Origin of the sequence: Pseudomonas sp. OG7, assembly GCF_014192825.1 — a bacterium.
Taxonomy (GTDB): Bacteria; Pseudomonadota; Gammaproteobacteria; order Pseudomonadales; family Pseudomonadaceae; genus Aquipseudomonas; species Aquipseudomonas monteilii.
The window spans coordinates 1-57,671 of the sequence record NZ_JACHYK010000009.1; the positions used below are offsets into that span (position 1 = coordinate 1).

The following is a 57,671-nucleotide window of genomic DNA, read 5'->3' on the forward strand; positions in this document are numbered from 1 at the left end:
CAGACCTCGGTGGCCGAGAACGTCAAACCGACCTTCACCGTACACATCAACCAGCCGCTGGATCACGACCTGGTCGTGACCCTGAGCAACAACGCTCAAGTCACCATCAAGGCCGGTGACACCAGCGCGCCATACGAGCACGCCGCACAGGGAGACGACGTCTATCTGGACAGCGGCGAAATCAGCCTGGGCATCAAGTCGGCTGTGGACGTTGACGGTCGTACCTTCGAGAATCTGCAGTTGGGCGGTGCCGCTACCGTTCAAGTGACCGACACCGTCGACGAAGTTGTGGCCAAATTGACCGCAAGCCAGTCGGTTACAGAAGGCGGCGAGATCACCTACACGATCACGCTGACCAACAAAGACGGCCTGCCAATCAACAACCACGCGGAGCTGTACTTCAAGCTGACCGATGGCACCACTGTTATCGTGCCCGCAAACAGCACTACCGGCTCGGCCACTGCAACCGCGCCGGATAACGTCTATGTCGGCGCTAACGAGCCGGTGGTCAATGCCATCGACGCCGTCAGCGGCGCGGATGCGTGGAAGTTCGAAAACCTGAACCTGGACAAGACGCCGGTCAGCACCGAGGTTACCGACGAGCCAGGTACCCCGGGCAACGAAGGCGACATCGTCAAGGTCACCATCACCGCCGACCAGACTTCGGTGGCCGAGAACGTCAAACCGACCTTCACCGTACACATCAACACTGCACTGGCCCACGACCTGGTCGTGACCCTGAGCAACAACGCTCAGGTCACCATCAAGGCCGGCGAGACCAGCGCGCCATACGAGCACGCTGCGCAGGGCGATGACGTTTACCAGGACGCCGGCGAAATCTCCCTCGGCATCAAGTCGGCGGTAGACGCCACCGGTGCGGCCTTCGAGAACCTGCAACTGGGCGGCGATGCTTCGGTCAAAGTGACTGACACCATCGACGAAGTTGTGGCCAAATTGACCGCAAGCCAGTCGGTAACCGAAGGCGGGGAGATCACCTACACAATCACGCTGACCAACAAAGACGGTCTGCCGATCAACAACCACGCAGAGCTGTACTTCAAGCTGACCGATGGCACCACTGTCGTCGTAGCTGCCAACAGCACCACTGGCTCGGCCACTGCAACCGCGCCGGACAATGTCTATGTCGGTACTAACCAGACGGTGGTCAATGCCATCGACGCCGTCAGCGGCGCGGATGCGTGGAAGTTCGAAAACCTGAACCTGGACAAGACGCCGGTCAGCACCGAGGTTACCGACGAGCCAGGTACCCCGGGCAACGAAGGCGACATCGTCAAGGTCACCATCACCGCCGACCAGACTTCGGTGGCCGAGAACGTCAAACCGACCTTCACCGTACACATCAACACTGCACTGGCCCACGACCTGGTCGTGACTCTGAGCAACAACGCTCAGGTCACCATCAAGGCCGGCCAGACCAGCGCGCCATACGAGCACGCTGCGCAGGGCGATGACGTTTACCAGGACGCCGGCGAAATCTCCCTCGGCATCAAGTCGGCGGTAGACGCCACCGGTGCGGCCTTCGAGAACCTGCAACTGGGCGGCGATGCTTCGGTCAAAGTGACTGACACCGTCGACGAAGTTGTGGCCAAATTGACCGCAAGCCAGTCGGTAACCGAAGGCGGGGAGATCACCTACACAATCACGCTGACCAACAAAGACGGTCTGCCGATCAACAACCACGCAGAGCTGTACTTCAAGCTGACCGATGGCACCACGGTCATCGTGCCCGCGAACAGCACCACCGGCTCGGCCACTGCAACCGCGCCGGATAACGTCTATGTCGGCGCTAACGAGCCGGTGGTCAATGCCATCGACGCCGTCAGCGGCGCGGATGCGTGGAAGTTCGAAAACCTGAACCTGGACAAGACGCCGGTCAGCACCGAGGTTACCGACGAGCCAGGTACCCCGGGCAACGAAGGCGACATCGTCAAGGTCACCATCACCGCCGACCAGACTTCGGTGGCCGAGAACGTCAAACCGACGTTCACCGTGCACATCAACCAGCCGCTGGACCACGACCTGGTCGTGACCCTGAGCAACGATGCTCAGGTCACCATCAAGGCCGGTGACACCAGCGCGCCATACGAGCACGCGGCACAAGGCGATGACGTCTACAAAGACGCCGGTGAAATCAGCGTTGGCATCAAGTCCGCTGTGGACGTTGACGGCCGTACCTTCGAGAACCTGGAGCTGGGCGGCGCTGCGAAAGTGGATGTCACCGACACCACCGACGAAGTCGTGGCCAAGCTGACCGCGACCCCGTCGGTTACCGAAGGCGGCGAAATCACTTACACCATCACGCTGACCAACAAAGATGGTCTGCTGATCAACAACCACGGTGCGCTGACCTTCACTCTGAGCGACGGCAAAACCGTCATCACCGTGCCGGCCAATGGCACTACTGGTTCGATCACCGTGACTGCCCCGGACAACGTCTACGTCGGCACCAACCCAGCGGTGGTTAACTCCATCGCGACCGTTGCAGGCGCTGACGTCGGTAAGTTCGAGCAGCTGACCCTGGACAAGACGCCGGTCACCACCACCGTGACCGACGAGCCAGGTACTCCAGGCAACCCAGGCGGCAACAACGAAGGCGACCTGGTCAAAGTCACCATCACCGCCGACCAGGCTTCGGTGGCCGAAAACGTCAAACCGACGTTCACCGTGCACATCAACCAGCCGCTGGACCACGACCTGGTCGTGACCCTGAGCAACGATGCTCAGGTCACCATCAAGGCCGGTGACACCAGCGCGCCATACGAGCACGCGGCACAAGGCGATGACGTCTACAACGACGCTGGCCAGATCAGTGTGGGCATCAAGTCGGCTGTAGACGCCACCGGCGCTACCTTCGAGAACCTGCAGCTGGGCGGCAACGCCTCCGTTCAGGTCACCGACACCACCGACGAAGTCATCGCGAAGCTGACTGCTACCCCGTCGGTCACTGAAGGCGGCGAGATCACCTACACCATCACGCTGACCAACAAAGACGGCCTGCCGATCAACAACCACTCGGCCCTGACCTTCACGCTGAGCGACGGCAAGACCGTCATCACCGTGCCGGCCAACGGCACCGTGGGCACCACCACTGTTACCGCACCGGACAACGTCTACACCGGTACCAACGACTCGATCGTGAAATCGATCGCCTCGGTCAGCGGCACCGACGTCGGCAAGTTCGAGCAACTGACCCTGGACAAGGCGCCGGTGACCACCACCGTCACCGACGAACCAGGCTCGGGCACCCCGGGCACTGGCAACGAAGGCGATCTGGTACTGGTTACCATCACCGCCGACCAGACCTCGGTGGCCGAAAACGTCAAACCGACGTTTACCGTGCACATCAACCAGCCGCTGGACCACGACCTGGTCGTGACCCTGAGCAACAACGCCCAGGTCACCATCAAGGCCGGTGACACCAGCGCGCCATACGAGCACGCGGCACAGGGCGATGACGTCTACAACGACGCTGGCCAGATCAGTGTGGGCATCAAGTCGGCGGTGGACGTCGATGGTCGTACCTTCGAAAACCTGCAGCTGGGCGGCAACGCCTCCGTTCAGGTCACCGACACCACCGACGAAGTCATCGCGAAGCTGACTGCTACCCCGTCGGTCACTGAAGGCGGCGTGATCACCTACACCGTGACCCTGACCAACAAGGACGGCCTGCCGATCAACAACCACGGCGCCCTGACCTTCACGCTGAGCGACGGCAAGACCGTCATCACCGTGCCGGCCAACGGCACCGTGGGCACCACCACCGTGACTGCGCCGGACAACGTCTACACCGGTACCAACGACTCGATCGTGAAATCGATCGCTTCGGTCAGCGGTGACGATGTCGGCAAGTTCGAACAGCTGACCCTGGACAAGGCGCCGGTCACCACCACCGTTACCGACGAACCAGGCTCGGGCACCCCGGGCACTGGCAACGAAGGCGATCTGGTACTGGTGACCATCACCGCCGACCAGACCTCGGTGGCCGAAAACGTCAAACCAACCTTCACCGTTCACATCAACCAGCCGCTGGATCACGACCTGGTCGTGACCCTGAGCAACGATGCGACTGTGACCATCAAGGCAGGCGACACCAGCGCGCCATACGAGCACGCTGCACAAGGCGATGACGTTTACAACGACGCTGGCCAGATCAGTCTGGGCATCAACTCGGCTGTAGACGCCACGGGCGCTACCTTCGAAAACCTGCAGCTGGGCGGCAACGCTTCGGTTCAGGTAACCGATACCACCGACGAAGTGATCGCGAAGCTGACTGCTACCCCTTCGGTGACCGAAGGCGGCGAGATCACCTACACCATCACGCTGACCAACAAAGATGGTCTGCCGATCAACAACCACTCGGCCCTGACCTTCACGCTGAGCGACGGCAAGACCGTCATCACCGTGCCGGCCAATGGCACCGTGGGCACTACCACTGTTACCGCACCGGACAACGTCTACACCGGTACCAACGACTCGATCGTGAAATCGATCGCCTCGGTCAGCGGCGCCGACGTCGGCAAGTTCGAGCAACTGACCCTGGACAAGGCGCCGGTGACCACCACCGTTACCGACGAACCAGGCTCGGGCACCCCGGGCACTGGCAACGAAGGCGATCTGGTACTGGTGACCATCACCGCCGACCAGACCTCGGTGGCCGAAAACGTCAAACCGACGTTTACCGTGCACATCAACCAGCCGCTGGACCACGACCTGGTCGTGACCCTGAGCAACAACGCCCAGGTCACCATCAAGGCCGGCGAGACCAGCGCGCCGTACGAGCACGCTGCACAAGGCGATGACGTTTACAACGACGCTGGCCAGATCAGTCTGGGCATCAACTCGGCTGTAGACGCCACGGGCGCTACCTTCGAGAACCTGCAACTGGGCGGCAACGCCTCCGTTCAAGTGACCGACACCACTGACGAAGTGGTGGCCAAGCTGACTGCGACCCCTTCGGTGACCGAAGGCGGCGTGATCACCTACACCATCACCCTGACCAACAAAGATGGTCTGCCGATCAACAACCATGGCGCCCTGACCTTCACGCTGAGCGACGGTAAAACCGTCATCACCGTACCGGCCAACGGCACTACCGGTTCGATCACCGTGACTGCACCGGACAACGTCTACACCGGCAGTAATCCGCCTGTGGTGCAGTCGATCGCAACCGTTGCAGGCGCTGATGTCGGCAAGTTCGAGCAGCTGACTCTGGACAAGACGCCGGTCACCACCACCGTGACCGACGAACCAGGTACTCCAGGCAACCCAGGCGGTAACAACGAAGGCGATCTGGTCAAGGTCACCATCACTGCCGACCAGACTTCGGTAGCCGAGAACGTCAAACCGACGTTCACCGTGCACATCAACCAGCCGCTGGACCACGACCTGGTCGTGACCCTGAGCAACAACGCCCAGGTCACCATCAAGGCCGGTGACACCAGCGCGCCATACGAGCACGCGGCACAAGGCGATGACGTCTATAACGACGCCGGCCAGATCAGCGTGGGTATCAAGTCGGCGGTGGACGTCGATGGTCGTACCTTCGAAAACCTGCAGCTGGGCGGCAACGCCTCCGTTCAGGTCACCGACACCACCGACGAAGTCATCGCGAAGCTGACTGCTACCCCGTCGGTCACTGAAGGCGGCGTGATCACCTACACCGTGACCCTGACCAACAAGGACGGTCTGCCGATCAACAACCACTCGGCCCTGACCTTCACGCTGAGCGACGGCAAGACCGTCATCACCGTGCCGGCCAATGGCACCGTGGGCACTACCACTGTTACCGCACCGGACAACGTCTACACCGGTACCAACGACTCGATCGTGAAATCGATCGCCTCGGTCAGCGGCACCGACGTCGGCAAGTTCGAGCAACTGACCCTGGACAAGGCGCCGGTGACCACCACCGTCACCGACGAACCAGGCTCGGGCACCCCGGGCACTGGCAACGAAGGCGATCTGGTACTGGTTACCATCACCGCCGACCAGACCTCGGTGGCCGAAAACGTCAAACCGACGTTTACCGTGCACATCAACCAGCCGCTGGACCACGACCTGGTCGTGACCCTGAGCAACAACGCCCAGGTCACCATCAAGGCCGGTGACACCAGCGCGCCATACGAGCACGCGGCACAGGGCGATGACGTCTACAACGACGCTGGCCAGATCAGTGTGGGCATCAAGTCCGCTGTGGACGTCGATGGTCGTACCTTCGAAAACCTGCAGCTGGGCGGCAACGCCTCCGTTCAGGTCACCGACACCACCGATGAGGTGGTGGCCAAGCTGACCGCCACCCCTTCGGTGACCGAAGGCGGCGAGATCACCTACACCATCACGCTGACCAACAAAGATGGTCTGCCGATCAACAACCACTCGGCCCTGACCTTCACGCTGAGCGACGGTAAAACCGTCATCACCGTACCGGCCAACGGCACTACCGGTTCGATCACCGTGACTGCACCGGACAACGTCTACGTCGGCAGCAACACCCCAGTGGTGCAGTCGATCGCTACCGTTGCAGGCGCTGATGTCGGCAAGTTCGAGCAGCTGACTCTGGACAAGACGCCGGTCACCACCACCGTGACCGACGAACCAGGTACTCCAGGCAACCCAGGCGGTAACAACGAAGGCGATCTGGTCAAGGTCACCATCACCGCCGACCAGACTTCGGTGGCCGAGAACGTCAAACCGACGTTCACCGTGCACATCAACCAGCCGCTGGACCACGACTTGGTCGTGACCCTGAGCAACAACGCGCAGGTCACCATCAAGGCCGGCGAGACCAGCGCGCCGTACGAGCACGCTGCACAAGGCGATGACGTTTACAACGACGCTGGCCAGATCAGTCTGGGCATCAACTCGGCTGTAGACGCCACGGGCGCTACCTTCGAGAACCTGCAACTGGGCGGTGCGGCTACCGTTCAAGTGACCGACACCACTGACGAAGTGGTGGCCAAGCTGACTGCGACCCCTTCGGTGACCGAAGGCGGCGAGATCACCTACACCATCACCCTGACCAACAAAGATGGTCTGCCGATCAACAACCATGGCGCCCTGACCTTCACGCTGAGCGACGGTAAAACCGTCATCACCGTACCGGCCAACGGCACTACCGGTTCGATCACCGTGACTGCACCGGACAACGTCTACACCGGCAGTAATCCGCCTGTGGTGCAGTCGATCGCAACCGTTGTTGGCGCTGATGTCGACAAGTTCGAGCAACTGACCCTGGATAAGACTCCGGTCAGCACCACCGTTACCGACGAGCCAGGTACTCCGGGCAACGAAGGCGACCTGGTCAAGGTCACCATCACGGCCGACCAGACCTCGGTGGCCGAGAACGTCAAACCGACCTTCACCGTACACATCAACCAGCCGCTGGATCACGACCTGGTCGTGACCCTGAGCAACAACGCGCAGGTCACCATCAAGGCCGGCGAGACCAGCGCGCCGTACGAGCACGCTGCACAAGGCGATGACGTTTACAACGACGCTGGCCAGATCAGTCTGGGCATCAACTCGGCTGTAGACGCCACGGGCGCTACCTTCGAGAACCTGCAACTGGGCGGTGCGGCTACCGTTCAAGTGACCGACACCACCGACGAAGTCGTGGCCAAGCTGACCGCGACTCCTTCGGTGGCCGAAGGCGGCGAGATCACCTACACCATCACCCTGACCAACAAAGATGGTCTGCCGATCAACAACCATGGCGCCCTGACCTTCACGCTGAGCGACGGTAAAACCGTCATCACCGTACCGGCCAACGGCACTACCGGTTCGATCACCGTGACTGCACCGGACAACGTCTACGTCGGCAGCAACACCCCAGTGGTGCAGTCGATCGCTACCGTTGCAGGCGCTGATGTCGGCAAGTTCGAGCAGCTGACTCTGGACAAGACGCCGGTCACCACCACCGTGACCGACGAACCAGGTACTCCAGGCAACCCAGGCGGTAACAACGAAGGCGATCTGGTCAAGGTCACCATCACCGCCGACCAGACTTCGGTGGCCGAGAACGTCAAACCAACCTTCACCGTGCACATCAACCAGCCGCTGGATCACGACCTGGTCGTGACCCTGAGCAACGATGCGACTGTGACCATCAAGGCAGGCGACACCAGCGCGCCATACGAGCACGCGGCACAGGGCGATGACGTCTACAACGACGCTGGCCAGATCAGTGTGGGCATCAAGTCCGCTGTGGACGTCGATGGTCGTACCTTCGAAAACCTGCAGCTGGGCGGCAACGCTTCGGTTCAGGTAACCGATACCACCGACGAAGTGATCGCGAAGCTGACTGCTACCCCTTCGGTGACCGAAGGCGGCGAGATCACCTACACCATCACGCTGACCAACAAAGACGGCCTGCCGATCAATAACCACTCGGCCCTGACCTTCACGCTGAGCGACGGCAAGACCGTCATCACCGTGCCGGCCAATGGCACCGTGGGCACTACCACTGTTACCGCACCGGACAACGTCTACACCGGTACCAACGACTCGATCGTGAAATCGATCGCTTCGGTCAGCGGTGACGATGTCGGCAAGTTCGAGCAACTGACCCTGGACAAGGCGCCGGTCACCACTACCGTCACTGATGAACCGGGCTCGGGCACTCCGGGCACTGGTAACCAGGGCGACCTGGTGCTGGTCACCATCACCGCCGACCAGACCTCGGTGGCCGAGAACGTCAAACCAACCTTCACCGTTCACATCAACCAGCCGCTGGACCACGACCTGGTCGTGACCCTGAGCAACAACGCGCAGGTCACCATCAAGGCCGGCGAGACCAGCGCGCCGTACGAGCACGCGGCACAGGGCGATGACGTCTACAACGACGCTGGCCAGATCAGTGTGGGCATCAAGTCCGCTGTGGACGTCGATGGTCGTACCTTCGAAAACCTGCAGCTGGGCGGCAACGCCTCCGTTCAGGTCACCGACACCACCGATGAGGTGGTGGCCAAGCTGACCGCCACCCCTTCGGTGACCGAAGGCGGCGAGATCACCTACACCATCACGCTGACCAACAAAGATGGTCTGCCGATCAACAACCACTCGGCCCTGACCTTCACGCTGAGCGACGGCAAGACCGTCATCACCGTGCCGGCCAACGGCACCGTGGGCACCACCACTGTTACCGCACCGGACAACGTCTACACCGGTACCAACGACTCGATCGTGAAATCGATCGCCTCGGTCAGCGGCGCCGACGTCGGCAAGTTCGAGCAACTGACCCTGGACAAGGCGCCGGTGACCACCACCGTCACCGACGAACCGGGCTCGGGCACTCCGGGCACTGGTAACCAGGGCGACCTGGTGCTGGTGACCATCACCGCCGACCAGACCTCGGTGGCCGAGAACGTCAAACCGACGTTCACCGTGCACATCAACACGGCGCTGGCCAACGACCTGGTCGTGACCCTGAGCAACAACGCCCAGGTCACCATCAAGGCCGGCCAGACCAGCGCGCCATACGAGCACGCTGCGCAGGGCGACGACGTCTACAAAGACGGCGGTGAAATCAGCCTGGGCATCAAGTCGGCTGCCGACATCGGCAACCGTCCGTTCGAGAACCTGCAGCTGGGCGATGCGGCGAAAGTCACCGTCACCGACACCACCGACGAAGTCATCGCGAAGCTGACTGCTACCCCGTTGGTCACTGAAGGCGGCGTGATCACTTACACCGTGACCCTGACCAACAAGGACGGCCTGCCGATCAACAACCACTCGGCCCTGACCTTCACGCTGAACGATGGCAAGACCACCATCACCGTGCCGGCCAACGGCACCGTGGGCACTACCACCGTCACCGCGCCGGACAACCCGTACGTGGGTGCCAACGACCCGGTTGTGAAGTCGATCGCTTCGGTCAGCGGCACGGACGTCGGTAAGTTCGAACAGCTGACTCTGGACAAGGCGCCGGTCACCACCACCGTGACCGACGAACCAGGTTCGGGCACACCGGGTACGGGCAACCAGGGCGACGTCACTACGGTCGGCATCACCGGTACCACTTCGCTGACTGAAGGTGAAACTGGCCAGTACACGCTGACCCTGAGCAATGCGTCCAAGTCCGAAGTCACCATCACGCTCAGCTACAGCGGCACCGCCAAGAACGGTGAGGACTTCTCTGGTGTCACCACCGTGAAGATCCCGGCCAACAGCACAGGCACGACGTTCAACATCGCTACCATCGACGACAAGCTGGTCGAAGGTACCGAGAACTTCACCGTGAAGATCGAGACCGCCACCGGTGGTACCTTTGAGAACCTGCAGGTTGACAGCACCAAGTCGAGCGTGACCACTGCCATCCTCGACAACGACCACCTGCCGGTTTCGCCCGGTGGCGCGGTGTTTGGTGTGGAAGACACTGACTACGTGTTTGCATGGAGTGATTTCAAAACCACCGATGCCGATGGCAACACTGGCTTGTCCGTAACCATTACCTCGCTCCCGGCCGCCGGCACCCTGCAGTTCTTCAACGGTACGGCATGGGTGAACGTGACGGTCAACCAGGTGATCAGCCAGGCTGACATCACTGCCAATAACCTGAAGTTTGTGCCGGCTCTCAACCAGTCGGGCGCGGACAACTATGGTGGCAACGGCGTAGGCAACAAGCAGGCCGACTACGCGCAGTTCAAGTTCAAGCCGAACGACGGCACCAATCTGGGCAGCGAAGTGACCATGAAGGTCGACATCAGCCCGGTTGCCGACAAACCGACCCTGAGCTTCGGCAGCGCTGACATCGACTCCAAAGGCCTGACCAAGGAAGTCTGGAACTCCCTGAAAAACCTGGGTACTGGTGGTAATGGCATTACCGGTGACGACCTGAAGACGGTCTTTGCCAACTCTGGCAGTGCCAACTCCAGCAGCACCATTACCAACGTGCAGTCCGATGGCAGCGTCACCGCTGGCACCGGTTCGAAGACCTCGGGCCTGATCTACCTGGAGGCAGGCAAGACCTATACCTTCAGCGGTACAGCTGACGACAGCTTCGTGCTCACGATCGGTGGCAACACTGTGGTCACGGCTACCTGGGGTGCTGGTGGCAAGATTTCGGGCACCTTTACCCCGACCACCAGCGGTTACTACCCGATCGAGGTCTACCATGCCAACCAGTCCGGTCCAGGCAGCTATGACCTGAACATCCAGGTAGGCTCGGGTACTGTCACCGACCTGAGCAGCTCGAACATCAAGATGTACCAGAACGTGACCGAGATGGCCAATGCTGGCCTTGGCGTATCCGATCTGCACACCGTGAATGGTCAGAGCTACTACGACGGCTACAAACTCAACGAGGGGCCGGAAGGTGGTTCGGTGAAACTGGTCGGTATCTCCACCGCCCTGACCGATACCGACGGCTCGGAAACCCTGAACGTAACCCTGAGCGGCATTCCGAAAGGGACTGTGCTGAGCGATGGTGCGGGTCATACCGTAACGGTAGGCAGTAGCCCGGTTGATGTGACGGGCTGGAAGCTCAGCAGCCTGACACTGACTCCGCCGGCCTACTACAAAGGCTCGTTCGACATCACTGTCACTTCGACTGCCACCGAAAGCCTGGGCGGCTCGGCCATCACTACCGGCAATATCCCGGTCACGGTGTATGGCGCAACCTACAAGGCCAGCGTGGGTACCTCGGGTAACGACACGATGACCGGCAGCGAAGGCAACGACATCATCGTCGCTGACGTGGCGGGCCTGAACGTGGTTCAGGGCAAGAACTACAACATCGCCTTCATGGTCGACAGCTCTGGCAGTATGAGCGACAAGTCGATTGCCGACGCGAAGACGCAGCTGGCTTCGGTGTTCAATTCGCTCAAGGCCAGCCTGGGTTCCGACACCTCGGGTACCGTGAACATCTTCCTGGTCGACTTCGACACTCAGGTGAACAAGAACGTGGCGGTGAACCTTGCCGACCCGGATGCCCTGAGCAAGCTGCAGGCGGTACTGAACTCGATGGTGGGTGGCTACAACGGTGGCGGTACCAACTATGAAGACGCGTTCAAAACCACGTCCAACTTCTTCAACAGCACCATGGCCACCAGCAATAAAGGTGCGGAGAACCTGACCTACTTCATTACCGATGGTAAGCCGACGTATTACCAGAGCGGGGAGAACACCAACCCTAGCCTGTGGAAGAATGGCAAGAACCTGGACGATGTGGTCAACGTCAACAACTACAAGATGGGCGATACCTTCAGTGCCTGGGCCGACGCGACGCACAAGGTCGAGATCAGCAGCAGTGGCGTAGTCAAGGTGCTGACATACTCCGAGAACCGCTGGGGTACGCTGGTGCTTGACTCCACCAAGACGGTCGGCACCCTGCATGCACAGGGCGATGGCACCTACGAGTTCTCCAACCTGGGCGGTACTGGCTACGCAGAGTACTGGAACTATGTGGACTCGGCGGCAGGCTCCACCGCGAGTTTCGCTGTGCTGGGTGGCACCAGCGGCTTGAGCAAAGTCCAGGCTATCGGCCTGAACAGCGATGTCACGCTGAACGACTTGAAGCCATACGACAGCGCCGGCAAGCCGCAGACCAACATCGACCCGTCCGACCTGGCGAAGGCGATTCTCGGTCACACTGAAGCAACGGTGCCAGGTGCCGACACTATCGATGGCGGCAACGGCAATGACATCATCTTCGGCGACTTGATCACCCTCAACGGTGTTGTCAGCGAGGGTTACCAGGCCATGCAGACTTACGTCGCGCAGAAGAGCGGTGTCGAGGTCAGCTCCGTTACCACCAGCAATGTCCACCAGTACATCACCGAGCACTACACCGAGTTCGATATCTCCGGTGCCAAAGACGGCAACGACATCCTGTCGGGCGGCAATGGCAACGATATCCTCTTCGGTCAGGGTGGTAACGACACGCTCGATGGTGGCAAAGGTAATGACATCCTGCTGGGCGGCACTGGCAATGACACCCTGATCGGTGGTCAGGGCAACGATATCCTGATCGGTGGCAGCGGTGCCGACACCTTCGTGTGGAAGGCGGGCGACATCGGTAACGACGTCATCAAGGACTTCAAGGTGGCCGAGGGCGACCGTATCGACCTGAAGGACCTGCTCCAGGGCGAGAAGGGCAGCACCATCGACAACTACCTGAAGCTCACCACGGTGGAAGGCACGACGACGCTGCAAGTCAGCAGCGAAGGCAAGCTGAACGCCGAAGGTGGTATCGCCAACGCAGACGTGACCATCAAGCTGGAAGGGGTGAACTGGTCCAACACCACGATCAACTCGTTGATCAGCGGTGCCGACCCAACCATCATCATCCACAACAAAGACAGCTGATAGACCACCGGGGCCGCTTAGCGGCCCCGGCTCTTTCCCGCCATCTGCCAACAGCGCATACTCTTGCGCCGGGCCTGCGTGCCTGGCGATCTTTGCCTATGCTGCTGTCTACCAACAAGGAACCAACGTGACGAGGGACACCGCCATGTTCTACGTGCAACGCGACGCCGCTGGCCAGTTGCTGCGGGTAGAAGCAGCCGCTTTTGACCAGTTCACCGAAATGCTCCCCGCCGACCATGCCGATGTTCAGGAATGGTTCGCCGATGACGTTGTGGAAAACAGCCTGAACCAGCTCAAGCAAAGCGACCTGGACATGATCCGCGTGCTTGAAGACCTTATCGATGTGCTGACCGCCAAGGGCCTGTTCAAGATCACTGACTTGCCCCCAGGCGCGCAGGCCAAGCTGCTCAACCGCTCCACGGCACGCAAGGCGCTCAGCAGCCTGAACAACCTCATCGACGAAGAAGAGCAGGGCGGGTTGATCTGATCGCAGGCCGCCCCGTCCTCAGTGCTATGGTTATGCGTTAAAGGTATTTAAAATATTGCTCTTATGACTTTATAGTCGCTTCCACTGCGTACCCGTCGACCAATCGATGCGCCGCACGACTTGAACCCACACGGGAAAACCCCGTGCGTTTCTGATCGTTGCGCGCCATTGAAGTCGCGCACTGCGTGGGAGTGAAAAATGTCAGCCGCCTTGAACGCCTTGTCGACCATCGACAGCGCCCAGCCGCAAGTTTTCGAAGTTCGCCCCTTCTCGGGTGCCGTCGGCGCCGAGATCATAGGCCTGGACCTGGCCAAACCGGTCAACGCCGAAGATTTCACCCGTGTCCATCGCGCCCACCTCGACCACCATGTGCTGGTGTTCCGCGACCAGCGCATCAGCCCGGAACAGCAAATCGCCTTCAGCCGCCGCTTCGGTGAGTTGCAGATTCATGTGCTCAAGCAGTTCCTGCTGACTGGCCACCCCGAGATCCTGATCGTTTCCAACATCATCGAAAATGGCCAGAACATCGGCCTGGGTGATGCCGGCAAATTCTGGCACTCCGACCTGTCGTACAAGGAGCTGCCAAGCCTCGGTTCCATGCTGCATGCCCAGGAACTGCCCAGTGAAGGCGGTGACACCCTGTTCGCCGACATGCACAAAGCCTGGGATGCTGTACCTGACGCCCTGCGCAAAGTGGTCGAGGGCCGCAGTGCCGCTCACTCCTACACCGCTCGTTACGCCGAGACCAAATTCGAAGGCAACTGGCGCCCGACCCTGACTGCCGAGCAACTGGCGCAGGTAAAGGAAGTCATTCACCCGGTAGTCCGCACTCACCCGGAAAACGGCCGCAAAGCCCTGTTCGTCAGTGAAGGCTTCACCACCCGCATTGTCGGCCTGCCAGACGACGAAAGCCGTGACGTGCTGCAGCAGCTGTATGCCCTTAGCGTGCTGGAGCAGAACATTTACCGCCACCAGTGGCAGCCCCATGACCTGGTGTTCTGGGATAACCGCTCACTGATCCACCTGGCCACCGGCTGCCCCGCGCACCTGCGGCGCAAGCTGTACCGCACCACCATCCAGGGCGATGCCCCGTTCTGACGACTGAGGAAATCATCATGCGCAAATCCATCAGCCGCCTGGCGGCAAGCATCGGCCTGGGCGCAAGCCTGGTCATCGGCAGCCTGGCCGCCCCCGCCGTGGCCCAGGCCGAAGGCAAGATCCGCATTGCCGAACAATTCGGCATCGTCTACCTGCTGCTGAACGTGGTGCGTGACCAGCACCTGATTGAGAAACACGGCAAGGAGCAGGGCATCGACATCGAAGTCGACTGGGCGCAGCTGTCGGGTGGCTCGGCCATCAACGACGCACTGTTATCCGGTTCGGTGGACATCGCCGGCGCTGGCGTCGGGCCGCTGTTGACCGTCTGGGACCGCACCAAGGGCCGGCAGAATGTGAAGGCCGTGGCTTCGCTGGGCAACTTCCCGTACTACCTGGTCAGCAGCAACCCCAACGTGAAGACCATCGCCGATATCTCCGACAAAGACCGTATCGCCGTTCCGGCGGTGGGTGTTTCGGTGCAGTCGCGCTTCTTGCAATACGCCGCTGCTCAGCAGTGGGGCGACAAGGAATACAACCGCCTCGATAAATACACCTTGGCCGTGCCACACCCGGACGCCACCGCCGCGCTGCTGGCGGGCGGCACCGAGCTGAACGGGCACTTCTCCAACCCGCCGTTCCAGGACCAGGTGCTGGCCAACAAGGACGTGCACGTAGTGCTCAACAGCTACGACCTGCTCGGCCCCAACTCGCCGACCTTGCTGTTTGCTACCGAGAAGTTCCGCAAGGACAACCCCAAAACCTACAAGACCTTCGTCGATGCTCTGGCCGAAGCCGCAGACTTCGCCCAGAAAGACAAGGCGGCTGCCGCCGACACCTATATCCGCGTAACCAAGGCCAAGATCGACCGCGACGCGCTGATCAAGCTCATCGACAACCCACAGTACGAATTCACCGTTACGCCCAAGAACACCTACAAACTGGCCGATTTCCTCTATCGGGTAGGCGCCATCAAGCACAAGCCGGAGTCGTGGAAGGACTACTTCTTCCAGGATGAACGCCCGCTGCAGGGGAGCTGACCGATCATGACCGCCCCATTGCCAGGCCACACGGCCAGCAACCTGAGCCGTGTCGCAACGCCGCCTTTGCTCAAGGTGGATAACCTCAGCCTCGAATACCGCACCGCGCAACGCGTGGTGCGGGCCACCCATCAGGTCAGCTTCGAAGTCGACCGCGCTGATCGTTTTGTACTGCTCGGCCCCTCCGGCTGTGGCAAGTCCACCCTGCTCAAAGCCGTGGCCGGTTTTATCCAGCCGCAAGAAGGGCAGATTCTGCTGCAGGGCCAGACAGTGCGTGGCCCAGGCCCCGATCGAATCGTGGTGTTTCAGGAGTTCGACCAGTTGCCACCGTGGAAAACGGTGAAGCAGAACGTCATGTTTCCGCTGCTGGTGTCTGGCCAGCTCAAGCGGGCGGAGGCGGAGGAACGGGCGCTGCACTATCTGGAAAAGGTCGGTCTGGCCGCCTTTGCCGATGCTTATCCACACACGTTGTCCGGTGGTATGAAGGCACGTGTGGCAATTGCCCGGGCCTTGGCCACCCAGCCCAAGATCCTGCTGATGGATGAGCCGTTCGCCGCCCTGGATGCGCTGACCCGGCGCAAGATGCAGGAAGAGCTGTTGCTCCTGTGGGAGGAGGTGCGGTTCACCCTGTTGTTCGTCACCCACTCCATCGAAGAAGCACTGGTGGTTGGCAACCGTATCCTGCTGTTGTCGCCGCACCCGGGGCGAGTGCGTGCCGAAGTGCACAGCCACCAGTACAACCTGGGCAGCCTGGGTGGTAGCGACTTCCAGGCCAGTGCCCGGCGTATTCACCGTTTGCTGTTCGACGAAGCGGATACCCCGGAACAGGCTGACGACCTTGGCTTCAACGATATCCGCATCGCCTACTGACAGGAGCTTCAGCCATGACCACTACACCTGTACGCCAGGAATACGAGGTGCAGCTGGAGCCGTTGCTCAGTGTGCCTTTGGAACGACAACTGCCGTTGGCCCAGCGCTTGTGGCAGCAAGGCTGGATGCGCAAGGCGGTTATCCTGCTGGTAATCGCCATGCTCTGGGAGGCCGTAGCCCGTTATCAGGGTAACGACCTGCTGCTGCCAAGCTTCTTGCAAACCGCCGCCGCCCTGTGGGACGGCCTGGCCAGCGGTGAACTGCCCGCCAAAGTCGGGGTTTCGCTGGTGATACTGCTCAAGGGCTATGTGCTGGGTATCGTCCTGGCCTTTGGCCTGACCAGTCTGGCGGTTTCGACCCAGCTGGGCCGGGACCTGCTAGGTACACTGACGTCGATGTTCAACCCGTTACCGGCCATTGCGCTGTTGCCACTGGCCTTGCTGTGGTTCGGGCTGGGCGACAACAGCCTGATTTTCGTGCTGGTGCATTCGGTGCTGTGGGCGTTGGCGCTCAATACCTACGCCGGCTTCCTTGGCGTATCGGAAACGCTGCGCATGGCTGGCCGCAACTATGGCCTGAAAGGGCTACGGCTGGTGTTGCACATCCTGGTGCCGGCGGCCTTGCCGTCGATCCTGTCGGGGCTGAAGATCGGCTGGGCGTTTGCCTGGCGTACCCTGATCGCTGCCGAACTGGTCTTTGGTGCCAGCAGCGGCAAGGGCGGGTTAGGCTGGTACATCTTCCAGAACCGCAACGAGCTGTATACCGACAAGGTGTTTGCCGGGTTGGCGGTGGTGATCTTGATCGGTTTGCTGGTGGAGGGGCTGGTGTTCAACACCCTGGAGCGGCTGACCGTGCGGCGCTGGGGGATGCAGCGCTAGGCCGTGAGCCTGTACTGGCCCTTTTGCCGGTGGCCCCGCGCAAGGGCCAGTACAGGCTATAGATTCTGGTACTGAGCAGCTGCATTGCTCAGAATCTTGCCAATCTCTCCCCGCAATTCTGCAGGCTGCTCCACCACCACCCCATCCCCATGGCTCAACAGCCACCAGCGCAATGGCCAACCGTCACTCACCGTGGCCCGTAGCCGGTGGCCATGCTCCAGCGCCGTCAGCTGCATATCGTTGCTCAACGGTGCAACCCGCAACTGCCGCGCCAGTGCGTCGCTGATCCGCGCCACCAGCTCCACCCCTTCACCCTGCGCCGGTTGCAACGCGTCCCCCCGCAGGTGCGTCAGCAAGTCGAAATTACCGCGCAATTCGCCCACCGCACTTGCCGACCAGTGCCAGCCGAACGGGATGCTCTTGTCATTGCGCTCCAGCGGAAATATCAGCGAAAGCTCGTTGAGGTCACGCTCGACCGTGCGTTTGCTGACCGTGAAGCCCACGTCACGCAGGCGCCACACCAACTCGGCGCTGGTTATGCCTGGGGAGCGGCTGGGCAACTGGCGCAGCAGTGCCCACTGTCGGCTGAGGGTGGCGCGGGTGGTGGCGAACGGCAAAAGATAACGTCCTTGTCTAGGCTTGCCGCAATAGGATGGCGGCACGCGAGGGGCATGGCAATTGGCCACAGCCTGCTCAGATCAAGGAAGTCGCATTTGGTTGCCTGGTACGGAATCGTTCGCGACAGGTTTTGACGTGACGTCACGCAGAATCACGCCTCATCACAGCCGAAGGTTGGGGTTGTGCGTCGTTCAATGAGGATGAACATGTCTGCTGCCAGCAATATCCATTCGCTGCTTGCCCGCCTTCTGCCCGAGCGGGTCATCGCTCCACCGACCCCCGTCGGGAGGCGGCTACCCCTGTTCGCCGGCGTGGGCTTGCCCAGCCAGCGCTCATTGCTGGTCAACCGCCTGGATGAGGCCAGTGATCTGCAGGCGGTATACGTCGACCTGCGCCGTCAGGCGTTGCAAGGCAGTGTGGCGGCCTTGAACGACCTCGGCTGGGTCTGGCTCAACGGAAAGTACTGGCGCGCCGATACCGTGCTGGCCGGTCACCTGCTGCGCATGGCTGCTCTGCAGGGCAATGCCGCCGCCTGGTTCAATCTCGGGCAGCAGCATTATTTTGGCAAAGGCATCGACCCCTCCTACGTGCAGGCGGCGGAGTGCTACCGGCAGGCCTTCGAACGGGGCATGTTGCACGCGGCTGCAGCATTGGGTGACCTGTATGAGGAAGAAGTGTGCGATGGCGACCAGGATTGGCAGGTCGACCTGGTGCAGGCTTACCAGTGGTTCATGCGTGGGGCCGAGCGAGGTGAGGCACGCTGCCGTTTCGAGGTGGGTTACCGGTTGATGCACGGGCTGTATGTGGATGCCGACCTCAAGGCCGCGTTGTACTGGCTGGAGCTGGCGGCCGCGGCGGGGGTGGTACAGGCAGCCGAGGAGTTGGCGGTGCATTTCAGCAGCCGGGACGCGGTGCGCTACCAGGAGTGGCGGGACCGGGCGGTGCAGATGGGCAGCACACTGGCACTGACCATGAAGCTGGAGGACCAGATCCAGCCATAAGGCCGCGCAAAATCCCCGGCATGAACAACAATTCATTCATGCCCCCCGTCACCCCCTGTTGACGACAGGGGTAGGGCAAGGCGTATATTGATAGTTAGCAAACTATGAATATCCTTGGTTCCTTCCATGTCCCTTGATCTCCTGCGCCTGCAAGTCAGCAGCGGCATGGTGGTTGCCGCTCGCCACTGGCGGCGCATCTGTCACACCGCCCTGACCGGTTACGGTATTTCCGAGGCCTGCGCCGCGCCTCTGCTGATGATCGTGCGCCTGGGCGATGGCGTGCATCAGGTGGCTGTTGCCCAGGCTGCCGGCCTCGAAAGCCCGTCGCTGGTGCGCCTGCTCGACCAACTGTGCAAGGCCGGCCTGGTATGCCGCAGCGAGGACCCACTGGACCGCCGCGCCAAAGCCCTGAGCCTGACCGCAGAAGGCCGCGCCCTGGCCGAAGCCATCGAAACCGAGCTGGTTCGCCTGCGCCGCGATGTGCTGAACGGCATCGACCAGGCCGACCTGGAAGCTGCCTTGCGCGTGCTGCGTGCCTTCGAAGCGGCCGGCCTGGGCAGCACGGGCGGGGCGGCATGAACGGTTTCTTCAGCTCGGTCCCCCCGGCGCGTGACTGGTTCTACGGCGTGCGTACCTTCGCTGCCTCGATGATCGCCCTGTACATTGCGCTGCTCATGCAGTTGCCACGTCCCTACTGGGCGATGGCCACGGTGTACATCGTCTCTAGCCCGTTCGTCGGCCCGACCAGTTCCAAGGCCCTGTACCGCGCCGTGGGCACACTGTTGGGGGCCGGTGGCGCGATTTTCCTGGTGCCGCCACTGGTGCAGTCGCCGTTGTTGCTCAGCATCGCCATTGCCTTGTGGACGGGCACCTTGTTGTTCCTTTCGCTGAACCTGCGTACGGCCAACAACTACGTGCTGATGCTGGCCGGTTATACCCTGCCGATGATTGCGCTGGCGGTTGTGGATAACCCGTTGGCAGTGTTCGACGTGGCATCGTCCCGGGCGCAGGAAATCTGCCTGGGTATCGTCTGCGCGGCAGTGGTCGGTGCCATTTTCTGGCCGCGCCGGCTGGCCCCTGTGGTGGTGGGCGCCACCGGTAGCTGGTTCACCGAAGCGATCCGCTACAGCGACACCTACCTGGCCCGCGAAGTCAGTGCCGACAAGGTCGGTGGCATGCGCGGGGCGATGGTCGCCACCTTCAACTCGCTGGAGCTGATGATCGGCCAGCTCGGCCATGAAGGTGCCGGCCCGCATACGCTGAAAAACGCCCGTGAGTTGCGCGGGCGCATGATTCATCTGCTGCCAGTGATCGACGCCCTTGATGACGCACTGGTTGCCCTTGAAGGCCGTGCCCCGGCGCAGTTCGTTCAGCTTCAGCCAGTGCTTGAAGCTGCCCGCGAATGGCTCAAAGGCACTGCCGAAAGTGCTTCGGTCGCACGCTGGACCGCACTGCATGAACAGATCGATCGCCTGCAGCCCGGCGCTGCCGCGCTCGACCAACGTGCCGAGCTGCTGCTGTCCAACGCCCTGTACCGTCTGAACGAATGGGCTGACCTGTGGCAGGACTGCTGTACCCTGCAACATGCCCTGCGTACCGACGATACCAAGCCTTGGCGCGCGGTGTACCGCCACTGGCGCCTAGGCCGCCTGACGGCGTTCTTCGACCGTGGCCTGATGCTGTATTCAGTAGCCTCCACCGTATTGGCGATCGTTGTCGCCTGCGGCCTGTGGATCGGTCTGGGCTGGAACGACGGCGCCAGCGCGGTGATCCTCGCCGCTGTGTCGTGCAGCTTCTTTGCCGCCATGGACGACCCGGCACCGCAGATCTACCGGTTCTTCTTCTGGACGCTGATGTCGGTCATATTCTCCAGCCTGTACCTGTTCCTGGTGCTGCCCAACCTGCACGACTTCCCGATGCTGGTGCTGGCCTTCGCCGTGCCGTTCATCTGCGTCGGCACCCTGACCGTGCAGCCGCGCTTCTACCTGGGTACCTTGTTGACCATCGTCAACACCTCGACGTTTATCAGCATCCAGGGCGCCTACGACGCCGACTTCTTCACCTTCCTCAACTCCAACCTGGCCGGCCCCGTGGGCCTGCTGTTCGCTTTCATCTGGACCTTGGTAATGCGCCCGTTCGGTGTGGAACTGGCGGCCAAACGCATGACCCGCTTCGCCTGGCGCGACATCGTCGAAATGACCGAACCCGCCACCCTGGCCGAGCACCGCCAGGTGGGTGTGCAGATGCTCGACCGCCTGATGCAGCACCTGCCGCGCCTGTCGCAAACCGGACAGGACAGCGGCGTGGCCTTGCGCGACCTGCGCGTAGGGCTAAACCTGCTCGACTTGCTCGCCTACATGCCGCGTGCCGGCCAGCAAGCCCGCGAACGCCTGAATACGGTGGTCGAGGAAGTTGGCGCACACTACGGCGCCTGCCTGCGTGCCGGTGAACGCCTGCATGCCCCGGCCGCGCTGCTGCGCAACATGGAGCGCGCACGCCTGGCGTTGAACCTGGATGAGCTGTACGAGCGCGGCGATGCCCGCACCCACCTGCTGCATGCCCTGAGCGGCCTGCGACTGGCGCTGTTGCCGGGTGTGGAAGTGATGCTCGAACCCGCCGAACAACCGCAACTGCCCCCCGGCCTCGACGGAGCCCCTCTGTGATTGGTGAACTGGATATCAGCGGGGTGTTCCTGCCCACGCTGCTGGTGATGATGTTTGGCACCTACCTGTTGTTCCTGGGGGTGCACGCGGTGCTGGTGCGCCTGCACTTCTACCGCCTGGTCTGGCACCGGGCGTTGTTCAACGTTGCTCTGTATGCCGTGCTGCTTGGCGCGGTGGATCACTTTTGCCGAAACCTGATGCTGCCATGAAAAAACCTTTGCTGACCCTGGGCCGTGTGGTCCTGACCTTGCTGGTAGTGACCTTCGCCGCCGTGCTCGTGTGGCAGATGGTGGTGTACTACATGTTTGCCCCCTGGACCCGCGACGGCCACATTCGCGCCGACGTGATCCAGATTGCCCCGGATGTGTCCGGGTTGATCCAGAAGGTCGAGGTGCGCGACAACCAGACCGTCAAACGCGGCGACGTGCTGTTCACCATCGACCAGGACCGCTTCACACTGGCCCTGCGCCAGGCCAAGGCCACCCTCGGTGAGCGGCAGGAAACCCTGGCCCAGGCCTCGCGCGAAGCACAGCGCAACCGCAAGCTGGGCAACCTGGTGGCCGCCGAGCAACTGGAAGAAAGCCAGTCCCGCGAGGCCCGCGCCCGCTCGGCTGTCAGCGAGGCACAGGTGGCGGTCGATACCGCCCAGCTCAACCTCGACCGCTCGGTGGTGCGCAGCCCGGTAGACGGCTACCTCAACGACCGCGCCCCGCGTAATCACGAATTCGTCACCGCCGGCCGTCCTGTATTGTCCGTGGTCGACAGCGCTTCGTACCACGTCGATGGCTACTTCGAAGAAACCAAGCTGGGCGGTATCCAGATCGGTGATGCCGTGGACATTCGTGTGATGGGCGACAACACCCGCCTGCGCGGCCATGTGCAAAGCTTCGCTGCCGGCATTGAAGACCGCGACCGTAGCAGCGGCGCCAACCTGCTGCCCAACGTCAACCCGGCGTTCAGCTGGGTGCGCCTGGCCCAGCGTATTCCGGTGCGCATCGCCTTCGACGAAGTGCCGGCAGACTTCCGCATGATTGCCGGGCGCACCGCCACGGTGTCGATCATCGAGGGCCAGCACCCATGAAACAGATGATCCTGGCCGGCCTGTGCCTGTCGCTTGGGGCCTGCATGATGGTGGGACCGGACTATGAGGTGCCGCAGGACGCGGCGGTACAACGCAGCGACCTTAACGGCCCGTTGCGTCAGGATGCCGACAGCGTGGTCTCGGCACCGGTACCTGAGGACTGGTGGCAGCTGTATCAGGATCAACGGCTGAACGAACTGGTGCGCCAGGCTTTGAGTGCCAACACCGAATTGCGCGTAGCCGCCGCCAACATCGCCAAGGCCCGCGCGCAGGTCGAAGTGGCCGAATCGCAAGGTGGCTTCAACGGCGGCGTCAAACTGGGTGCCCAGCGCCTGCAGGAGTCGGGTGAAGCCTTCCTGCTGCCCGAGAAGGTGCCGGTAGCCAACATCGGCGAGGCGATCATCAGCGCTTCGTATCAGTTCGACCTGTGGGGCACTTTCAAGCGGGGTACCGAGGCTGCCAAGGCCAACGCCGACGCAGTGCAGGCCGCTGCCGACACTGCCCGCATCACCCTGGTGGCGGATGTGGTCAAGGCTTATACCCAAGTGTGCTCGGCCAACGAGGAATACCACATCGCCCGCGAGTCGCTCGATTTGCAGGAGCAGAGCGTGAAGCTGAACCAGCGCTTGCGTGATGCCGGGCGTGGCGATGAAACCCAGGTCACCCGGTCGCAAACCCAGTTCAAGTCGTTGCGTGCCGAACTGCCGCGTTTCAAGGCAGAGCGCGAGACCGGCATGTATACCCTGGCGGCTCTGCTGGCCAAGCCTGTTGACCAGTTGCCTGCCGGCACCGCCGATTGTGCCGAGCTGCCGCACCTGAACCAACTGGTGCCAGTGGGCGATGGCGCTGCGTTGCTCAAGCGTCGTCCCGATGTGCGTCAGGCTGAACGTCAATTGGCCGCAGCTACCGCGTACATTGGCGTTGCCACCGGTGCGCTGTACCCGGACATCAGCATCGGTGCCCAGGTCGGTACTATCGGCATCCTGGAGAACCTGGGCGAGCCCGCGACCAACCGCTGGGGCTTTGGCCCGCAGATCAGCTGGAGCATCCCTACCAACGGCACCCGTGCGCGCATTCGCATGGCCGAAGCCTCTACTCAGGCGGCCTTGGCAAACTTTGATGGCGTAGTGCTGAACGCCATTCGCGAAACCCAGACCCGCCTGGCGCAATACAGCGCGTTGCTGGACCGGCGCGATGCGCTGGCCGAGGCAGAAAAATCGGCCAAGGAAGCGGCGGACCAGACGCACCGGTATTACCAGGCGGGGCGTGAGTCGTTCCTGGCGGATTTGCAGGCGACGCGGACCTATACCGACATGCGTGCGCAGCTGGCTGCGGCCAATAGCCAGGTGGCGATGGGGCAGATCGGGGTGTTCCTTGCTCTCGGTGGTGGCTGGAAGGATACCGCCAGGCCTTGAGGCTCAATCGCCGGCAAGCTAGCTCACAAGTCCCGCGCATCTCCGTCCCATCAGATTTGTAGCAAGATTTTTCATGAATTCCGCCTAGCACCCTTGAGGGAAACCAAGTCGGAGTGAACAATGTTCTCTTTCGCATTCCCTCCGAGACTGGCCATGAAAACCCGTTCCCGTCTGCTTGCCTGGTTTCTTTGGCCGGTGCTGGCGCTGTGCAGCACCATGGCGATGGCCGAAGCCCCCGCCGAGGCCACCAAGGCCTTGCACCTGCTCGATTACATTGGCGCCGACTACCCGCCGACTGTGCGCGATGGCAAAGTGATCGACGATGGCGAATACCGTGAACAACAGGAGTTCAGCGCGGTATTGGCCGACCTGATAAAAGCCTTGCCGGCACACGCTGAGCAAACTGGGCTTGAGCAGGGTGTACAGGCGCTGCGCCAAGCCATTGATGAACGCCAGGATGGCGCGGCTGTAGCCAGGCAAGCCAGGCAACTGGGCGCACGTCTGGCGGTGGCTTATGAAGTCAGCCAAGCCCCGGTGATTACCCCGGACCCAGCCCGTGGCGCTGCGTTGTATGCGCAGAACTGCTCGATCTGCCACGGCGACACAGGCGCAGGCGATGGTCCTGCAGGTGTCGGGTTGGAGCCGGCGCCCGCTAACCTGCGTGACGCTGCGCGCCTCGACCAGTTGAGCCTGTTCGACCTCTACAACACCTTGGCCCTTGGCATCGACGGCACCGAAATGCCGTCCTTCGCCGATCAGCTGGACGACCGTCAGCGCTGGGATGTGGCCGCTTACATCGCCAGTTTCTCAGCCAACCCACAGGCCGCCAAAGGCGACAAGACCTGGAACATCGCCGACCTGGCACGCCAGACTCCAGCCGAAGTCGCCGCCAACGAAGGCAATGCGGTCGTGGAGGCATTTCGCGCCCAGCGTGCCCAGCCGCCGCAGGTCAAACGTGGCCCGGCGCAATTGCTGGAATACACCGCCAGTACCTTGGACAAGAGCCTCGCCGCCTACCGTGCAGGCGATCACGACCAGGCCTATGACCTGTCGGTAGCGGCCTACCTGGAAGGCTTCGAACTGGTGGAAAGCTCACTGGACAACATTGACACCCAAGTGCGCAAGGACACCGAAAAATCCCTGATGGCCTACCGCCAATCGTTGCAGGACGGGCTGCCCGTGGCCCAGGCCGAGCAACGGCTGGCCGAAGCCAAGACCAGGCTCGACCAGGCCGCGAAACTGTTGGGTAGCGATGGCCTGAGCTGGTCACTGAGCTTTATCTCCGGCTTGCTGATCCTGCTGCGCGAAGGCCTTGAAGCCATTCTGGTTCTGGCGGCGATCCTGGCCTTCCTGCGCAACACCGGCCAGCAGTCGGCGGTGCGCAGCGTCAACATCGGCTGGGGCCTGGCGCTGGTTGCAGGCTTTGCCACCTGGGCGCTGGCGGCTTACGTGATCGATGTGGGTGGGGCCCAGCGCGAGCTGCTGGAAGGTTGCACGGCGCTGTTCGCTGCAGTGATGGTGCTGTGGCTCGGCGTGTGGATGCATGACCGACGCCACGCCACAGCCTGGCAGAACTACATCAAGAGCAGCCTGGTCAGTGGCGGAGGGCGTTTCGGCTTCGCCTTGCTGGCGTTCTTCTCGGTGTACCGCGAACTGTTTGAAGTGATTCTGTTCTACGAAACCCTGTGGCTGCAGGCAGGCCCTGCCGGGCATCAGGCGGTGCTGGCAGGTGGCGCCACCGCGCTGGTGCTGTTGGTGGGGTTGGCGTGGGTGATCTTGCGTGGCTCTGCGAAGCTGCCGCTTTCACTGTTCTTCAGCATCAACGCCGCGTTGCTGTGCGCGCTGTCGGTGGTGTTCGCCGGGCATGGCGTGAAAGCGCTGCAAGAGGCCGGTGTACTGGGTACGCGACCGGTGGCGTTCTTCGAGTTCGACTGGCTGGGGATTCATGCGGATGCCTACTCGCTGTCAGCGCAGGCGGTGGCCTTGCTGGCCATCATGTTCCTGTATGGGCGCTCGCGGTTGGCGGAAAAGCGCAGGGCGGCGGCCAGCTGAGGCCGCCATCCTGAGAAACCTATTTGATCAGGCAGGTTGTGGCGCCTTGAGAATGTTCTGCAGCAGCTGGACACTTTCGACGGCGTCATGACCCAGGCTGGTCAGGTAGCCGCCATCAGGTTGATCGGTCAGCCCTTTTTCATGCAGACGTTGCGCAGCCGCGATCAGGGCAGGGGCGGCGGTGCTGGTTATCTTGATGCCTTCCTGGCTGCTGTCGTGTTTGAACAGCGCGAGTACTTCCAGTTCGTCGATCAGATCGGGGGTAAATGGCATGGCAGCTCCTGACTTCCAGACAAGGATGGCGGCACCGTCAGCGGTGCCTGACCTTCGAGTGTAGTCGGGTTATTCGTCCTCGCCTTGATCCATCTCAGGCGGCAGCTCCGGCAGCGCCCGCAGGGCGTTCTCGTACCACTCGCCGTTGAACTCGCGGTCTTCCGTCAGCATGTTGTCGATCTCGAAGGCCAATACATGAGCCATCAGGTTGAGGATGTCCTCACGCTCGTAGCCGACCAGGGTCAGCTTGTTGAAGGTGGCCTTGGCCGCAGCCGGTTCGCCGCTCTCAATCTGGTTCTCGATAGCTTGGGTCAGCGTCGCCTCGGCGAAGGCTTCGTCGTCGTCATTGTCGATGTCGGTGGGCTCGCTCATGGCGGTACTCCTGTTGTGGGGCACACAGTGTGCCATGCCTGTAGCGGCAATGCCCGGGCATTGACGGGGTGCATGACGCTGGTCAGGGACGGGCGTACGGTCTATAAAAGCCGGGCCAACCCCTTACGGCCTGGAGGCTGTTACCTCATGCTCAAGCTTTACGGATTCTCGGTCAGCAACTACTACAACATGGTCAAGCTGGCCCTGCTGGAAAAAGGCCTGCCCTTCGAGGAAGTCACTTTCTATGGCGGCCAGGCGCCACAGGCCTTGGCAGTGAGCCCTCGGGGCAAGGTGCCAGTGCTTGAAACCGAACACGGCTTCCTGAGTGAAACCAGTGTGATCCTCGACTATATCGAACAGACCCAGGGCGGCAAGGCACTGCTGCCGGCCGACCCGTTCGGGCAGGCCAAGGTGCGTGAGCTGCTCAAGGAAATCGAGCTGTACATCGAGCTGCCGGCGCGTACCTGCTATGCCGAGTCGTTCTTTGGCATGTCGGTTGAGCCGCTGGTCAAAGAGAAAGCCCGGGCCGATCTGCTGGCCGGGTTTGCCACCCTCAAGCGTAACGGTCGCTTTGCGCCGTTTGTGGCAGGTGAGCAACTGACGCTGGCAGACCTGATGTTCTGCTTCTCGGTCGACCTGGCTTATGCCGTGGGCAAGAAGGTGCTGAACATCGACTTCCTGGCGGACTTCCCGCAGGCCAAGGCGTTGTTGCAGCTGATGGGCGAGAACCCGCACATGGCGCGGATCGTGGCAGACAAGGAGGCGGCGATGCCAGCCTTCATGGAGATGATTCGAAGCGGTAAACGCTAAGGGTCCGGGGCCGCGAGGCGGCCCCGGTTCCTGATCAACGCGAGGCCAGCAATGCCTTGCCGCGAATAACCGCCGCGCGCACCTGCGCCGGCGCCGTACCACCAATGTGGTCACGGGCATTCACCGACCCTTCCAGGGTCAGCACGGCAAACACGTCCTGCTCGATCTGGTCGCTGAACTGGCGCAGTTCGTCCAGGCTCATTTCGGCCAGGTCTTTGCCAGTGTCCACGCCATACTTCACCGCGTGGCCAACGATTTCGTGGCAGTCACGGAACGGCAGGCCACGGCGTACCAGGTAGTCGGCCAGGTCGGTGGCGGTGGAGAAGCCGCGCAGGGCCGCTTCACGCATGATGGCGTGCTTGGGCTTGATCGCCGGGATCATGTCGGCAAAGGCACGCAGCGAGTCGCGCAGGGTATCGGCAGCGTCGAACAGCGGCTCCTTGTCTTCCTGGTTGTCCTTGTTATAGGCCAGCGGCTGGCCTTTCATCAGGGTCAGCAGGCCGGTCAGGGCGCCGAACACGCGGCCGCTCTTGCCACGTACCAGTTCTGGCACGTCCGGGTTCTTTTTCTGCGGCATGATCGAGCTGCCGGTGCAGAAGCGGTCCGGCAGGTCGATGAACTGGAACTGCGCGCTGGTCCACAACACCAGCTCTTCGGAGAAGCGCGACAGGTGCATCATCGCCACGCTGGCAGCGGCGCAGAATTCGATGGCGAAGTCGCGGTCCGACACGCCGTCCAGCGAGTTGCCGGCCACGGCCTCGAAGCCCAGCAGCTTGCAGGTGAGTTCGCGGTCGATCGGGTAGGTGGTGCCCGCCAGCGCGGCGCTGCCCAGCGGCATGCGGTTGGTGCGCTTGCGGCAGTCGACCAGGCGCTCGTAGTCGCGGCTGAGCATTTCGAACCAGGCCAGCAGGTGGTGGCCGAAGGTGACCGGCTGGGCCGTCTGCAGGTGGGTGAAGCCAGGCATGATGGTTTCGGCTTCACGCTCGGCCTGCTCCAGCAGGCCCTGCTGCAGGCGGGTGATTTCGGCCAGGATCAGGTCGATTTCATCGCGCAGCCACAGGCGGATATCGGTGGCCACCTGGTCGTTGCGGCTACGGCCGGTGTGCAGCTTCTTGCCGGTGATGCCGATACGGTCGGTCAGGCGTGCTTCGATGTTCATGTGCACGTCTTCGAGGTCGACGCGCCAGTCGAAGTTGCCAGCCTCGATCTCGCCCTGGATGGTTTTCAGGCCATCGATGATGGTGTCGCGCTCGGCATCGCTGAGCACGCCGACCTGCGCCAGCATGGTGGCATGGGCGATCGAACCCATGATGTCGTGGCGGTACAGGCGCTTGTCGAAATCGACCGAGGCGGTGAAACGGGCGACGAAGGCGTCGACGGGCTCACTGAAGCGGCCGCCCCAGGACTGATTGGTCTTGTCGGTGCTCATGGATTCACTCATTGCAGGCGTGAACGAAAAAGTGGCGCCGATGATAGCAGGGTTGGGCTGGCCGCCGCAGGGCGCTGGTCGAGAGAAATGCCCGGATAACGGCAGAGAACGATTTTAAGGAATGAACGGCAGTGTTCCACGGACCGTCTACAGTTGGACAGAGGACAGGCAGTGAATCTGCCGTCCGAGTGAATCTTTGGCCATCGCACCGGTCTAGAGCGTGACCGCAGTGTCGCTCGAACCACACCTGTCTACGCTATACCTGTGCGAGACTCATTCAGGAATCCAGCGCAATTATGAATGTCCTGATCGTTGATGACGAACCCCAAGGCCGTGAACGCCTCAGCCGGCTGCTCGGCGAACTGGAGGGTTACACCGTGCTGGAGCCTAGCGCCACCAACGGCGAGGAGGCCTTGGCGCTGATCGAAAGCCTCAAGCCCGATGTGGTCCTGCTGGACATCGGCATGCCAGGCCTGGATGGCCTGCAGGTTGCCGCACGCTTGTGCGAACGCGAGGCGCCGCCGGCGGTGGTGTTTTGCACCGGGGATGATGAATACGGTGCCGAGGCATTCAAGGACAGTACCCTCAGCCATGTGACCAAGCCGTTCCAGGCCCAGGCGCTGCGCGATGCCTTGCGCAAGGCCGAAAAACCCAACCGCGCCCAGTTGGCGGCGCTTACCCGGCCGGCCAATGAAGGTGGCGGCCCGCGCAGCCACATCAGTGCCCGCACGCGCAAAGGTATCGAGCTGATTCCTTTGCCCCAGGTGATCTATTTCATTGCCGACCACAAATACGTGACCTTGCGGCATGAGGCGGGGGAGGTGCTGCTCGACGAGCCGCTCAAGGCCCTGGAAGACGAGTTTGGCGAACGCTTCGTGCGGATCCACCGCAATGCGCTGGTGGCCCGTGAGCGTATCGAGCGCTTGCAGCGCACCCCGCTGGGGCATTTTCAGTTGTACCTGAAAGGCCTGGACGGTGATGCCCTGACCGTCAGCCGGCGGCATGTGGCGGGCGTGCGCAAGATGATGCAAACCCTCTGATTCGGCGCCCGCATGGCAAGGGCTGCGCCCTTGTTCGCGGCTAAAGCCGCTCCTACAGGTACGGTGCCGCTCCGAAGGCGGTGATTAGCCTGTGGGAGCGGGTTTACCCGCGAAGGGGCCCTCAGCTGATCCACATCTGCTAGCGATACCAGCGATGCTGTTATCATCGACGGTATTTCTCTGGATCGGGGCGTTTCATGTCCACTCGCGAAATCCGCATTGCCACCCGTAAAAGTGCCTTGGCCCTGTGGCAGGCCGAATACGTCAAAGCCCGCCTCGAGCAGGCTCACCCCGGTCTGCTGGTGACCCTGGTGCCCATGGTCAGCCGTGGTGACAAGCTGCTCGATGCGCCGCTGGCCAAAATCGGCGGCAAGGGCCTGTTCGTCAAGGAACTGGAAACCGCCCTGCTGGACAACGAAGCCGACATCGCCGTGCATTCGATGAAGGACGTGCCCATGGACTTCCCCGAAGGCCTTGGCCTGTACTGCATCTGCGAGCGCGAAGACCCGCGCGATGCCTTCGTTTCCAATACCTTCGACAGCCTTGAAGCGCTGCCTGCCGGCAGCATCGTCGGCACCTCCAGCCTGCGCCGCCAGGCCCAGTTGCTGGCGCGCCGCCCAGACCTGCAAATCCGCTTCCTGCGAGGCAACGTCAACACCCGCCTGGCCAAGCTGGATGCTGGCGAGTACGACGCCATCATTCTCGCTGCAGCCGGCCTGATCCGCCTGGGCTTCGAAGACCGCATCACCTCCACCATCAGCGTCGATGACAGCCTGCCGGCTGGCGGGCAGGGCGCGGTGGGCATCGAGTGCCGCAGCGCCGACGTCGAGATCCACGCGCTGCTGGCGCCACTGCACCATGCCGACACTGCCGACCGGGTAGTGGCCGAGCGTGCTCTGAACAAACGCCTGAATGGCGGCTGCCAAGTGCCGATCGCCTGCTACGCGGTACTCGAAGGCGACCAGCTGTGGCTGCGTGGCCTGGTCGGTCAGCCTAGCGGCGGCACCTTGTTGGTGGCCGATGCCCGCGCCCCCCGCTCTGCCGCTGAAACGCTTGGCGTACGGGTGGCCGAAGACCTGCTGGGCCAGGGCGCCGAAGCCATCCTCAAGGAAGTCTACGGCGAGGCTGGTCACCCGTGAGCCAATGGCGCCTGTTGCTGACCCGCCCTGCCGAGGACTGCGCAGCACTGGCGCAGAGCCTGGCGGCAGCGGGGGTAGGCAGCAGCTGCATGCCGCTGCTGGAGATAGCGCCCGTCACCGTGCAGGCCCGGCAACGCCTGTTGCTGGAAGGCCTGCATGGCTTCCAGGCGATCATCGTGGTCAGCAAACCTGCCGCACGGCTGTTGCTTGAGCAACTGGCCGAGGCCGGTTTGCAGCCGCCACGGCAAGGCTGGTTCACCGTGGGCGAGGCCACTGCCGCAGTGTTGCAGGAGAAAGGCCTGGGGGCGAGCTGCCCGCCGCGTGGTGATGACAGCGAAGCCTTGCTGGCGCTCCCGGCCCTGCGCCAGGCCGTTGCCGTGCCTGCGCCGCGTGTATTGATCGTTCGCGGCGTCGGAGGTCGCGAACTGCTGGCAGAGCGTCTTGCAGAGCAAGGTGCTAGTGTCGAATATCTGGAACTGTATCGTCGCTGCCTGCCGGCTTACCCGGCGGGCACCCTGAAGCGTCGCATCGAAGCGGAACGCCTCAATGGCCTGGTGGTCAGCAGTGGGCAGGGTTTTGAACATTTGCAGCAGCTGGCCGGCGCCGATTGGCCGCAGTTGGCACAGTTGCCGCTGTTCGTGCCCAGCCCGCGGGTCGCCGAGCAGGCCAGGGCCGCCGGGGCCCAACAGGTTGTGGATTGCCGTGGCGCCAGTGCCACGGCCTTGCTGGCAGCCGTGCAGCGCAGCGCTGCACCTGCCTCTTAAGGCGCTAAGCTGAAGGCGATGCGCCCCCATGCAAAGGATGGATACGTGAGCGAGACTGTCTTGTCCAATAACGATCAGCCGTCGGCACAGGCGCCGGCGGAACCCGTCACCGCCCCACCCGCCAAGCGCTCCGGCAGTGGCCTGGCAGCGCTGGCCTTGCTGCTGGGTGCAGCCGGGGTGGCGATAGGTGGCTGGGGTGTCTGGCAGGTACGCCAACTGCAAGGCAGTGAGTTCAACCAGGGCCAGCACATCGAAGCGCTGAACCAGCGCGCCGAAGCCTTGCAACAACGCGAACAGCAAATCAGCGCGCAACTGGCCAGCCTGCCGGCTGCCAGCGAGCTGGAAGACCGCCGCCGCCTGGTGGCGCAATTGCAAGGTGACCAGCAACGCCTCAGCCAGCGCCTGGAAACCGTACTTGGCGAGAGCCGCAAGGAATGGCGCCTGGCCGAGGCCGAGCACTTGCTGCGCCTGGCCACCCTGCGCTTGTCGGCGCTACAGGACATCACCAGCGCCAAGGCCCTGGTCGAGGGCGCTGACGAAATTCTGCGCGAACAGAGCGACCCAGGTGCCTTCGCTGCTCGCGAACAACTGGCACGCAGCCTGGCCACGCTCAACAGCACCCAGCAGCCAGACCGTACCGGCCTGTTCCTGAAGCTGGCCGCTCAGCGCGAGCTGGTGCAGCAGCTCAGTGCCCAGTCCCCCGAGTTTGCCAGCGACGCCGATGCACTCGGCGCCCTGACTGCAGACGGTGATGGTGCGAGTCGCCTGTCGCAGTGGTGGGCAGAAATATCCAAGTACTTCCAGATCGACTTCAATGCCGATGACAACGTGCGGCCGTTGCTCGCCGGGCAGCAACTGAACCAGCTGCGCCTGGCCCTGAGCCTGACCATCGAGCAGGCCCAGTGGGCCGCACTCAATGGTGATGCCAAGGTTTACACCCAGGCGCTGGACGACGCCCGTAGCGTACTGTTGGCCAACTTCAACGCCGACAACCCGCAAAGCAAGGCCATGCTCGACAGCCTGAATGCCCTGGCCGACCAACCGGTGTCGGTGGTTACCCCCGACCTCAGCGAGAGCCTGGCGGCCGTGCAGGCCTATATTCAGCGCCGCCACCTGCCGGCCGAGGCTGAAGGGGGCAAGCCATGAAGCGTGTCTACCTGCTGGCTGTGCTGGCGATTGTGGTCGCTGCGGCGTTGGGGATCGCAGTTGCCAAGCACAGCGGCTACGTGCTGATTTCCTATGGTGGCTTCCGCTATCAGTCGGGGCTGTGGGCGGCCTTGGCCGGCCTGCTGGCCGTGGTCGCACTGCTGTTGCTGTTGCGTTACCTGGTTGGCCTGGTGCTGGCCTCCAGCGGCGTGGTCAACCCGTGGTCGCGGCGCAACCGTAGCCGGCGCATTCGTGTGGCCATCGAACAGGGCCAGCTGGACCTCGCCGAAGGCCGCTGGGCCAGCGCCCAGCGCCACTTGCACCGTGCCGCCGAGGCCGAGCGCCAACCGCTGCTGTATTACCTTGGTGCCGCGCGTGCCGCCAACGAGCAAGGCCGCACCGAAGACAGCGACAACCTGCTGGAGCGGGCGCTGGAGCGCCAGCCGCAAGCAGAGCTGGCCATTGCCCTGACGCATGCCCAGTTGCAGATGGACCGTGGCGAAGGTGACGGGGCCCTGGAAACGCTGCTGGCCATGCAGGAGCGTCACCCGCACAACACTCAGGTGCTGCGTCTGCTGCAACGCCTGCACCTGGAACGTGGTGACTGGTCGGCCCTCATCCGCCTTTTGCCCGACTTGCGCAAGGGCAAGGTACTGCCGCCCGCCGAGCTGGCTGCCCTTGAACAACGCGCCTGGGGCCAGAACCTGAGCCTGGCCACCACCCGTGGCGAAGACGCTCAAAGTGCGCGTCAGGCCCTGGAGCGAGCCTGGCAGCAATTGACCGCAGCCCAGCGCCAGGAGCCACAGCTGGTGCTGGCATACGCCGAGCAATTGCGCCAGGTGGGTGCGCAGAGCGAGGCCGAACAGGTGCTGCGCACTGCGCTCAAGCGTGACTACGAAAGCCACCTGGCCCGCTTGTACGGGTTGGTGCGCGGTGATGACCCGGCGCGCCAGCTGCAAACCGCCGAAGGCTGGCTCAAGGCTCATCCGCAAGACGCCAGCCTGCTGCTGACCCTCGGCCGCCTGAGCCTGCAGAACCGCCTGTGGGGCAAGGCACGTGACTATCTGGAAAGCAGCCTGCGCATGGAGCGCAACCCCGAGGCTTGTGCCGAACTGGCCCGCCTGCTTGCTGGCCTGGGCGAGACCGAACGCAGCAACCAGCTGTTCCAGGAGGGCCTCGGCCTGCTGGACGAGCGCCTGCTGGCCCTGCCGTTGCCAGAAGGCGTACGCGCCTGACCCACCCCAAGGCCCGCGCCAAGGTGCGGGCTTTGGGGGTTGGTAATTTATCTATGCCTGCACGTTGGCGCGGCAATCCATTTCTTCAGTCACCTCCTACCGCCACTTTGGAAATTTCCTACACGATTCAGCGACTTGTCTTTGCTGTCGCGCCTTGAAACAAAGCGCGTCTTTCCTCTACCGTTTCAAGCCACTCCTTCTTCCCCGGGACCTTCACCGCCCATGCTGCTGGCCCGTTTGCGCTCCTTTTTCCTTCCTGCCTGCCTGGCCGCACTGGCGGTGCTGGCTGCGTCTTTCCAACTGGAAAACATGCCAGGGCTGGTGCCGTGCCCCTTGTGCTTCAGCCAGCGTTTGCTGCTCGCGGCGTACGCGTTGTTGTGCCTGGGGGCGGTGCTGCAGGCGCCAGGCTTGCAGGGCATCCGCCAGTACGCGCGGGCGACGCTGGGCTGCTCGCTGGCCGGTGCGTTGCTGGCGGCGCGGCATGTCTGGTTGCAGGGCGCTGGTACGGTCATGCATGTATGCCCGGTGCCGATTGGGCGGGTGTTCGAGCAATCCTGGGGCGAGGCGGCGCGGCAACTGTTGCTGGGTGGCCCGGATTGCAACTCGCTGACCTGGAGCTTTCTCGACCTGACACTGCCCGAGTGGAGCCTGCTGGCCTTCCTGCTGCTGGCGGCGCTGCCCTTGAGTTGCCTGCTGGCGTATCGTTTCCGCACCCTGGCAATGAACTGACCTGGCGCAAGGTTGCGTCATGAGTGCGACCAATGGCGCTATAACGGGGTATTAAACACTTGTATGAACTTTGTGTGCTGCGTACCTTGATGGGCAGCACGCGCGGGAATAATCTCGCAGCACGTATACCGAAAACACAACTGCTCGATGCCGTCCTGCTGATGTCACCTCTGTGCTGCGCGTTCGCGGTGCGAGGTGCAGCGGCATCTACCCAGAAGGGAAGAGATCGCCATGCTCGATAGTTGTCAGAATGCTCAGGAACGCTGGGGTGGGGTTCACAAGCTGATCGACCGTTGGCTGGAGGAGCGCCAGCAACTGGTGCAGGCTTTCCGCACCCTGCGCGATGCCAAGCCGGCCTTCGCTGACAAGGATACGCACAGTGACTTCTGCGCACTCCTGGTCGACTACGTTTCGGCGTGGCATTTCGAAGTCTGCGAACAACTGGTCAGTGAGGCCAAGGCATTCGATGACGAGAAAGCGTTGAAGCTGGCTGAAGAGATCAACCCGCGGATCAATGACATCACCCAGATTGCACTGGCTTTCAATGATCATTGCAGCAAGGGCGAGTGCAAGGACACCGAGCGCTTCGCCGAGAAGCTGGCCAAGCTGGGCGGCCTGCTGCACGAGCGCTTTGAACTCGAAGACTGCCTGATCGAAGTGCTGCACACTGCGCACAAGGAAGAGGGCGCTGTCGAGGCCTGAAGCTAGGCCTCAGTCGCCAACCGCCAGCAGCTCGATCTCGAATACCAGAGGTGTATAGGGTGCGATCAGGTCGCCCGCTCCTTCGGCGCCATAGGCTTGCGCTGAAGGAATCACCAGGCGCCATTTGGCGCCCGCGTGCATCTGCGGCAGGGCCACCTGCCAGCCTTCGATTACAGAATCCAGGCTGAACCATTGGGGCGTCTGGTTCTGGTCGAAAACCGAGCCATCCGGCAACTTTCCCACATAGCGCACTTGTACTTTGCCACCTGCTTTGGGTTGCGCGCCCGTGCCTGCCTGCAGTTCGCTGTAGAGCACGCCTTCCGGCAGTTCGTGTACCCCATAACGTCCACGCTCATTGGCCATGAAGCGTGTTTCGGCTGCCTGCAATTTTTGTGTGGCGGCATCACTTTCCTGCGCTTCATGCTGCTGAAGCACTGCCTGCATGCGTACCTTGTCGAGCTTTAGCGGTTGCCCCTGATAGGACTGCTTGAGGCCTTCGACCAGTGCTTCCAGTTGCAAGCCTGGCATCTCCTGGCGCAGGCGCTCACCCAGGCTGGCGCCCAGGCTGTAGGCCAGATCGTGATCGTCGCTGTCGGCAAGGGCGATGGGTGCCAGCAGGCATAAACCTAAAACAAGATATCGAGGCAATGCCCGGACTCCCAAATATCAGCAATGATTAATTCAGCAACTACACTTTCACGCAGCTGCAAGATAACAACTTTGCCCAGGCATGCAACGCGGCGTAAATATTACGGTCAACATGCCCTAGCGGCGGTAGCAGCAGAAGCATAGTATGAGCCGCAATCTCGTCAGCCAGGAGGTAAACCATGTCGGCCAAAAAGAAGCCAGTAAGTACGCCGTTACACCTGCTCCAGCAACTTTCGGGCAGCCTGCTCGAACACTTGGAAGATGCCTGCTCGCAAGCGCTGGCTGATGCGGAAAAACTGCTGGCCAAGTTGGAAAAGCAGCGTGGCAAAGCGCAGGAAAAACTGCACAACGGCCGCCTGAAATTGCAGGATGCCGCAAAGGCAGGTAAAGCCAAGGCGCAGACCAAAGCGCAAAAAGCCATTGGCGAACTTGAAGAACTGCTCGATTCCCTCAAGGAACGCCAAACCCAGACCCGCTCTTATATTCAGCAACTCAAGCGTGACGCTCAAGACAGCCTCAAGCTGGCCCAGGGTGTAGGCAAGGTTCGCGAGGCCGCAGCCAAAGCGCTGGATTCGCGTGCTGCCAAAACCAGCAAGCCGGCTGCAGCCAAACCTGCGGCGAAGCCAGCTGCCAAAGCGACTGCTGCTGCCAAGCCTGCGGCGAAGCCAGCTGCCAAAGCGACTGCTGCTGCCAAGCCTGCGGCGAAGCCAGCTGCCAAAGCGACTGCTGCAGCCAAACCTGCGGCGAAGCCAGCTGCCAAAGCGACTGCTGCAGCCAAACCTGCGGCGAAGCCAGCCGCCAAAGCGACTGCTGCTGCCAAGCCTGCGGCGAAGCCAGCTGCCAAAGCGACCGCTGCAGCCAAACCTGCGGCGAAGCCAGCCGCCAAAGCGACCGCTGCAGCCAAACCTGCGGCGAAGCCAGCCGCCAAAGCGACCGCTGCTGCCAAGCCTGCGGCGAAGCCAGCTGCCAAAGCGACCGCTGCTGCCAAGCCTGCGGCGAAGCCAGCTGCCAAAGCGAGCGCTGCAGCCAAACCTGCGGCGAAGCCAGCTGCCAAAGCGACGGCTGCTGCCAAATCCGCAGCCAAGCCAGCTGCGAAACCAGCTGCCGCCAAAGCCCCGGCACGCAGGGCCACCAAGCCAGCTGCCGCCAAACCTGTTGCCAGCAAACCAGCCGAAGCCAAACCGGCTACGCCTGCCGCCAGCACCCCGGCTGCTGCAACCAACTCGGCCACCCCGGCTGCTTCGGTAGCATCGTCGACACCCGCCAGCACCCCGGCTCAGGCGCCGTCTTCGGCGTCCTGAAGCGTAGCCGCTGCGGCGCGCAACTGATCCAGCGCGTCGTGGCGGCGGGCAGGCTCCGGCGCCAGCCGGGCCAGCCAGTCGTCCGTGAGCCCATGCGAGTCCGTGGGCCACTGTCGCGAGCGCTCCTGTAAACGCTCAAGCAAGGTCTTTTCGGCCTGCAACTCCAGCCCCTTCACTTGTTCACGCAACGCCGCCAGTTGCGCATCACCCGATGCCGCTGCTCGCCATTGTTGGCGAAGGCCGCGTAACGGGGCGACCACGTCACGCTGCCAGGCCCCGGCTATTTCGGTTAACGCCTGCACGCGCTCATCCAGCACCGCCACGCCTCGCGCCTGCAGCCAGGTTGCGCACAACAGCAGGCAGACATCGCCACCCATTGCCTGTAGCTCAAGGCAGGCCGCTTCCGCGCCGGGCCTGGCATACAGGGCCAGGGCGTGATTCCACAGGTCGGTGTGCATGGTTCCACTCGCGCTATGGGCCGAGGAAGCTGGTAGACTCCGCGACCATCATGATCAGACTATCCAACCTCACTTTACAGCGTGGTCCGCAGCGCTTGCTAGAAGGCGCCGAGATGACCCTGCACGCCGGTCACAAGGCCGGCCTGATCGGCGCCAACGGTGCCGGAAAATCCAGCCTGTTCGCCTTGCTGCGCGGTGAGCTGTCACCCGATGCCGGTGACTGCCAACTGCCCGGTGACTGGCGCATCGCCCACATGCGGCAGGAGGTCGATACCCTCGATCGCCTGGCCGTGGACTATGTGCTCGACGGCGACATGCGCCTGCGCAAGGTCCAGGCCGAACTGGCCGCCGCCGAGCACGCCCACGACGGTACTGCCCTGGCGCGCCTGCACAGTGAGCTGGAAAGCGCCGACGGCTATACCGCCGATGCCCGCGCGCGCAAGCTGCTGGCCGGCCTGGGCTTCACCAACGAGCAGATGGATCGCCGCGTCGGTGACTTCTCGGGTGGCTGGCGGATGCGCCTGAACCTGGCTCAGGCGCTGATGTGCCCGTCCGACCTGCTGCTGCTCGACGAGCCCACCAACCACCTCGACCTGGACGCCATCCTGTGGCTGGAAGACTGGCTCAAGGGCTACCCCGGCACGCTGTTACTGATCTCCCACGACCGCGACTTCCTCGACGCTGTGGTCGACCATGTGCTGCACGTCGAGCAGCGCAAGCTGAACCTGTACAAAGGTGGCTACACCGCCTTTGAGCGCACCCGTGCCGAGCGCCTGGCGCAGCAGCAGCAAGCCTACGAGAAGCAGCAGGCGCAGCGCGCGCACATGGAAAAATACATCGCCCGCTTCAAGGCCCAGGCCACCAAGGCTCGCCAGGCGCAAAGCCGGATCAAGGCCCTGGAGCGCATGGAAGAGCTGTCGGCGGCGCATGTGGATTCGCCGTTCGACTTCGTTTTCCGCGAATCGCAGAAAATCTCCAGCCCGTTGCTGAGCCTGTCCGAAGGCCGGCTGGGGTATGGCGACAAGGCCATCCTCGACAAGGTCAAGTTGCAGCTCACCCCAGGCGCGCGTATCGGTTTGCTTGGGCCTAACGGCGCGGGCAAGTCGACGCTGATCAAGAACCTTGCGGGTGAACTGGAGCCGTTGTCTGGCCGCCTGGTACGGGGCGAGAACCTGGCCGTTGGCTACTTCGCCCAGCACCAGCTCGACTCGCTGGACGACAAGGCCAGCCCGCTGCTGCACCTGCAGCGCATCGCGCCCACCGAGCGTGAGCAGACCCTGCGCGACTTCCTGGGTGGTTTCGACTTCCATGGCGCTCGTTGCGACGAGCCGGTCGTGAACTTCTCCGGTGGCGAAAAGGCCCGCCTGGCGCTGGCGCTGATCGCCTGGGAACGGCCGAACCTGCTGCTGCTCGACGAACCGACCAACCACCTCGACCTGGAAATGCGCCTGGCGCTGACCATGGCCTTGCAGGAGTTTGCCGGTGCCGTGGTGGTGGTATCCCACGACCGACATTTGCTCAAGAGCACCACCGACGACTTCCTGCTGGTGGCCGATGGCAAGGTGGACGCCTTCGACGGTGACCTGGACGACTACAGCCGCTGGCTGGTCGAGTACCGCCAGCGCAGTGCGCCGACCAGTAGCACCCCGGTCAACCCGGACAAGACCGACAAAAAAGCCCAACGCCAGGCTGCCGCCGCTTTGCGTCAGCAGCTTGCCCCGCACAAGAAGGCGGCCGACAAGCTGGAAACCGAGCTTAACCAGGTGCACGTGCAACTGGCCGAGATCGAGACCGCGTTGGGTGATGGTGGCCTCTACGAAGCCGCGCGCAAGGATGAGCTGCGAGACCTGCTGGCGCGTCAGACCAAGCTCAAGCAACGCGAAGGCGAGCTGGAAGAGGCCTGGATGGAGGCGCTGGAAACCCTCGAAAGCATGCAGGCCGAGCTCGAGGCGCTGTCCTGATGGAGGAACTGCGTTCGCTGCTGCCAGGGCAATGGATGGACACCTTCTGGCTGGGCTTGCAGATCCTGTTGATCCTGGTGGCGGCCTTCGTCCTGCAGCGCATCGTCGCCCGTGGGTTGAGCCGCCTGGGCCAGCGTTACCCGCTGCCACCGGAGTTGCTGGTGCCGGTGCGGGGTGGCTTGCGTTGGCTGATCATGGGCAGTGCGTTGCTGTTTGTGCTGGAGCGGCTGGGTGTTTCCGCGACGGTCCTGTGGACTGCATTGTCAGGCTTTGTCGCGGTGGCGGCGGTGGCGTTCTTCGCCATGTGGAGCGTGTTGTCCAACCTGCTGTGCGCGGTGCTGATCTTTACGGTCGGGCCATTTCGCATCGGCGATGTGGTCGAGCTGGTCGACACCTTGGACAAGCCGGGCGTCAAAGGCCGGGTGATCGCCATCAACCTGCTGTTCACCACGTTGCTGGAAATGCCCGAGGCGGGCGGGGCGCTGGTGCAGGTGCCCAATAGCCAGTTCTTCCAGAAGTCGGTGCGGCGCTGGCGCGGGGCCGAGGTGCAGGCGATGCATAAGGATGCGGCAGTCGAGGCAGATTGATTCTGCCTGTGCCGGCCTCTTCGCGGGTTCGCCCGCGAAGAGGCCGGCACAGGCAGTTAAATTCTCAAAATTTTCTGGTTATTTTTTCACCAACACCTTAGCTTAACGTTTTGCAACATATGTTCGAGCGAGGTGTGTGATGTCGATGGAAGTATGGCTGGGCTTCTTTGCCGCCTGTTGGGTGATCAGCCTTTCACCCGGTGCCGGGGCGATTGCCTCGATGTCCAGCGGCCTGCAATACGGCTTCTGGCGTGGTTACTGGAATGCCCTGGGCCTGCAACTGGGCCTGATCGTACAGATCGCCATCATCGCTGCCGGCGTCGGTGCCATCCTTGCCGCCTCGGCCACGGCCTTCCAGATCATCAAATGGTTTGGCGTCGCCTACCTCGTCTATCTGGCCTACAAGCAATGGCGTGCCTTGCCGATGGACATGGCCGATGAGTCCGGCGTGCGCCCGATCGGCAAACCGCTGAGCCTGATGTTCCGCGGTTTCCTGGTCAACGTCAGCAACCCCAAGGCACTGGTGTTCATGCTGGCGGTGCTGCCGCAGTTCCTTAACCCACATGCGCCGTTGCTGCCGCAATATGTGGCGATCACCGTGACCATGATCAGCGTGGACATGCTGGTGATGGCGGGCTACACCGGGTTGGCTTCGCGGGTGTTGCGTCTGCTGCGTACGCCCAAGCAGCAGAAGCGCCTGAACCGGACCTTTGCCGGGTTGTTCATCGGCGCGGCCACGTTCCTGGCTACCCTGCGTCGCGCACCTCTCTGATAGATGACTGGGGCCTCGTCGAGGCCCCAGCTATTTCTGCCTGTCCACCAACCCCTTGAGCAGATCCACCGGCAACGGGAAGACAATGGTCGAGCTCTTGTCCCCTGCAATCATCCCCAGCGTCTGCATGTAGCGTAACTGCATCGCCCCCGGTTCCTTGCTCAACATCTGCGCCGCCTGCATCAGCTTCTCCGACGCCTGCAACTCGCCTTCGGCATGAATCACCTTGGCCCGTCGTTCCCGTTCAGCCTCAGCCTGCCGGGCGATGGCACGCACCATCGATTCGTTGAGGTCCACATGCTTGATCTCGACGTTGGCCACCTTGATGCCCCAGGCATCGGTCTGCGCGTCCAGCACTTGGCGGATGTCCAGGTTCAGCTGCTCGCGTTCTGCCAGCAGTTCGTCCAGTTCGTGCTTGCCCAGCACCGCACGCAGGGTTGTCTGGGCCAGCTGGCTGGTCGCCACCAGAAAATCCTCGACCTGGATGATTGCTTTCTGCGGGTCAAGTACACGGAAGTAGAGCACCGCATTGACCTTGACCGAGACGTTGTCGCGGGTGATCACATCCTGTGGCGGTACATCCAGCACCACGGTACGCAGGTCGACCCGCACCATTTGCTGGATCACCGGGATCAACAGGATCAGCCCCGGCCCCTTGACCTGCCAAAAGCGGCCCAGCTGGAATACCACGCCGCGCTCGTATTCGCGCAGGATGCGAAACGCCGACAGCAACAGCATCGTCAGCACGATCAGCACCGCGCCGAAACCCACTTGCATGAACATGCTCATTCTCCTTGCGCCGCAGGCGTGGCGGCGCTCACTTCCAGCATCACGCCATGGCGCGCGGTCACCCGCACGTTCTGGCCAGCTTGCAGCGGTGTTGCGCATTGCACTTGCCATTGCTCGCCCTGGGCCAGCACCACGCCACAGAACGGGTTGCCTGGTATCACCTGGGTGACGGTGGCCAGGCTGCCGACCAGACCGGCGTCGCCGCTCACCAGTGCCCGCCGTCGTGCCTTCAGGGCCATGCCCAGCACACCACCGATCAGCAGCGCCGAAAGCACGGCCAAGGTACCGATCAAGGTCAGCGGAATACCGAAGCCTGGGGCATCGGTGTCGATCAGGATCAAAGCGCCGACCACGAAGGCGACGATGCCGCCAAACCCGACCATGCCGAAGCTGGGCAGGAAGGCTTCGGCGATCATGAAGGCGACGCCCAGCAGGATCAGCGCCATCCCGGCGAAACTCACCGGTAGCAGTTGCAGGGCATACAACGCCAGCAGCAGGCATATGCCGCCGACCACACCGCCCACCGTAGAGCCGGGGTTCATGAACTCGAACAACAGGCCGTACACGCCGATCATGATCAGGATCAGTGCAACGCCGGGATTGGTAATCACGGCCAGCACCCGTGTGCGCCAGTCCGGTAGGTGCTCGACCAGGCTGGCGCCGACAGTCTGCAGCTGGTGCGGTTGGCCGGCGACCTGCAGCGTTTTGCCATCCAGCTTGCGCAAAAGGTCGGGCAGGTCATCGGCTATCAGGTCGATCACATTCAGCCGCAAGGCTTCGCTGGCGGGCAGGCTGACGGCCTCGCGCACGGCCTTCTCCGCCCACTCGGCATTGCGCCCACGCAGTTGCGCCAGGCTGCGGATGTAGGCAGCGGCGTCGTTGACCTGCTTGCGTGCCAGGGTTTCATCATCGCTGCCCTTGGTCTTGTCGTCCTTGGGGGCACCTGGGGGGCCGCCGATCTGTACGGGGGTGGCGGCGCCCAGGTTGGTCCCGGGCGCCATTGCGGCAACATGGCTGGCGTAGAGGATATAGGTGCCTGCGCTGGCGGCACGGGCACCGCTGGGCGCAACGTAGGTGGCCACCGGCACGGGGCTGGCGAGAATCGCCTTGATCATCTGGCGCATGGCGCTGTCCAGCCCGCCTGGAGTGTCCATGCGGATGACCACCAGCTGCGCGCCCTGCGCCCGGGCCTGGTCGAGGCTGCGTACCAGGTAATCGGCGCTGGCAGGGCCGATGGCATCGTCGATACCCAGCACCCACACTGCGCCGGGCGCTGCCTGACCGCCGGGCGTAATGCCAAGCAGCAACAGCAGCATCAGCCAGCGCCAGCAGCGGGCGATCACCTGTCGTCACCTCGTTTGCCTCTATTGCACAAGTTTAGCCCTGCCTGCCGCTGTCAGGCCTAAAATTGGAGATTGGGGGGCGAAACCGGAGGTGCATCATGCGTATGGCTAAAACCCTGCAGGTCCGCCTGGACAAGGCCAACTGCGATTACGACATCATTCCCCATCCCCATTCGGCCACCAGCCTGGAGTCGGCCCGGACGGCCGGCGTGCCCGCCGAGCGGGTCGCCAAGTCGGTGATGCTCGATGACCGTCATGGCAACTACATCATGGCCGTGCTACCGGCCAACCGGCACCTGGACATGACCAAGGTACGCATGTCCGGGGCCTGGCAACTCACCCGGGAAAGCGGCTTGCCTAGCCTGTTCAGTGACTGCGAGCGCGGCGCCGTGCCGGCCCTTGGTGATGCCTACCAGATAAAAATGCTGCTTGATTCGAGCCTTACACGTCAGGGTGATGTCTACCTTGAGGCGGGTGATCACGATCACCTGATTCACATGAGCATGGAGCAATACCTGAAGCTGGTGCCGAGCGCCGAAGTGCGTGAACTCAGCTGATGCTCTCAACCCTTGCCGGGCCGACCTCGTCGAGGACCGGTCTGGCGACAAGGAGGAACCATGGACAATCCGATTCATCCTTTCTCTGAAATTTTCAAACAGTTGGGGCTTCCTGATGATCCGGTCGAAATCGATCGCTTCATCACCACCCATTCGCCTTTGGACGAAGACGTGAAGCTGGTTGACGCACCCTTTTGGAACGATGCCCAGCGCGCCTTTCTCAAGGAAAGTTACACCGCCGATGCCGACTGGATTCCCATGATCGATCAACTGAATGAGGCGCTGCATCCGCAGAAAAAATAAAGCGCCGAGCGGCACCTGACGAGTGATTGGCCGTTGCTATGCTCAGGAAAACAATAAGGGGATAGCGCGATGAAAGATCCCTACGCACCAGGCTTCTGGTGCTCCGTGACGATCCTGGGCACCCTGACGGCCAGTTACTTTTACGGCATCAGGCAGACGCAGCAGATGAACCAGGCAGTGCATTTCCTGTACGCCGCTGCCGCAGTCACTGTGGCGGTTGCGCTGGTGGCGCTGACCTGGATTGCCTGGCAGCAGTTGCACCTGAACAAGCGTGAAGTGACTCAGGGGCGAACGTTGCTGACCATCTGGAACACGAAGGTGGCGCTACGCCGCGTCGAAACGGTATTCGACCGCTACTTCTGGGGCAGTTACTGGCATTCGGGGCGTACGTTCGAAGAGGTCATGGGCGAGCTCAAGGGCACGCCGCTGGAGCAGAGCCTGGATGCCCTGAAGCATCAGTGCCGAGCACTGGACCGTGAAATCCATGACCACCATCACCACTGGCTGGCCAACGCCCGCGACCTGTCCAGCGTGGCCCAGGCCATGGCCCGTGAACGCTACCAGCTGGACCTGGGCGAGCCCACCTGCAGTGGCCATGGCAATACAGCCGTGCTCAACCGTGACCTGGAAGTGCTGGTGTACACCTGGTCGGCGCGCCTGCGCAGCTTCGACCATCAGCTGGACGAGCTGGAGCGCGCCTACCATTGAGGCGCTTCATTCGCCGCGGATGTATTGCTCCAGTTGCTGGATCAGGCTGGCCTGTTCGGCGATGGTTTCCTTGACCAGGTCACCGATCGACAGCAGGCCCAGCAGTTCGCCGTTGCTGACCACCGGCAGGTGGCGCAGGTGGCGGTCGGTCATCAGGTTCATGCAGTACTCAAGGTTCTGTTTCGGCGCCACGGTAACCACTGGAGCGCTCATGATTTCGCGCACAGGGGTGGCGGCGGACGAGCGGCCCTTCAGTACCAGTTTGCGCGCATAGTCCCGCTCACTGACGATACCCACCACCTGGTTGCCCTCGACCACGGGCAGCGCACCGACGTTTTTCTCCGCCAGCATTTTCAGGGCGTCGAGCACCGAGTCATCCGGGCCGATGGTGTACACGGTCTGGTGCTGGGACTTGGTCTTGAGGATTTGTTCGACGGTCTTCATACGGGCCTCTGCGGGTGGAAAAAGCGCTGTCTCGGAGTAACTAAAGCATCCGGCACGGCGCTCTGCACGGCAATGCAGGAAACGGCATGGAGTCGATTGAAAAACGTCATGGGTGATCGCCTGTTCCGGCCTCTTCGCGGCTGAAGCCGCGAAGAGGCCCGTGCAGCCAATCAGAGCTTCGGCATCTGCCCAAGCCGCGCGACCATCTCGCTCACGATCTGCAGATCCAGCATGAACTGCTCCACCGTCTTGAACTCGTTGTCGTTGTGCCCGGTGTACTTCACGTCCGGCATGGCCAGGCCGAACTGCACGCCGTTGGGCAGGTCGTGCACCGAGGTTGCGCCGGCCGAGGTGCCGAACTCATGCTTCATGCCCAGGTTCTCGGTGGCCACCGCGAGCAGGGCCTTGACCCATTCGCCTTCGGGGTTGCGGTACATCGGCTCGTCCAGGCTGTAGTCGAAGGCTACCGAGGTGTGGCTTTGGCGGGTCCACTTGCCCAGTTTGTCAGCCAGTTCGTCCTTGATCGTGGCGATTGGCTTGCCCTTCGGAATACGCAGGTTCACCGCCAGTTTCAGGCCATTGTCATCCACCCCGACAAACGTCAGCGAGGCCGTCAGCGGGCCCATGAATGCGTCCTTGAACGCCACGCCGAGTTTGTTGCCCAGGTAGTCCAGGCCCCAGTTGTCGGCAGCATAGCGGGCGGCGTCGGTGAAGTGGTTGTGCTTGAGCGATACCTGCTTGCCCACGCCGTTGATGAAGTCGAGCATACGGGCCACCGGGTTCACCCCGGACTCCGGCTCCGAAGAGTGGGCGGAAACACCGGTCACCGTGAGCAGCACGTTCTTGCCCTCTGCTTTGGCGTCGATGCTGAAGTCGCCGCCATGCTGCTTCACGTACTTGGCACCGGCTTGCTGCAACTGTTTGGCCAGCTGCGTCGGGTTCTCTGAAACCAGGGTCGCTACCGAAGTGGTCGGGATCTGGTTGGTGGCCAGGCCGCCAGTCAGGTTGACGATTTCTGCGCCCTTGCCAGTGGCCGCCCGCTTGCTGAAGCTGGCCATGACCGTGCCGTAGCCTTTCTCGGCGATCACCACCGGGTAGCCGCCGTCGAGGGCCAGGTTGTAGTCAGGGGTGGGGTTGCGTTCGAAGTAGTAGGGGATGGCATCGCCGCTGGTTTCTTCGGTGGTGTCGATCAGCAGCTTGAACTGCCGGGCCAGCGGCAGGTTCTCGTCCTTGGCCACTTTGAGCGCGTACATCGCCACCACGATGCCGTTCTTGTCGTCTTCGGTACCACGGCCGTACATGCGGTCGCCAACCAGGGTGACCTTGAACGGGTCCAGGCGTGTGCCGTCGGCCAGCTTCCAGTTGTCCGGGTTGACCGGCACTACGTCGGCATGGGCGTGGATGCCGATTACTTCCTTGCCGCTGCCGAGCGAAATCTCGTACACCCGGTTGTCGATGTTGCGGAAGGCCAGGCCAAAGCTGTCGGCCAGGGCCTTGATCTTGTCGGCAATCTTGAGGAACTCGGGGTTTTGGTACTGCGGCGTACCCTCGACATTGAAGGTGGGGATGGCCACCAGCTCGCGCAGGGTTTCGGTGGCGGCCTTGCCATACTTGATGCGGGTATACAGGCCGAGCAGGCGGTTGATCTCGTCTTGCTGCTCGGCGGCCAGTGGCTTGCTGGCCAGGTAGGCGTCGAGGGTTGCCTCGAGGTTGTCGGCCTTGGCCAGGTCGCTGCCTTTGAGCTTGCCGAGGAACTGCTTGAAGTCGCTTGGGTTGCTGCCGTCAAAAGCTTTGACGATGGCAGCGGACTGCTGATGGGTGAGGTTGGCCTGGGCCGGCTGGGTGAACAGGCCGATGCTGGCCAGCAGCAGGGTGGTGGCGGTGAGTTTTTTCAGGTGCATGGTTGTGCGCATTCCTTCGCCAATCATTGTTGTGGGTTACCCGTCAGGAAACGGGAAGACGCCCACGCTAACACCAATGACCCGTGGCACGGGAGTGCCAGAAACGCGACATGTCGCACAAACGAAAAAGCCCCGGGCTCATGCCCAGGGCTTTTTGATATGGCGCACTCGGCGGGATTCGAACCCACGACCCCTGCCTTCGGAGGGCAGTACTCTATCCAGCTGAGCTACGAGTGCAACGCGCACGCATGATACCCATCTGTGTCGTTGACGTCCATCGCCTTGATCTGTGGCCTTTTTCCTCTTTTTGCGCAGGCGGCTTTTGTGGGCCACCGGTCTGCGCAAATTCATCTATCCATATGCGATATCAATATTTCCCACAGGGTTCTCATGCCCTCTATCCTCTGGTCACAACTTGTTATAACAAGTCATCGATCAGCGAAGAGACCCCATGGCCCAACTGCTCCCCCTGTCCCCGGTACCGCTCTACACCCAGCTCAAGGAACTGCTGCGCGAGCGCATCCTCGACGGTACTTATCCACCGCACAGCCGCATGCCCTCGGAAAGCGAACTGGGCAAGGCCTTCGACGTCAGCCGCATCACCGTGCGCCAGGCACTGGGCGACCTGCAAAAGGAAGGGCTGATCTTCAAGATCCACGGCAAAGGCACTTTTGTCGCCAAGCCCAAGGCGTTCCAGAACGTCAGTACCTTGCAGGGCCTGGGCGAGTCGATGACGCAAATGGGCTACGAAGTGATCAACCGCCTGCGCAGCTTCCGCCATGTGCCGGCCAACGCATTGGTGGCTGCCCGGCTGCAGGTCGAGGAGGGCAGCCTGGTCACCGAGATCCGCCGGGTGCGCCTGATCAACCGCGAGCCGGTGTCGCTGGAACTGACCTGGCTGCCCAAGGCCGTCGGCGAAAAACTGGAGAAGGCCGACCTGGTCACCCGCGACATCTTCCTGCTGCTGGAAAACGACTGCGGCATCGCCCTTGGCCACGCCGACCTGGCCATCGATGCAGTGCTGGCCGACAGCGACCTGACCCAGGCCCTGGAGGTTGAAGAAGGTTCGCCGATCATGCGCATCGAGCGCCTGACCCATGCTGCCGACGGCACGCCACTGGACTTCGAACACCTGTACTACCGCGGCGATGCCTTCCAGTACCGCCTGCGCATTGATCGCCAGAAAGGGGGCAAGGCATGAGCATCCAGACCCAGGACTACGACATCATCATCATCGGTGGCGGCACGGCCGGGCCGATGGCGGCGATCAAGGCCAAGGAGCAGGACAAGAGCCTGCGCGTGCTGCTGCTGGACAAGGCCAACGTCAAGCGCAGCGGCGCCATCAGCATGGGCATGGACGGCTTGAACAACGCCATCATCCCCGGCCACGCCACCCCCGAGCAGTACACCAAGGAAATCACCGTGGCCAATGACGGTATCGTCAACCAGGCCACCGTGCATGCCTACGCAACCCACAGCTTTGAAACCATCGAGCAGCTTGATCGCTGGGGCGTGAAGTTCGAGAAGGACGAAACCGGCGACTACGCGGTGAAGAAGGTTCACCACATGGGCGCCTACGTGCTGCCCATGCCCGAGGGCCACGACATCAAGAAGGTGCTGTACCGCCAGCTCAAGCGTGCCCGGGTAGAAATCAGCAACCGTATGGTCTGCACCCGTGTGCTGCTTGATGGCGAAGGCGCCGCCGCGGGCGTGCTGGGCTTCGACTGCCGCAGCGGCGAGTTTCGCGTGGTGCGGGCCAAGGCGGTGATCCTTGCCTGCGGCGCCGCCGGGCGCCTGGGCCTGCCGTCGTCGGGATACCTGATGGGCACCTACGAGAACCCGACCAACGCCGGTGACGGCTACGCCATGGCCTACCATGCAGGCGCCGAACTGGCCAACCTCGAGTGCTTCCAGATCAACCCGCTGATCAAGGACTACAACGGCCCGGCCTGTGCCTACGTCACCGGCCCGCTGGGTGGGTATACCGCCAACAGTAAGGGCGAGCGCTTCATCGAGTGCGATTACTGGAGCGGCCAGATGATGTGGGAGTTCCATCAGGAGCTCGAAGGCGGCAATGGCCCGGTGTTCCTCAAGCTCGACCACCTGGCCGAGGAAACCATCCAGAACATCGAAGAGATCCTGCACAGCAACGAGCGCCCCAGCCGTGGCCAGTTCCACGCCGGGCGCGGCACCGACTACCGCCAGCACATGGTCGAGATGCATATCTCCGAGATCGGTTTCTGCTCCGGGCATTCGGCGTCGGGCGTGTGGGTCAATGAAAAGGCCGAGACCAGCGTCAAAGGGCTGTATGCCGCGGGCGACATGGCTGCGGTGCCGCACAACTACATGCTCGGTGCTTTTACCTATGGATGGTTTGCCGGCGTGAACGCCGCGCATTACGTGGCCGGGCGCGAACTCGCCGAGGTCGATGCCGAACAGGTCGAACGCGAGCGCGCGCGGGTGTTTGCCCCGCTGCAGCGTGAGCATGGCCTGCCGCCAGCCCAGGTCGAGTACAAGCTCAGGCGCATGGTCAACGACTACCTGCAGCCGCCAAAGGTGACCAAGAAGATGGAAATCGGCCTGGCGCGCTTTGCCGAGATCGAGCGTGATCTGGAGCAGATGAAGGCCAGCAACCCTCATGAACTGATGCGTGCGATGGAAGTGTCGGTGATTCGCGACTGCGCTGAGATGGCGGCGCGGGCCTCGCTGTTCCGCGAGGAAAGCCGCTGGGGGCTGTACCACCACCGGGTGGACTTCCCTGAGCGCAACGATGGCGAGTGGTATTGCCATTGCCACCTGAAAAAAGGCGAGAACGGTGAAATGACCAGCTTCAAGAAGGCCGTCGAACCCTACCTGATCGCCCTGGATGCAGATGAGCAGACCGCTTACGACCGGTTGCGGGTCAAAGCCGATGCCGCCTAAGCGACACCTCACCTTGTGGGAGCGGGTTTACCCGCGAACACCGGCGAAGCCGGTGCCATCCACCGTGTTGGATTCTTCGCGGGTAAACCCGCTCCCACAGGGAAATGTGCAAGCCTCTAGATGAAAGGGAGCCAATAAAGGCCCCAAGGACTCCGTGAAATGGCCTACCAGCCGCAAGAAATCTTCTTCCGCAGCAGCGCCCCGGTCACCATCGACGAAGACAAATGCATCGCCGAAAAAGGCTGCACCGTGTGCGTCGAGGTCTGCCCCATGGACCTGCTGGCGATCAACCCGGCCACGCAAAAAGCCTACATGGCTTTCGACGAATGCTGGTACTGCATGCCCTGCGAGAAGGACTGCCCCACCGGCGCAGTGAAGGTCGACATCCCGTACCTGCTGCGCTGATTCATCCCGCCATCCGGCGAACCACCGGACGCCCTCCTGCTGTGCCCCTCGTTTCCCACCACCCAAACCGGGCGGCGGAGACGACGCCAACTCTTATAACGATTCGAGGGGAAACACCCATGCGCCTTGTTGCAACCGTGGCCGGCCTCGCGCTGGCGCTCACTGGCCTGAATGCCAGTGCCGAAACCATCCGCATCGCCATCGGCACCCAGGACACCACCATCAACTGCGCCACCGGTGGCCTGCTGATCCGTGAGCTGGGCCTGCTGGACAAGTACTTGCCGCATGAGGGCAAGTACAAGGACGCCACCTACCAGGTCGAGTGGAAGAACTTCACCAGCGGTGCGCCGCTGACCAACGAAATGGTCGCCGGCAAACTCGACTTCGGCGCCATGGCCGACTTCCCGGGGTCGTTCAACGGCGTTGCCCACCTGGATGCCGGCAAGCGCAGCCTGTTCATCAGTGTGCTGTCGGGCAGCGTGCATGGCAGCGGCAACGGCATCGTCGTGCCTGCCGCGTCCAGCGTGCAGTCGCTGGCTGAACTCAAGGGCAAGACCATTTCCGTGCCGTTCGCCTCCACTGCCCACGGCATGCTGTTGCGCGCCGTCGCCGCCCAGGGCTGGGACCCGCAGAAGGATGTGCGCATCATCGCCCAGGCGCCGGAAATCGCCGGCTCCGCCCTGCGCAGCAACCGCATCGAAGCCCACGCCGACTTCGTGCCGTTCGCCGAGCTGTTCCCCAACCGAGGCTTCGCCCGCAAGATCTATGACGGCGCCCAGGCCAATGCACCGACCTTCCATGGTGCCCTGGTCGATGCCGACTACGCGAAAAAGTACCCCGAGGTGGTCACCGCCTACCTGCGCGCCAGCCTTGAAGCCGACCGCCTGATCGCTGCGCAGCCTGAGAAGTACAGCGAGTTGATCGAGAAGGTCACGGGTATCGAAGCCGAGGTCAATTACCTGTTCCACGGCCCGCTCGGCCTGCAGACCCGCGACTTGACCTGGAAGCCTGAATACCGCCAGGCAGTGGCTACGTCCATCGACACGCTCAAGCTGCTGAAAAAGACCGACCGGGGCCTGGACACCGACAAGTTCATCGACGACCAGTACATCCGTGCCGCCTTCAAAGAGGCTGGCCTGGACTACAACAAGGCGCTGAAAGACTACGACCCGCTGCCACTCAAGGCCAATGACGCGCTGACCGGCAAACCGATCACCGACTTCAGCCGCCTGGCGCAAATCTGGGTGCGCGGTGAAGACAAGGTCCGCCACTACGCTTCGCCGGAAGCGGCCCTGGGTGCCCTGGCCCAGCTGGAGCAGGAGGGCAAGGACATCCGCGCCATCTACGCCCAGGCCGCCGACAGCGGCATCAAGCTGCTGGCCAACCAGGCCTGGTTCGTGCGCAACGCCAACGGCGAACTGGCGGCGTTCCTGCTCAAGGACCAGGCCGAGCAGTATGCCAAGGCCCATGGTGGCGAGGCGCTGGACTTCGTCAGCGCCAACCAGAAGCTGGTCGCCCAGCGCTGACCGGGAGGCACCGACATGACCCGCAACCTCAAGCGCTGGCCGGTGCGCCTGGCGTCGCTGCTGGCCTGCCTGCTGTTCTGGCAGGTGGCGGCAAGCGTGAAACTGGACCTCGGCCTGCTGACCTTCACCTATGTCCCCACACCCAAGGCGGTGCTGGACGCTGCCTGGCAGTTGCTGACCTCCAGCACCCTGCTGGCGCACCTGGGCAGCAGCCTGTCGCGGGTGTTTGCCGGTTATGCCACGGCGGCGCTGGTTGGCGTGGCCCTGGGGTTGCTGATCGGCCGCTCGAAATGGGCTGAAGACACCCTGCTGCCGCCGCTGGAAGTGCTGCGGCCGATTCCGGCGGTGGCGTGGATCCCGCTGGCGATCCTGATGTTCCCGTCGTCGGAACTGTCGATGGTGTTCATCACCTTCACCGGCGCGTTTTTCCCCATCCTGCTCAACACCGTGCACGGCGTCGAGGCGGTCGACCCGCGCCTGGTGGCATCGGCACGCAGCCTCGGTGCCGGGCGCTGGGCGATCCTGCGCGAAGTGGTGTTGCCTGGGGCGTTGCCGAGCATCGTCACCGGCCTGGCCATCGGCATGGGGACGTCATGGTTCTGCCTGGTCACCGCCGAGATGATTTCCGGGCAGTTCGGCATCGGCTACTACACCTGGGAGTCCTACACCTTGCAAAACTACCCGGACATCATCGTCGGCATGCTGCTGATCGGCGTGCTGGGCATGGGCAGCAGCGCCCTGGTCAAGCGCCTGGGGGCGCTGGCCACGCCGTGGTACCGCACGCGGAGGGCCAGTTGATGAACAGTTATCAACAGGCGCCGGGGCGTATCGAGGGTCGTGGCCTGTCGATCTGCCTGGGGCACGGCAGCGAAGCGTTCGAGGCAGTGCAGCGCCTGGACTTTGCCGTGGCGCCTGGCGAGTTTGTCTGCATCCTCGGCCCTTCCGGTTGTGGCAAGTCGACGTTGCTCGGCGCCCTGGCCGGGCACCTGGTGCCCAGCAGCGGCCAGCTGAACGTGGACGGCCAGCCCGTTGCCGGGCCGTCACCGCAGCGTGGCATGGTGTTCCAGCACCACACCTTGCTGCCCTGGCGCAGCGTGCTCGACAACGTGGCCTTCGGCCTGAAAATGCAGGGCCTGGGCCGCGCCGAACGTCACCGGCAAGCTCGCGAAATGCTGCAACTGGTGGGATTGGCCGACTTTGCCGGGCGCTGGCCCAACCAGCTGTCCGGCGGTATGCAGCAACGGGCCGAAATTGCCCGGGTGCTGATCAACCGCCCACGGCTCTTGCTGATGGACGAACCCTTCGGCGCACTGGATGCGCAAACCCGTGCACGCATGCAGGAACTGTTGCTGGAGATCTGGGCCAGCATCCGCACCACCGTGGTGTTCGTTACCCACGATATCGACGAAGCGCTGTTCCTCGCCGACCGCATCCTGGTGATGAGCCCGCGCCCCGGCCGCTTCATCGAAGACCTGCGCCTGGACTTTGCGCGCCCCCGCCGCGCCAGCCTGCTGACCAGCCCTGAATTCACTCACCTCAAGCGTCACTGCCTGGCGTTGCTGCGCCACGAGGAAGGCCGCGAACTGCCGCGCCTGACCCCGCTGGGCCTGCCGGACACTGACCACCCACCGCTACGGATCGCGCTATGACTGACCGAACGACCGACAACCCCGATATCCTCGCCCTGTTGCCTCGCCTTGAAGCCACAGACGCTGGCGTGCGACGCATCGCCCTGATCGACCTGGCCGACCTGGAAGACCCGGATGGCTTGCCATGGCTCACCGATGCACTGCTGGTGGACACCGCCGATGAGGTGCGTGCCGAGGCCGCACGCCTGCTGGAGGCCTGGGAAGAACCCGAAGTTGTGCAAGCCCTGTGCGCTGCGCTGGCCGATGCCGCCGAACCGGTACGGCTGGCAGCTGCGCAGAGCCTTAGCGAACTCAAGAGCCTTGAAGCCGGCCAGTTGATCCTGCCATGGGCCAAGCACGCCGATGCCTTTGTCCGCGCCAGTGCCCTGCGAGCCTTGCGCGAGCTGCGCCTGGAGGATGCTGCCGAACCTGCGTTGCTGGCGCTGGCCGATGACGACGCCGCCGTGCGACGTGAGGCCGTGGGCATTCTTGGCTGGCTCAAGCACCAGCCGGCGTTGCTGGCGCTGGCAGCGCTCGCCGAGGCCGAGCCGGACACCGAGGTGCGCCGCGCGGCCATCGGCGCGTTGGGCCTTGCCCGGGACAGCTCGGTGTTGCCAGCGTTGGTGGCAGCATTGACTGACCAGGCCTGGCAAGTGCGCGAGGAAGCCGCCACCACGTTAGGCAAAGTCGGTCAGGACCAGGCAGGCCCGGCGCTGGTGGAGGCCCTTGCCGATGACTTCTGGCAGGTACGCCTGCGGGCAGCGCGTTCACTGGGTCGGTTGCGCTATGCCGCTGCACTGGATGCGCTTGGCGCGTTGCTTGGCCATGGCATTGCCAACCTGCGCAAGGAAGCGGCGCTGGCCCTTGGCGAGCTGGGCCAGGCGCGTGCCTTGCCGGTGCTGCAGGCCGCCGAGGCCGACAGCGACCCTGAGGTGCGCAAGGCGGTGCGGATTGCCCTGGCGCAACTGCGCGGTGCAGCCTGATGAACGCCCCGCAAGCCATTCGCAACCTGCGCGGGCCAGGGCAGCTGGTACTGCAATGGGAAGACGGCGAGCACAGCCTCAGCCATACCCGTTTGCGCGGTGCTTGCCCCTGTTCACAATGCCGTGCGGCGCGGCTGTCGGGCGCGATCAGCCTGGTGCGCGACGATGTGCGCGTGGTACAGATCGAGTCGCAAGGATATGGCGTGCAGTTGGTGTTCAGCGATGGGCATGAGCGCGGGATCTACCCTTGGGCTTACCTGCGCGACCTTGGCAGCCAGTGAAGCTGATCCCTCAGGCTACTGCATCCCCCTGTAGGAGCAGCCTTGTGCTGCGAAGAGGCCGGTAAGGCTAAAGATCATCTTCAGCTGCAATGGCCTCTTCGCAGCACAAGGCTGCTCCTACAGGGCCAGTGTCTGCCCTGAAATTGTCGCCGGTCATTCACAGAGCAATCAGCTCCGGCCGCAGCCCTTCCACCCGTCGCGCCGGCGCTGGCAGGTAGCCGCCATCCCCGGTGATCTGGTGCAGCACTTTTTCGCGCAACCCATGCAGCGCTACACCGCTGCGCAACCGTGGGTGCGGCAGGTCGATCTCGACCACCGACTTGATCCTGCCCGGCCGTGGCTCCAGCACCACCACCCGATCCGCCAGGTACGTCGCCTCTTCGGCATCGTGGGTCACCAGCAAGGTGGTGATACCTGCACGCTCGCGAATGGCCAGCAGCTCGTCCTGCAGTTGCTGGCGGGTCAGCGCATCGAGTGCACCGAACGGCTCGTCCAGCAGCAGAATCCGTGGGCTGGCCACCAACCCACGGGCAATCGCCACGCGTTGGGCCATGCCGCCGGAAAGCTGGTGCGGGTACGCGGTCTCGAAGCCGGCCAGCCCCACCAGCAACACGAACTCATGCACACGGCGGGCACGCTCCCCCTGGGTCAGTTGCTCGTTCACCAGGCCCAAGGCGATGTTCTGTTCCACCGTCAGCCAAGGGAACAGGCGGTGCTCTTGGAACACGATGCCGCGCTCGCCACCGATGCCGCTGACGGTGTGCCCGTCGACGCGGATGCTGCCGCTGTAGTCGGTGTCCAGGCCCACCAGCAAGCGCAGCAAGGTGGACTTGCCACAACCGGATGCGCCGACAATGGCGATGAACTCGCCTTCGTTGATCGACAGGTTGAAGTTGCGGATGGCCTCGAACGGTTGGCCGTCCACGGTGAACACCTTGCCGACCCCTTCGAAGCTGACCAGGGGCGGGGTGGTGTCGGGCTGGTTGGCCGCGTGCAGGTGTGAGGTGTTGAAGGCGTTCATGCGGTTCTCCAGCGCGTGGCGCGCGATTCGAGGCGTTGTCCAAGGTTGCCGAGCAGGGCGCCGACCAGGCCGATCAGGACCATGGCGGCCATTACCTGGTCCATGCGGAACAGTTGCTGGGCGCCGATCATCAGGCTGGCGATGCCGCCGTCCGAAGGCATGAAGTATTCGGCGCCGATGGTGCCCAGCCAGGCGTAGATCAGCGACAGGCGCAGCCCGGCGAAAATCGCCGGGGCCGCACCGGGCAGTACCAGCAGACGCAAGCGTTGCCACAGGTTCAGGCGCAGCGTGCGGGCGGCTTCGCCCAGCTGTGGCGAGAGGCTGGCGATACCCCGCTGAGTAGCGATCAGCAACGGGAAGAACGCGGCCAGGCCTACGAAAACGTGCTTGGCCCCTTCACCCAGGCCGAACCAGGCGGTGAGCAGCGGCACCCAGGCGAACAGCGCCACCTGGCGCAAGGCCGAAAGGCTTGGCCCGAAAAGGCGTTCTGCGTGGTTTGAAAGCCCTAGCAGCAACCCGGTCAGCAGGCCGGCGCCACCCCCCAGCAGCAGGCCGGTGAGGGTGCGTTCCAGGCTCAGCAGCAAGGCCTGCGGCAGCGACCCATCGGCCAAACCGACCAGCAGCGTGCGCAGTACCTCAAGTGGTGAGGTGAGAATGTTCGGGTCAACCCAGCCAAAGCTGCTGCTGGCTTGCCACACTGCCAGCAGTGCCAGTGGCAACAGCAGGCTTTGCCAGCCCCGTGGCACTGGCCCGCGCTGCTGTTCGCCGGTGGCCGGTTGTGGCCAGAACAGCACGTGCTTTTCCAGGATAGAGAAGCCGCGCTCCAGCACGGCACCGACCAGGCCGATCACCAGGATGCACAGCAGCACAAGGTCGAGCATGAACAGCTGCCGACCCCACACCATCAGGTAGCCGATCCCTTCGCTGGAGGCGAGCAACTCGACCGCCAGCAGCGAGGTCCAACCAGTGGC

The 57,671-nt window shown here is 62.8% G+C and carries 48 protein-coding genes and 1 tRNA gene (1 of these 49 running past the window's edge); 36 read left to right on the forward strand and 13 right to left on the reverse strand.

Annotation, left to right across the window (positions count from 1 at the left end):
• The 6 genes from FHW75_RS21035 to FHW75_RS21060 all read left to right on the forward strand — a co-directional run.
• Window positions 1–13,323 (forward strand): immunoglobulin-like domain-containing protein (locus tag FHW75_RS21035; protein WP_260308800.1); only part of this gene is annotated, 13,323 nt, incomplete at its 5' end.
• A gap of 145 nt (window positions 13,324–13,468) precedes the next feature.
• A complete protein-coding gene (locus tag FHW75_RS21040) occupies window positions 13,469–13,810 on the forward strand; it encodes a hypothetical protein (protein ID WP_016714389.1) in 342 nt (113 codons plus the stop codon).
• Window positions 13,811–14,008: 198 nt separating this feature from the next.
• Complete coding sequence (locus FHW75_RS21045) at window positions 14,009–14,908, forward strand: TauD/TfdA family dioxygenase (protein WP_019097410.1); 900 nt, start codon at window positions 14,009–14,011, stop codon at window positions 14,906–14,908.
• 17 nt (window positions 14,909–14,925) lie between these two features.
• A complete protein-coding gene (locus tag FHW75_RS21050) occupies window positions 14,926–15,945 on the forward strand; it encodes an ABC transporter substrate-binding protein (RefSeq protein ID WP_183674483.1) in 1,020 nt (339 codons plus the stop codon).
• A gap of 6 nt (window positions 15,946–15,951) precedes the next feature.
• Window positions 15,952–16,815 carry an ABC transporter ATP-binding protein gene (locus tag FHW75_RS21055; protein WP_016714392.1) on the forward strand — a complete coding sequence of 288 codons (864 nt, stop codon included), beginning with the start codon at window positions 15,952–15,954 and terminating at the stop codon, window positions 16,813–16,815.
• A gap of 14 nt (window positions 16,816–16,829) precedes the next feature.
• Window positions 16,830–17,693: an ABC transporter permease gene (locus FHW75_RS21060; protein WP_025754966.1), complete on the forward strand. Its 864-nt coding sequence runs from the start codon at window positions 16,830–16,832 to the stop codon at window positions 17,691–17,693.
• Window positions 17,694–17,749: 56 nt separating this feature from the next.
• Here the strand turns inward: FHW75_RS21060 and FHW75_RS21065 are convergent, their stop codons facing one another.
• On the reverse strand, window positions 17,750–18,310 hold the full coding sequence (locus FHW75_RS21065; protein ID WP_019097414.1) for a WYL domain-containing protein: 561 nt from the start codon (window positions 18,308–18,310) through the stop codon (window positions 17,750–17,752).
• A gap of 207 nt (window positions 18,311–18,517) precedes the next feature.
• Here FHW75_RS21065 and FHW75_RS21070 point away from each other — a divergent pair, with 207 nt between their 5' ends.
• From FHW75_RS21070 to FHW75_RS21100, 7 genes are all read left to right on the forward strand, one after another.
• Window positions 18,518–19,312 (forward strand): tetratricopeptide repeat protein, encoded by a 795-nt coding sequence (locus FHW75_RS21070; RefSeq protein WP_025754965.1) that lies wholly within the window; start codon window positions 18,518–18,520, stop codon window positions 19,310–19,312.
• A gap of 126 nt (window positions 19,313–19,438) precedes the next feature.
• Window positions 19,439–19,891, forward strand: coding sequence for a MarR family winged helix-turn-helix transcriptional regulator (locus FHW75_RS21075; protein ID WP_019097416.1), 453 nt, complete (start codon window positions 19,439–19,441; stop codon window positions 19,889–19,891).
• Window positions 19,888–21,975 carry an FUSC family protein gene (locus tag FHW75_RS21080; RefSeq protein ID WP_183674486.1) on the forward strand — a complete coding sequence of 696 codons (2,088 nt, stop codon included), beginning with the start codon at window positions 19,888–19,890 and terminating at the stop codon, window positions 21,973–21,975. The genes FHW75_RS21075 and FHW75_RS21080 overlap by 4 nt, the downstream gene beginning before the upstream one ends.
• Window positions 21,972–22,184: a DUF1656 domain-containing protein gene (locus FHW75_RS21085; RefSeq protein WP_003255905.1), complete on the forward strand. Its 213-nt coding sequence runs from the start codon at window positions 21,972–21,974 to the stop codon at window positions 22,182–22,184. Before FHW75_RS21080 ends, FHW75_RS21085 begins: the two co-directional genes overlap by 4 nt.
• Window positions 22,181–23,056 carry an HlyD family secretion protein gene (locus FHW75_RS21090; RefSeq protein WP_019097418.1) on the forward strand — a complete coding sequence of 292 codons (876 nt, stop codon included), beginning with the start codon at window positions 22,181–22,183 and terminating at the stop codon, window positions 23,054–23,056. Before FHW75_RS21085 ends, FHW75_RS21090 begins: the two co-directional genes overlap by 4 nt.
• Window positions 23,053–24,471, forward strand: a complete 1,419-nt coding sequence (locus FHW75_RS21095) for an efflux transporter outer membrane subunit (protein WP_025754963.1) — start codon at window positions 23,053–23,055, stop codon at window positions 24,469–24,471. The genes FHW75_RS21090 and FHW75_RS21095 overlap by 4 nt, the downstream gene beginning before the upstream one ends.
• A gap of 120 nt (window positions 24,472–24,591) precedes the next feature.
• Window positions 24,592–26,523 carry a cytochrome c/FTR1 family iron permease gene (locus FHW75_RS21100; RefSeq protein WP_161751557.1) on the forward strand — a complete coding sequence of 644 codons (1,932 nt, stop codon included), beginning with the start codon at window positions 24,592–24,594 and terminating at the stop codon, window positions 26,521–26,523.
• Window positions 26,524–26,550: 27 nt separating this feature from the next.
• On the opposite strand, the gene FHW75_RS21105 is transcribed toward FHW75_RS21100, so the two are convergent.
• Window positions 26,551–26,796 (reverse strand): TIGR02647 family protein, encoded by a 246-nt coding sequence (locus tag FHW75_RS21105; RefSeq protein ID WP_016714401.1) that lies wholly within the window; start codon window positions 26,794–26,796, stop codon window positions 26,551–26,553.
• Between the two features lie 69 nt (window positions 26,797–26,865).
• The gene (locus FHW75_RS21110) at window positions 26,866–27,168 is read right to left on the reverse strand and encodes a hypothetical protein (protein ID WP_019097421.1); all 303 of its coding nucleotides are present in this window, start codon (window positions 27,166–27,168) and stop codon (window positions 26,866–26,868) included.
• 147 nt (window positions 27,169–27,315) lie between these two features.
• On the opposite strand from FHW75_RS21110, the gene FHW75_RS21115 reads away from it, so the two are divergent.
• On the forward strand, window positions 27,316–27,978 hold the full coding sequence (locus FHW75_RS21115; protein WP_019097422.1) for a glutathione S-transferase: 663 nt from the start codon (window positions 27,316–27,318) through the stop codon (window positions 27,976–27,978).
• A 34-nt stretch (window positions 27,979–28,012) separates the two neighbouring features.
• Here FHW75_RS21115 and argH read toward each other — a convergent pair whose 3' ends face one another.
• Window positions 28,013–29,407: an argininosuccinate lyase gene (gene argH / locus FHW75_RS21120; RefSeq protein WP_016714404.1), complete on the reverse strand. Its 1,395-nt coding sequence runs from the start codon at window positions 29,405–29,407 to the stop codon at window positions 28,013–28,015.
• Window positions 29,408–29,703: 296 nt separating this feature from the next.
• Between argH and FHW75_RS21125 the strand changes: the two genes are divergently transcribed.
• The 7 genes from FHW75_RS21125 to FHW75_RS21155 all read left to right on the forward strand — a co-directional run bounded on the left by FHW75_RS21125 (window position 29,704) and on the right by FHW75_RS21155 (window position 36,162).
• Complete coding sequence (locus FHW75_RS21125) at window positions 29,704–30,447, forward strand: LytTR family DNA-binding domain-containing protein (protein ID WP_015268539.1); 744 nt, start codon at window positions 29,704–29,706, stop codon at window positions 30,445–30,447.
• 197 nt (window positions 30,448–30,644) lie between these two features.
• A complete protein-coding gene (hemC, locus tag FHW75_RS21130; RefSeq protein WP_159265791.1) occupies window positions 30,645–31,586 on the forward strand; it encodes a hydroxymethylbilane synthase in 942 nt (313 codons plus the stop codon).
• A complete protein-coding gene (locus FHW75_RS21135; protein WP_025754959.1) occupies window positions 31,583–32,350 on the forward strand; it encodes a uroporphyrinogen-III synthase in 768 nt (255 codons plus the stop codon). The genes hemC and FHW75_RS21135 overlap by 4 nt, the downstream gene beginning before the upstream one ends.
• Before the next feature lie 45 nt (window positions 32,351–32,395).
• The gene (locus FHW75_RS21140) at window positions 32,396–33,496 is read left to right on the forward strand and encodes a uroporphyrinogen-III C-methyltransferase (RefSeq protein ID WP_027610187.1); all 1,101 of its coding nucleotides are present in this window, start codon (window positions 32,396–32,398) and stop codon (window positions 33,494–33,496) included.
• Window positions 33,493–34,731: a heme biosynthesis HemY N-terminal domain-containing protein gene (locus FHW75_RS21145; RefSeq protein WP_183674489.1), complete on the forward strand. Its 1,239-nt coding sequence runs from the start codon at window positions 33,493–33,495 to the stop codon at window positions 34,729–34,731. Before FHW75_RS21140 ends, FHW75_RS21145 begins: the two co-directional genes overlap by 4 nt.
• A 222-nt stretch (window positions 34,732–34,953) precedes the next feature.
• Window positions 34,954–35,460: a disulfide bond formation protein B gene (locus tag FHW75_RS21150; RefSeq protein ID WP_183674493.1), complete on the forward strand. Its 507-nt coding sequence runs from the start codon at window positions 34,954–34,956 to the stop codon at window positions 35,458–35,460.
• A 231-nt stretch (window positions 35,461–35,691) separates the two neighbouring features.
• Complete coding sequence (locus tag FHW75_RS21155) at window positions 35,692–36,162, forward strand: Rsd/AlgQ family anti-sigma factor (RefSeq protein ID WP_027615964.1); 471 nt, start codon at window positions 35,692–35,694, stop codon at window positions 36,160–36,162.
• Between the two features lie 9 nt (window positions 36,163–36,171).
• Here FHW75_RS21155 and FHW75_RS21160 read toward each other — a convergent pair whose 3' ends face one another.
• Window positions 36,172–36,810 carry an FKBP-type peptidyl-prolyl cis-trans isomerase gene (locus tag FHW75_RS21160; RefSeq protein ID WP_019099670.1) on the reverse strand — a complete coding sequence of 213 codons (639 nt, stop codon included), beginning with the start codon at window positions 36,808–36,810 and terminating at the stop codon, window positions 36,172–36,174.
• Between the two features lie 179 nt (window positions 36,811–36,989).
• Here FHW75_RS21160 and FHW75_RS21165 point away from each other — a divergent pair, with 179 nt between their 5' ends.
• Window positions 36,990–38,111 carry an AlgP family protein gene (locus FHW75_RS21165; protein WP_183674497.1) on the forward strand — a complete coding sequence of 374 codons (1,122 nt, stop codon included), beginning with the start codon at window positions 36,990–36,992 and terminating at the stop codon, window positions 38,109–38,111.
• On the opposite strand, the gene FHW75_RS21170 is transcribed toward FHW75_RS21165, so the two are convergent.
• The gene (locus FHW75_RS21170; protein ID WP_027610185.1) at window positions 38,087–38,569 is read right to left on the reverse strand and encodes a TIGR02444 family protein; all 483 of its coding nucleotides are present in this window, start codon (window positions 38,567–38,569) and stop codon (window positions 38,087–38,089) included. The two genes, FHW75_RS21165 and FHW75_RS21170, sit on opposite strands and share 25 nt — an antisense overlap.
• Window positions 38,570–38,619: 50 nt before the next feature.
• On the opposite strand from FHW75_RS21170, the gene FHW75_RS21175 reads away from it, so the two are divergent.
• The 3 genes from FHW75_RS21175 (at window position 38,620) to FHW75_RS21185 (ending at window position 41,889) form a co-directional block, all read left to right on the forward strand.
• Window positions 38,620–40,530 (forward strand): ATP-binding cassette domain-containing protein, encoded by a 1,911-nt coding sequence (locus tag FHW75_RS21175; RefSeq protein ID WP_025754994.1) that lies wholly within the window; start codon window positions 38,620–38,622, stop codon window positions 40,528–40,530.
• Window positions 40,530–41,117, forward strand: coding sequence for a mechanosensitive ion channel family protein (locus FHW75_RS21180; RefSeq protein ID WP_019099861.1), 588 nt, complete (start codon window positions 40,530–40,532; stop codon window positions 41,115–41,117). Before FHW75_RS21175 ends, FHW75_RS21180 begins: the two co-directional genes overlap by 1 nt.
• A gap of 139 nt (window positions 41,118–41,256) precedes the next feature.
• The gene (locus tag FHW75_RS21185; RefSeq protein WP_016714416.1) at window positions 41,257–41,889 is read left to right on the forward strand and encodes a LysE family transporter; all 633 of its coding nucleotides are present in this window, start codon (window positions 41,257–41,259) and stop codon (window positions 41,887–41,889) included.
• A 30-nt stretch (window positions 41,890–41,919) separates the two neighbouring features.
• Here FHW75_RS21185 and FHW75_RS21190 read toward each other — a convergent pair whose 3' ends face one another.
• Entirely contained in the window at window positions 41,920–42,672 is a 753-nt protein-coding gene (locus FHW75_RS21190) for a slipin family protein (RefSeq protein WP_016714417.1), read from the reverse strand.
• Window positions 42,673–42,674: 2 nt separating this feature from the next.
• Window positions 42,675–44,021 carry a nodulation protein NfeD gene (locus FHW75_RS21195; RefSeq protein WP_019099863.1) on the reverse strand — a complete coding sequence of 449 codons (1,347 nt, stop codon included), beginning with the start codon at window positions 44,019–44,021 and terminating at the stop codon, window positions 42,675–42,677.
• A 98-nt stretch (window positions 44,022–44,119) separates the two neighbouring features.
• Between FHW75_RS21195 and FHW75_RS21200 the strand changes: the two genes are divergently transcribed.
• The 3 genes from FHW75_RS21200 to FHW75_RS21210 all read left to right on the forward strand — a co-directional run bounded on the left by FHW75_RS21200 (window position 44,120) and on the right by FHW75_RS21210 (window position 45,589).
• Window positions 44,120–44,578: an aminoacyl-tRNA deacylase gene (locus tag FHW75_RS21200; RefSeq protein WP_019099864.1), complete on the forward strand. Its 459-nt coding sequence runs from the start codon at window positions 44,120–44,122 to the stop codon at window positions 44,576–44,578.
• 60 nt (window positions 44,579–44,638) lie between these two features.
• The gene (locus FHW75_RS21205; RefSeq protein ID WP_025754993.1) at window positions 44,639–44,881 is read left to right on the forward strand and encodes a DUF2789 domain-containing protein; all 243 of its coding nucleotides are present in this window, start codon (window positions 44,639–44,641) and stop codon (window positions 44,879–44,881) included.
• 69 nt (window positions 44,882–44,950) lie between these two features.
• Window positions 44,951–45,589 (forward strand): NADH:ubiquinone oxidoreductase subunit N, encoded by a 639-nt coding sequence (locus FHW75_RS21210; RefSeq protein ID WP_084297251.1) that lies wholly within the window; start codon window positions 44,951–44,953, stop codon window positions 45,587–45,589.
• Between the two features lie 6 nt (window positions 45,590–45,595).
• Here the strand turns inward: FHW75_RS21210 and FHW75_RS21215 are convergent, their stop codons facing one another.
• The 3 genes from FHW75_RS21215 to FHW75_RS21225 all read right to left on the reverse strand — a co-directional run bounded on the left by FHW75_RS21215 (window position 45,596) and on the right by FHW75_RS21225 (window position 48,171).
• The gene (locus FHW75_RS21215) at window positions 45,596–46,033 is read right to left on the reverse strand and encodes a CBS domain-containing protein (protein ID WP_019099867.1); all 438 of its coding nucleotides are present in this window, start codon (window positions 46,031–46,033) and stop codon (window positions 45,596–45,598) included.
• A gap of 170 nt (window positions 46,034–46,203) precedes the next feature.
• The gene (locus tag FHW75_RS21220; RefSeq protein WP_025754992.1) at window positions 46,204–47,934 is read right to left on the reverse strand and encodes a dipeptidase; all 1,731 of its coding nucleotides are present in this window, start codon (window positions 47,932–47,934) and stop codon (window positions 46,204–46,206) included.
• A 160-nt stretch (window positions 47,935–48,094) separates the two neighbouring features.
• Window positions 48,095–48,171: transfer RNA gene (locus tag FHW75_RS21225), tRNA-Arg, on the reverse strand.
• A 214-nt stretch (window positions 48,172–48,385) separates the two neighbouring features.
• On the opposite strand from FHW75_RS21225, the gene FHW75_RS21230 reads away from it, so the two are divergent.
• From FHW75_RS21230 to FHW75_RS21265, 8 genes are all read left to right on the forward strand, one after another.
• On the forward strand, window positions 48,386–49,135 hold the full coding sequence (locus tag FHW75_RS21230; RefSeq protein ID WP_019099869.1) for a GntR family transcriptional regulator: 750 nt from the start codon (window positions 48,386–48,388) through the stop codon (window positions 49,133–49,135).
• Window positions 49,132–50,856, forward strand: coding sequence for a fumarate reductase/succinate dehydrogenase flavoprotein subunit (locus FHW75_RS21235; protein ID WP_019099870.1), 1,725 nt, complete (start codon window positions 49,132–49,134; stop codon window positions 50,854–50,856). The genes FHW75_RS21230 and FHW75_RS21235 overlap by 4 nt, the downstream gene beginning before the upstream one ends.
• 159 nt (window positions 50,857–51,015) lie before the next feature.
• The gene (locus FHW75_RS21240; RefSeq protein ID WP_008096634.1) at window positions 51,016–51,261 is read left to right on the forward strand and encodes a ferredoxin family protein; all 246 of its coding nucleotides are present in this window, start codon (window positions 51,016–51,018) and stop codon (window positions 51,259–51,261) included.
• Window positions 51,262–51,380: 119 nt separating this feature from the next.
• Window positions 51,381–52,787 carry an ABC transporter substrate-binding protein gene (locus FHW75_RS21245; protein ID WP_019099871.1) on the forward strand — a complete coding sequence of 469 codons (1,407 nt, stop codon included), beginning with the start codon at window positions 51,381–51,383 and terminating at the stop codon, window positions 52,785–52,787.
• A gap of 15 nt (window positions 52,788–52,802) precedes the next feature.
• The gene (locus FHW75_RS21250) at window positions 52,803–53,585 is read left to right on the forward strand and encodes an ABC transporter permease (RefSeq protein WP_019099872.1); all 783 of its coding nucleotides are present in this window, start codon (window positions 52,803–52,805) and stop codon (window positions 53,583–53,585) included.
• A complete protein-coding gene (locus tag FHW75_RS21255; protein ID WP_019099873.1) occupies window positions 53,585–54,436 on the forward strand; it encodes an ABC transporter ATP-binding protein in 852 nt (283 codons plus the stop codon). Before FHW75_RS21250 ends, FHW75_RS21255 begins: the two co-directional genes overlap by 1 nt.
• Window positions 54,433–55,398, forward strand: a complete 966-nt coding sequence (locus FHW75_RS21260; protein WP_025754989.1) for a HEAT repeat domain-containing protein — start codon at window positions 54,433–54,435, stop codon at window positions 55,396–55,398. The genes FHW75_RS21255 and FHW75_RS21260 overlap by 4 nt, the downstream gene beginning before the upstream one ends.
• Complete coding sequence (locus tag FHW75_RS21265) at window positions 55,398–55,679, forward strand: gamma-butyrobetaine hydroxylase-like domain-containing protein (protein ID WP_025754988.1); 282 nt, start codon at window positions 55,398–55,400, stop codon at window positions 55,677–55,679. The genes FHW75_RS21260 and FHW75_RS21265 overlap by 1 nt, the downstream gene beginning before the upstream one ends.
• Before the next feature lie 157 nt (window positions 55,680–55,836).
• Here FHW75_RS21265 and FHW75_RS21270 read toward each other — a convergent pair whose 3' ends face one another.
• A complete protein-coding gene (locus FHW75_RS21270) occupies window positions 55,837–56,700 on the reverse strand; it encodes an ABC transporter ATP-binding protein (protein ID WP_050587803.1) in 864 nt (287 codons plus the stop codon).
• Window positions 56,697–57,671, reverse strand: the 3' portion of a protein-coding gene (locus tag FHW75_RS21275) for an ABC transporter permease (RefSeq protein ID WP_025754986.1). It continues 615 nt past the right edge of the window; only the last 975 of its 1,590 coding nucleotides appear in the window; its start codon lies off the right edge, out of view; its stop codon occupies window positions 56,697–56,699. The genes FHW75_RS21270 and FHW75_RS21275 overlap by 4 nt, the downstream gene beginning before the upstream one ends.

Excerpts from the sequence above, each read along its gene's own strand:
- FHW75_RS21105 (WP_016714401.1), bottom strand. The coding sequence starts at position 26,796 with ATGCCATTTACCCCCGATCTGATCGACGAACTGGAAGTACTCGCGCTG.
- FHW75_RS21215 (WP_019099867.1), bottom strand. The coding sequence starts at position 46,033 with ATGAAGACCGTCGAACAAATCCTCAAGACCAAGTCCCAGCACCAGACC.
- FHW75_RS21080 (WP_183674486.1), top strand. The coding sequence starts at position 19,888 with ATGAACGGTTTCTTCAGCTCGGTCCCCCCGGCGCGTGACTGGTTCTAC.
- FHW75_RS21155 (WP_027615964.1), top strand. The coding sequence starts at position 35,692 with ATGCTCGATAGTTGTCAGAATGCTCAGGAACGCTGGGGTGGGGTTCAC.
- FHW75_RS21170 (WP_027610185.1), bottom strand. The coding sequence starts at position 38,569 with ATGCACACCGACCTGTGGAATCACGCCCTGGCCCTGTATGCCAGGCCC.
- FHW75_RS21180 (WP_019099861.1), top strand. The coding sequence starts at position 40,530 with ATGGAGGAACTGCGTTCGCTGCTGCCAGGGCAATGGATGGACACCTTC.
- FHW75_RS21235 (WP_019099870.1), top strand. The coding sequence starts at position 49,132 with ATGAGCATCCAGACCCAGGACTACGACATCATCATCATCGGTGGCGGC.
- FHW75_RS21090 (WP_019097418.1), top strand. The coding sequence starts at position 22,181 with ATGAAAAAACCTTTGCTGACCCTGGGCCGTGTGGTCCTGACCTTGCTG.
- FHW75_RS21250 (WP_019099872.1), top strand. The coding sequence starts at position 52,803 with ATGACCCGCAACCTCAAGCGCTGGCCGGTGCGCCTGGCGTCGCTGCTG.
- FHW75_RS21255 (WP_019099873.1), top strand. The coding sequence starts at position 53,585 with ATGAACAGTTATCAACAGGCGCCGGGGCGTATCGAGGGTCGTGGCCTG.
- FHW75_RS21060 (WP_025754966.1), top strand. The coding sequence starts at position 16,830 with ATGACCACTACACCTGTACGCCAGGAATACGAGGTGCAGCTGGAGCCG.
- FHW75_RS21045 (WP_019097410.1), top strand. The coding sequence starts at position 14,009 with ATGTCAGCCGCCTTGAACGCCTTGTCGACCATCGACAGCGCCCAGCCG.
- FHW75_RS21040 (WP_016714389.1), top strand. The coding sequence starts at position 13,469 with ATGTTCTACGTGCAACGCGACGCCGCTGGCCAGTTGCTGCGGGTAGAA.
- FHW75_RS21240 (WP_008096634.1), top strand. The coding sequence starts at position 51,016 with ATGGCCTACCAGCCGCAAGAAATCTTCTTCCGCAGCAGCGCCCCGGTC.
- FHW75_RS21125 (WP_015268539.1), top strand. The coding sequence starts at position 29,704 with ATGAATGTCCTGATCGTTGATGACGAACCCCAAGGCCGTGAACGCCTC.
- FHW75_RS21095 (WP_025754963.1), top strand. The coding sequence starts at position 23,053 with ATGAAACAGATGATCCTGGCCGGCCTGTGCCTGTCGCTTGGGGCCTGC.
- FHW75_RS21230 (WP_019099869.1), top strand. The coding sequence starts at position 48,386 with ATGGCCCAACTGCTCCCCCTGTCCCCGGTACCGCTCTACACCCAGCTC.
- FHW75_RS21165 (WP_183674497.1), top strand. The coding sequence starts at position 36,990 with ATGTCGGCCAAAAAGAAGCCAGTAAGTACGCCGTTACACCTGCTCCAG.
- FHW75_RS21175 (WP_025754994.1), top strand. The coding sequence starts at position 38,620 with ATGATCAGACTATCCAACCTCACTTTACAGCGTGGTCCGCAGCGCTTG.
- FHW75_RS21050 (WP_183674483.1), top strand. The coding sequence starts at position 14,926 with ATGCGCAAATCCATCAGCCGCCTGGCGGCAAGCATCGGCCTGGGCGCA.
- FHW75_RS21220 (WP_025754992.1), bottom strand. The coding sequence starts at position 47,934 with ATGCACCTGAAAAAACTCACCGCCACCACCCTGCTGCTGGCCAGCATC.
- FHW75_RS21110 (WP_019097421.1), bottom strand. The coding sequence starts at position 27,168 with ATGAGCGAGCCCACCGACATCGACAATGACGACGACGAAGCCTTCGCC.
- FHW75_RS21185 (WP_016714416.1), top strand. The coding sequence starts at position 41,257 with ATGTCGATGGAAGTATGGCTGGGCTTCTTTGCCGCCTGTTGGGTGATC.
- FHW75_RS21265 (WP_025754988.1), top strand. The coding sequence starts at position 55,398 with ATGAACGCCCCGCAAGCCATTCGCAACCTGCGCGGGCCAGGGCAGCTG.
- FHW75_RS21270 (WP_050587803.1), bottom strand. The coding sequence starts at position 56,700 with ATGAACGCCTTCAACACCTCACACCTGCACGCGGCCAACCAGCCCGAC.
- FHW75_RS21200 (WP_019099864.1), top strand. The coding sequence starts at position 44,120 with ATGCGTATGGCTAAAACCCTGCAGGTCCGCCTGGACAAGGCCAACTGC.
- FHW75_RS21210 (WP_084297251.1), top strand. The coding sequence starts at position 44,951 with ATGAAAGATCCCTACGCACCAGGCTTCTGGTGCTCCGTGACGATCCTG.
- argH (WP_016714404.1), bottom strand. The coding sequence starts at position 29,407 with ATGAGCACCGACAAGACCAATCAGTCCTGGGGCGGCCGCTTCAGTGAG.
- FHW75_RS21115 (WP_019097422.1), top strand. The coding sequence starts at position 27,316 with ATGCTCAAGCTTTACGGATTCTCGGTCAGCAACTACTACAACATGGTC.
- FHW75_RS21245 (WP_019099871.1), top strand. The coding sequence starts at position 51,381 with ATGCGCCTTGTTGCAACCGTGGCCGGCCTCGCGCTGGCGCTCACTGGC.
- FHW75_RS21145 (WP_183674489.1), top strand. The coding sequence starts at position 33,493 with ATGAAGCGTGTCTACCTGCTGGCTGTGCTGGCGATTGTGGTCGCTGCG.
- hemC (WP_159265791.1), top strand. The coding sequence starts at position 30,645 with ATGTCCACTCGCGAAATCCGCATTGCCACCCGTAAAAGTGCCTTGGCC.
- FHW75_RS21055 (WP_016714392.1), top strand. The coding sequence starts at position 15,952 with ATGACCGCCCCATTGCCAGGCCACACGGCCAGCAACCTGAGCCGTGTC.
- FHW75_RS21070 (WP_025754965.1), top strand. The coding sequence starts at position 18,518 with ATGTCTGCTGCCAGCAATATCCATTCGCTGCTTGCCCGCCTTCTGCCC.
- FHW75_RS21100 (WP_161751557.1), top strand. The coding sequence starts at position 24,592 with ATGTTCTCTTTCGCATTCCCTCCGAGACTGGCCATGAAAACCCGTTCC.
- FHW75_RS21205 (WP_025754993.1), top strand. The coding sequence starts at position 44,639 with ATGGACAATCCGATTCATCCTTTCTCTGAAATTTTCAAACAGTTGGGG.
- FHW75_RS21075 (WP_019097416.1), top strand. The coding sequence starts at position 19,439 with ATGTCCCTTGATCTCCTGCGCCTGCAAGTCAGCAGCGGCATGGTGGTT.
- FHW75_RS21150 (WP_183674493.1), top strand. The coding sequence starts at position 34,954 with ATGCTGCTGGCCCGTTTGCGCTCCTTTTTCCTTCCTGCCTGCCTGGCC.
- FHW75_RS21190 (WP_016714417.1), bottom strand. The coding sequence starts at position 42,672 with ATGTTCATGCAAGTGGGTTTCGGCGCGGTGCTGATCGTGCTGACGATG.
- FHW75_RS21260 (WP_025754989.1), top strand. The coding sequence starts at position 54,433 with ATGACTGACCGAACGACCGACAACCCCGATATCCTCGCCCTGTTGCCT.